Origin of the sequence: Neomesorhizobium albiziae (genome assembly GCF_900114255.1) — a bacterium.
GTDB classification, from domain to species: Bacteria; Pseudomonadota; Alphaproteobacteria; order Rhizobiales; family Rhizobiaceae; genus Neomesorhizobium; species Neomesorhizobium albiziae.
In genome coordinates this window covers 114,174-169,755 of sequence record NZ_FOSL01000011.1, presented here as the reverse complement: position 1 = coordinate 169,755, position 55,582 = coordinate 114,174, and the positions used below count along the sequence as shown (strand labels likewise).

General features: G+C 61.8%; 56 protein-coding genes and 1 pseudogene (2 of these 57 only partly in view). 38 read left to right on the top strand and 19 right to left on the bottom strand.

The annotated features are described in order from the left end of the window. The 9 genes from F3H98_RS18295 to F3H98_RS18255 all read left to right on the top strand — a co-directional run. Positions 1–131 carry the end of an RluA family pseudouridine synthase gene (locus tag F3H98_RS18295; protein ID WP_149761654.1) on the top strand. Its footprint begins 853 nt before the window's first position, so 131 of the gene's 984 nt are visible here — the last part of the coding sequence; the start codon falls outside the window, past its left edge; the stop codon is at positions 129–131. Between the two features lie 265 nt (positions 132–396). After that, positions 397–720, top strand: a complete 324-nt coding sequence (locus F3H98_RS18290) for an ArsR/SmtB family transcription factor (RefSeq protein ID WP_149761652.1) — start codon at positions 397–399, stop codon at positions 718–720. Further along, positions 717–1,127, top strand: coding sequence for an SRPBCC family protein (locus tag F3H98_RS18285; protein ID WP_149761650.1), 411 nt, complete (start codon positions 717–719; stop codon positions 1,125–1,127). The genes F3H98_RS18290 and F3H98_RS18285 overlap by 4 nt, the downstream gene beginning before the upstream one ends. Positions 1,128–1,326: 199 nt before the next feature. Beyond that, complete coding sequence (locus F3H98_RS18280) at positions 1,327–1,716, top strand: VOC family protein (protein WP_149761648.1); 390 nt, start codon at positions 1,327–1,329, stop codon at positions 1,714–1,716. 56 nt (positions 1,717–1,772) lie between these two features. Beyond that, positions 1,773–1,991 carry a hypothetical protein gene (locus F3H98_RS18275; RefSeq protein ID WP_188130456.1) on the top strand — a complete coding sequence of 73 codons (219 nt, stop codon included), beginning with the start codon at positions 1,773–1,775 and terminating at the stop codon, positions 1,989–1,991. Between the two features lie 11 nt (positions 1,992–2,002). After that, complete coding sequence (locus F3H98_RS18270) at positions 2,003–2,470, top strand: DUF1801 domain-containing protein (protein ID WP_244621775.1); 468 nt, start codon at positions 2,003–2,005, stop codon at positions 2,468–2,470. Between the two features lie 70 nt (positions 2,471–2,540). Beyond that, positions 2,541–2,969 carry a DUF1801 domain-containing protein gene (locus tag F3H98_RS18265; protein ID WP_149761642.1) on the top strand — a complete coding sequence of 143 codons (429 nt, stop codon included), beginning with the start codon at positions 2,541–2,543 and terminating at the stop codon, positions 2,967–2,969. 283 nt (positions 2,970–3,252) lie between these two features. Beyond that, positions 3,253–4,176 carry a DMT family transporter gene (locus tag F3H98_RS18260; protein ID WP_149761640.1) on the top strand — a complete coding sequence of 308 codons (924 nt, stop codon included), beginning with the start codon at positions 3,253–3,255 and terminating at the stop codon, positions 4,174–4,176. Positions 4,177–4,239: 63 nt separating this feature from the next. After that, complete coding sequence (locus F3H98_RS18255; protein ID WP_149761638.1) at positions 4,240–5,034, top strand: ATP12 family chaperone protein; 795 nt, start codon at positions 4,240–4,242, stop codon at positions 5,032–5,034. A gap of 243 nt (positions 5,035–5,277) precedes the next feature. Here the strand turns inward: F3H98_RS18255 and F3H98_RS18250 are convergent, their stop codons facing one another. Beyond that, entirely contained in the window at positions 5,278–5,475 is a 198-nt protein-coding gene (locus F3H98_RS18250) for a DUF2735 domain-containing protein (protein WP_149761636.1), read from the bottom strand. A 278-nt stretch (positions 5,476–5,753) separates the two neighbouring features. On the opposite strand from F3H98_RS18250, the gene F3H98_RS18245 reads away from it, so the two are divergent. After that, positions 5,754–6,794 carry a glutamine synthetase beta-grasp domain-containing protein gene (locus F3H98_RS18245; RefSeq protein ID WP_149761634.1) on the top strand — a complete coding sequence of 347 codons (1,041 nt, stop codon included), beginning with the start codon at positions 5,754–5,756 and terminating at the stop codon, positions 6,792–6,794. Between the two features lie 216 nt (positions 6,795–7,010). Then, the gene (locus F3H98_RS18240; RefSeq protein WP_149761632.1) at positions 7,011–7,862 is read left to right on the top strand and encodes an NmrA family NAD(P)-binding protein; all 852 of its coding nucleotides are present in this window, start codon (positions 7,011–7,013) and stop codon (positions 7,860–7,862) included. Positions 7,863–8,095: 233 nt separating this feature from the next. Here F3H98_RS18240 and F3H98_RS18235 read toward each other — a convergent pair whose 3' ends face one another. Together F3H98_RS18235 and F3H98_RS18230 are read right to left on the bottom strand one after the other, a co-directional pair. Beyond that, entirely contained in the window at positions 8,096–8,809 is a 714-nt protein-coding gene (locus F3H98_RS18235; RefSeq protein WP_149761630.1) for a DNA helicase, read from the bottom strand. A 220-nt stretch (positions 8,810–9,029) separates the two neighbouring features. Further along, positions 9,030–9,515, bottom strand: coding sequence for a hypothetical protein (locus F3H98_RS18230; RefSeq protein ID WP_149761628.1), 486 nt, complete (start codon positions 9,513–9,515; stop codon positions 9,030–9,032). A gap of 222 nt (positions 9,516–9,737) precedes the next feature. Here F3H98_RS18230 and F3H98_RS18225 point away from each other — a divergent pair, with 222 nt between their 5' ends. Next, positions 9,738–12,062 carry a heavy metal translocating P-type ATPase gene (locus F3H98_RS18225; RefSeq protein WP_149761626.1) on the top strand — a complete coding sequence of 775 codons (2,325 nt, stop codon included), beginning with the start codon at positions 9,738–9,740 and terminating at the stop codon, positions 12,060–12,062. A 235-nt stretch (positions 12,063–12,297) separates the two neighbouring features. After that, positions 12,298–12,474 carry a hypothetical protein gene (locus F3H98_RS31120; RefSeq protein ID WP_188130455.1) on the top strand — a complete coding sequence of 59 codons (177 nt, stop codon included), beginning with the start codon at positions 12,298–12,300 and terminating at the stop codon, positions 12,472–12,474. A 26-nt stretch (positions 12,475–12,500) separates the two neighbouring features. On the opposite strand, the gene F3H98_RS18220 is transcribed toward F3H98_RS31120, so the two are convergent. The 3 genes from F3H98_RS18220 to F3H98_RS18210 form a co-directional block, all read right to left on the bottom strand. Beyond that, positions 12,501–13,148, bottom strand: a complete 648-nt coding sequence (locus F3H98_RS18220) for a hypothetical protein (RefSeq protein WP_149761624.1) — start codon at positions 13,146–13,148, stop codon at positions 12,501–12,503. Positions 13,149–13,331: 183 nt separating this feature from the next. Continuing rightward, on the bottom strand, positions 13,332–14,741 hold the full coding sequence (gene glnA, locus F3H98_RS18215; RefSeq protein WP_149761622.1) for a type I glutamate--ammonia ligase: 1,410 nt from the start codon (positions 14,739–14,741) through the stop codon (positions 13,332–13,334). 53 nt (positions 14,742–14,794) lie between these two features. Then, a complete protein-coding gene (locus F3H98_RS18210) occupies positions 14,795–15,133 on the bottom strand; it encodes a P-II family nitrogen regulator (RefSeq protein ID WP_149761620.1) in 339 nt (112 codons plus the stop codon). Positions 15,134–15,565: 432 nt separating this feature from the next. Between F3H98_RS18210 and F3H98_RS18205 the strand changes: the two genes are divergently transcribed. Next, the gene (locus tag F3H98_RS18205) at positions 15,566–17,074 is read left to right on the top strand and encodes an NAD(P)H-hydrate dehydratase (protein WP_149761618.1); all 1,509 of its coding nucleotides are present in this window, start codon (positions 15,566–15,568) and stop codon (positions 17,072–17,074) included. A gap of 2 nt (positions 17,075–17,076) precedes the next feature. On the opposite strand, the pseudogene F3H98_RS18200 reads toward F3H98_RS18205, so the two are convergent. Then, positions 17,077–17,754, bottom strand: a pseudogene (locus F3H98_RS18200) (SOS response-associated peptidase); the annotation flags it as partial. 218 nt (positions 17,755–17,972) lie between these two features. On the opposite strand from F3H98_RS18200, the gene F3H98_RS18195 reads away from it, so the two are divergent. From F3H98_RS18195 to F3H98_RS18185, 3 genes are all read left to right on the top strand, one after another. After that, positions 17,973–18,497, top strand: coding sequence for a DUF1353 domain-containing protein (locus tag F3H98_RS18195; RefSeq protein ID WP_149761616.1), 525 nt, complete (start codon positions 17,973–17,975; stop codon positions 18,495–18,497). Between the two features lie 38 nt (positions 18,498–18,535). Beyond that, the gene (locus tag F3H98_RS18190; protein ID WP_149761614.1) at positions 18,536–20,689 is read left to right on the top strand and encodes a caspase family protein; all 2,154 of its coding nucleotides are present in this window, start codon (positions 18,536–18,538) and stop codon (positions 20,687–20,689) included. Between the two features lie 148 nt (positions 20,690–20,837). Continuing rightward, the gene (locus F3H98_RS18185) at positions 20,838–21,146 is read left to right on the top strand and encodes a helix-turn-helix domain-containing protein (protein ID WP_149761612.1); all 309 of its coding nucleotides are present in this window, start codon (positions 20,838–20,840) and stop codon (positions 21,144–21,146) included. A gap of 324 nt (positions 21,147–21,470) precedes the next feature. Here F3H98_RS18185 and F3H98_RS18180 read toward each other — a convergent pair whose 3' ends face one another. Beyond that, positions 21,471–22,271, bottom strand: a complete 801-nt coding sequence (locus F3H98_RS18180; protein ID WP_149761610.1) for a DUF72 domain-containing protein — start codon at positions 22,269–22,271, stop codon at positions 21,471–21,473. 284 nt (positions 22,272–22,555) lie between these two features. On the opposite strand from F3H98_RS18180, the gene F3H98_RS18175 reads away from it, so the two are divergent. Together F3H98_RS18175 and F3H98_RS18170 are read left to right on the top strand one after the other, a co-directional pair. Further along, on the top strand, positions 22,556–23,023 hold the full coding sequence (locus tag F3H98_RS18175; RefSeq protein ID WP_149761608.1) for a (2Fe-2S)-binding protein: 468 nt from the start codon (positions 22,556–22,558) through the stop codon (positions 23,021–23,023). Continuing rightward, entirely contained in the window at positions 23,020–25,266 is a 2,247-nt protein-coding gene (locus tag F3H98_RS18170; RefSeq protein WP_149761606.1) for a xanthine dehydrogenase family protein molybdopterin-binding subunit, read from the top strand. The genes F3H98_RS18175 and F3H98_RS18170 overlap by 4 nt, the downstream gene beginning before the upstream one ends. A 198-nt stretch (positions 25,267–25,464) precedes the next feature. On the opposite strand, the gene F3H98_RS18165 is transcribed toward F3H98_RS18170, so the two are convergent. Next, positions 25,465–26,451, bottom strand: a complete 987-nt coding sequence (locus tag F3H98_RS18165; RefSeq protein ID WP_149761604.1) for an AraC family transcriptional regulator — start codon at positions 26,449–26,451, stop codon at positions 25,465–25,467. A 172-nt stretch (positions 26,452–26,623) separates the two neighbouring features. Between F3H98_RS18165 and F3H98_RS18160 the strand changes: the two genes are divergently transcribed. The 5 genes from F3H98_RS18160 to F3H98_RS18135 all read left to right on the top strand — a co-directional run bounded on the left by F3H98_RS18160 (position 26,624) and on the right by F3H98_RS18135 (position 30,844). Further along, positions 26,624–27,076 (top strand): cupin domain-containing protein, encoded by a 453-nt coding sequence (locus tag F3H98_RS18160; protein WP_149761602.1) that lies wholly within the window; start codon positions 26,624–26,626, stop codon positions 27,074–27,076. 9 nt (positions 27,077–27,085) lie between these two features. Further along, positions 27,086–28,570 carry a flavin-containing monooxygenase gene (locus F3H98_RS18155; RefSeq protein ID WP_149761600.1) on the top strand — a complete coding sequence of 495 codons (1,485 nt, stop codon included), beginning with the start codon at positions 27,086–27,088 and terminating at the stop codon, positions 28,568–28,570. A gap of 208 nt (positions 28,571–28,778) precedes the next feature. Continuing rightward, positions 28,779–29,867: a hypothetical protein gene (locus F3H98_RS18150; protein WP_149761598.1), complete on the top strand. Its 1,089-nt coding sequence runs from the start codon at positions 28,779–28,781 to the stop codon at positions 29,865–29,867. A gap of 22 nt (positions 29,868–29,889) precedes the next feature. Next, a complete protein-coding gene (locus tag F3H98_RS31550) occupies positions 29,890–30,468 on the top strand; it encodes a type II toxin-antitoxin system Phd/YefM family antitoxin (RefSeq protein WP_210249690.1) in 579 nt (192 codons plus the stop codon). Further along, positions 30,452–30,844, top strand: coding sequence for a type II toxin-antitoxin system VapC family toxin (locus F3H98_RS18135; protein ID WP_149761597.1), 393 nt, complete (start codon positions 30,452–30,454; stop codon positions 30,842–30,844). The genes F3H98_RS31550 and F3H98_RS18135 overlap by 17 nt, the downstream gene beginning before the upstream one ends. Positions 30,845–30,955: 111 nt before the next feature. Here the strand turns inward: F3H98_RS18135 and F3H98_RS18130 are convergent, their stop codons facing one another. Then, positions 30,956–32,710: a retron Ec67 family RNA-directed DNA polymerase/endonuclease gene (locus F3H98_RS18130; RefSeq protein WP_149761595.1), complete on the bottom strand. Its 1,755-nt coding sequence runs from the start codon at positions 32,708–32,710 to the stop codon at positions 30,956–30,958. Positions 32,711–32,918: 208 nt separating this feature from the next. Beyond that, complete coding sequence (gene uvrA, locus F3H98_RS18125; protein ID WP_149761593.1) at positions 32,919–35,843, bottom strand: excinuclease ABC subunit UvrA; 2,925 nt, start codon at positions 35,841–35,843, stop codon at positions 32,919–32,921. A gap of 1,082 nt (positions 35,844–36,925) precedes the next feature. Between uvrA and ssb the strand changes: the two genes are divergently transcribed. Beyond that, positions 36,926–37,447 (top strand): single-stranded DNA-binding protein, encoded by a 522-nt coding sequence (gene ssb / locus F3H98_RS18120; protein WP_149761591.1) that lies wholly within the window; start codon positions 36,926–36,928, stop codon positions 37,445–37,447. Between the two features lie 171 nt (positions 37,448–37,618). Beyond that, positions 37,619–38,536, top strand: a complete 918-nt coding sequence (locus F3H98_RS18115; protein ID WP_244621773.1) for a 5'-methylthioadenosine/S-adenosylhomocysteine nucleosidase — start codon at positions 37,619–37,621, stop codon at positions 38,534–38,536. A 56-nt stretch (positions 38,537–38,592) separates the two neighbouring features. Here the strand turns inward: F3H98_RS18115 and F3H98_RS18110 are convergent, their stop codons facing one another. After that, a complete protein-coding gene (locus F3H98_RS18110) occupies positions 38,593–39,033 on the bottom strand; it encodes a hypothetical protein (RefSeq protein ID WP_149761589.1) in 441 nt (146 codons plus the stop codon). Between the two features lie 24 nt (positions 39,034–39,057). Further along, positions 39,058–39,687 (bottom strand): MarC family protein, encoded by a 630-nt coding sequence (locus tag F3H98_RS18105; protein ID WP_149761587.1) that lies wholly within the window; start codon positions 39,685–39,687, stop codon positions 39,058–39,060. A 356-nt stretch (positions 39,688–40,043) separates the two neighbouring features. Here F3H98_RS18105 and gyrA point away from each other — a divergent pair, with 356 nt between their 5' ends. Next, positions 40,044–42,824, top strand: coding sequence for a DNA gyrase subunit A (gene gyrA, locus F3H98_RS18100; protein ID WP_149761585.1), 2,781 nt, complete (start codon positions 40,044–40,046; stop codon positions 42,822–42,824). 125 nt (positions 42,825–42,949) lie between these two features. On the opposite strand, the gene F3H98_RS32310 is transcribed toward gyrA, so the two are convergent. Beyond that, the gene (locus F3H98_RS32310) at positions 42,950–43,084 is read right to left on the bottom strand and encodes a hypothetical protein (protein WP_280178006.1); all 135 of its coding nucleotides are present in this window, start codon (positions 43,082–43,084) and stop codon (positions 42,950–42,952) included. Positions 43,085–43,530: 446 nt separating this feature from the next. Between F3H98_RS32310 and coaD the strand changes: the two genes are divergently transcribed. From coaD to tgt, 7 genes are all read left to right on the top strand, one after another. Continuing rightward, positions 43,531–44,031 carry a pantetheine-phosphate adenylyltransferase gene (coaD, locus tag F3H98_RS18095; RefSeq protein WP_149761584.1) on the top strand — a complete coding sequence of 167 codons (501 nt, stop codon included), beginning with the start codon at positions 43,531–43,533 and terminating at the stop codon, positions 44,029–44,031. A gap of 24 nt (positions 44,032–44,055) precedes the next feature. Further along, entirely contained in the window at positions 44,056–44,640 is a 585-nt protein-coding gene (locus F3H98_RS18090; RefSeq protein ID WP_149761582.1) for a peptidylprolyl isomerase, read from the top strand. Between the two features lie 158 nt (positions 44,641–44,798). Continuing rightward, a complete protein-coding gene (locus F3H98_RS18085; protein ID WP_149761580.1) occupies positions 44,799–45,317 on the top strand; it encodes a peptidylprolyl isomerase in 519 nt (172 codons plus the stop codon). A gap of 14 nt (positions 45,318–45,331) precedes the next feature. Continuing rightward, positions 45,332–45,781 (top strand): DMT family transporter, encoded by a 450-nt coding sequence (locus tag F3H98_RS18080; RefSeq protein WP_149761578.1) that lies wholly within the window; start codon positions 45,332–45,334, stop codon positions 45,779–45,781. Next, on the top strand, positions 45,781–46,857 hold the full coding sequence (gene queA, locus F3H98_RS18075; RefSeq protein ID WP_149761576.1) for a tRNA preQ1(34) S-adenosylmethionine ribosyltransferase-isomerase QueA: 1,077 nt from the start codon (positions 45,781–45,783) through the stop codon (positions 46,855–46,857). Before F3H98_RS18080 ends, queA begins: the two co-directional genes overlap by 1 nt. A gap of 2 nt (positions 46,858–46,859) precedes the next feature. Beyond that, positions 46,860–47,129, top strand: a complete 270-nt coding sequence (locus F3H98_RS18070; protein WP_149761574.1) for a hypothetical protein — start codon at positions 46,860–46,862, stop codon at positions 47,127–47,129. After that, a complete protein-coding gene (tgt, locus tag F3H98_RS18065; RefSeq protein WP_149761690.1) occupies positions 47,122–48,252 on the top strand; it encodes a tRNA guanosine(34) transglycosylase Tgt in 1,131 nt (376 codons plus the stop codon). The genes F3H98_RS18070 and tgt overlap by 8 nt, the downstream gene beginning before the upstream one ends. On the opposite strand, the gene F3H98_RS18060 is transcribed toward tgt, so the two are convergent. Next, entirely contained in the window at positions 48,212–49,537 is a 1,326-nt protein-coding gene (locus tag F3H98_RS18060; protein WP_244621772.1) for an MFS transporter, read from the bottom strand. The two genes, tgt and F3H98_RS18060, sit on opposite strands and share 41 nt — an antisense overlap. Before the next feature lie 193 nt (positions 49,538–49,730). Between F3H98_RS18060 and F3H98_RS18055 the strand changes: the two genes are divergently transcribed. Then, the gene (locus tag F3H98_RS18055; RefSeq protein WP_149761570.1) at positions 49,731–50,441 is read left to right on the top strand and encodes a GntR family transcriptional regulator; all 711 of its coding nucleotides are present in this window, start codon (positions 49,731–49,733) and stop codon (positions 50,439–50,441) included. A gap of 95 nt (positions 50,442–50,536) precedes the next feature. On the opposite strand, the gene F3H98_RS18050 is transcribed toward F3H98_RS18055, so the two are convergent. The 4 genes from F3H98_RS18050 to F3H98_RS18035 form a co-directional block, all read right to left on the bottom strand. Next, entirely contained in the window at positions 50,537–51,154 is a 618-nt protein-coding gene (locus F3H98_RS18050; RefSeq protein ID WP_149761569.1) for a dihydrofolate reductase family protein, read from the bottom strand. Positions 51,155–51,165: 11 nt separating this feature from the next. Beyond that, positions 51,166–51,642, bottom strand: coding sequence for an SRPBCC family protein (locus tag F3H98_RS18045; RefSeq protein WP_149761567.1), 477 nt, complete (start codon positions 51,640–51,642; stop codon positions 51,166–51,168). Beyond that, positions 51,639–51,983 (bottom strand): ArsR/SmtB family transcription factor, encoded by a 345-nt coding sequence (locus F3H98_RS18040; RefSeq protein ID WP_149761565.1) that lies wholly within the window; start codon positions 51,981–51,983, stop codon positions 51,639–51,641. The genes F3H98_RS18045 and F3H98_RS18040 overlap by 4 nt, the downstream gene beginning before the upstream one ends. 90 nt (positions 51,984–52,073) lie before the next feature. Next, the gene (locus F3H98_RS18035; protein WP_149761563.1) at positions 52,074–52,487 is read right to left on the bottom strand and encodes a DUF4864 domain-containing protein; all 414 of its coding nucleotides are present in this window, start codon (positions 52,485–52,487) and stop codon (positions 52,074–52,076) included. Positions 52,488–52,806: 319 nt separating this feature from the next. Between F3H98_RS18035 and F3H98_RS18030 the strand changes: the two genes are divergently transcribed. The 3 genes from F3H98_RS18030 to F3H98_RS18020 all read left to right on the top strand — a co-directional run. Continuing rightward, positions 52,807–54,219: a circularly permuted type 2 ATP-grasp protein gene (locus F3H98_RS18030; RefSeq protein ID WP_188130454.1), complete on the top strand. Its 1,413-nt coding sequence runs from the start codon at positions 52,807–52,809 to the stop codon at positions 54,217–54,219. Positions 54,220–54,366: 147 nt separating this feature from the next. Continuing rightward, positions 54,367–55,308 carry an alpha-E domain-containing protein gene (locus F3H98_RS18025; RefSeq protein WP_149761561.1) on the top strand — a complete coding sequence of 314 codons (942 nt, stop codon included), beginning with the start codon at positions 54,367–54,369 and terminating at the stop codon, positions 55,306–55,308. A 12-nt stretch (positions 55,309–55,320) separates the two neighbouring features. Then, positions 55,321–55,582, top strand: the 5' end (the start) of a protein-coding gene (locus F3H98_RS18020; protein WP_149761559.1) for a transglutaminase family protein. Its footprint extends 533 nt past the window's final position; the window shows 262 of its 795 coding nt (coding positions 1–262); the start codon lies at positions 55,321–55,323; the stop codon falls past the right edge of the window.

Sequence of the window (55,582 nt, the reverse complement as noted above, 5' to 3'; positions counted from 1 at the left end):
TGCACGCCCGCCGCATCGTCGTCCCGCATCCCGACAAGGGCTTCATCGACGTTACCGCGCCGATGCCGCCGCATATGCGCCAGAGCTGGAACCTGCTCGGCTTCGAGGAACAAAGCGCCGACGAGGGGTAGGCGGGTGCGGCCAGCTTCCCTGCCTCGGCTCGGGATGTTTGTTGGCCGTTACCCCCACCCGCGCCTGCGGCGCGACCTCCCCACAAGGGGGAGGTGGGCGGAGGCGTCTGCGTCCCTTCGCCCCCCCCTCTGGCCTGCCGGCCATCTCCCTCTCAAAAGGGGGGAGATCAGCAGCTGCGGGCGACTGCGCTTTTCAATCATGCTTGACTGACGCATATCTCATTGGTTATACGTCAATCCATAGCCCATGGGTTATTGATTGCCGATGCCGAACGCTCACGACATGCTCTTCAGAACGCTCGCCGATCCGACCCGGCGGGCCATCTTCGAGCGGTTGTGCAGGGAAGGCGAGCAAACGGTGGGCGCGCTTACGGCGCGAGCCGGGATCTCGCAGCCGGCGGTCTCGAAGCATTTGGGCGTGCTGAAGCAGGCCGGGTTGGTGCGCGACCGCCACGCAGGCCGCCAGACGCACTATAGCGCCGAGATCGATGCGCTGGCGCCGCTGACCGACTGGACGAGAGAGATGAGCGGGTTTTGGGAAAGCCGGTTCGACGACCTCGAAGACCTGCTGAAAAGAATGGACCAATGAACGAAACGTCGACTGAAACCCGCTCCGTTATTGTCGAGCGGGAAATGCCCTATCCGCCGGAAAAGCTCTGGCGCGCGCTCACCCAATCACACCTGATCGAGGAGTGGCTGATGAAGAACGATTTCAGGCCGGATGTGGGTCACCGTTTCAATGTCGCTGCTGCCTGGGGCACCGTGGACTGCCAGGTCCAGACGGTCGAGCAGAACAGGACGCTGACTTACACCTGGGACACCAAGGACCTGAAGAGCGTCGTCACCTGGACGCTTACTCCAGCCGGCGCGGGGACCCGCCTGCGCATGGAGCAGTCGGGCTTCCGGCCAGACCAGACGCCCTACTACCGCGGCGCCACGGTCGGCTGGAAGCAGTTCATTGCGGCGCTGGAACAGGTGGTTGCGCGGATGGACTGAGAGACCGTTCGCTAACTCTACTGCGGCGGCCAACTGACGGCGTTTTCTGCGCTTCCGGTGCTCACGGACCTGAATGTCCGCTCCACTCCGGTTCTCGAAATCACCGCCATTTGACTTACCACAGCGAGTTATCAAACAGCCTCTGAAACCCGCCGGCACAAATTCAGGCCAAAGTCTTGAGAAAACGGAGCGAGTACCGATGAAGATCAAGTTGACCAGCGTCTATGTGGACGACCAGGACAAGGCCCTGCGCTTCTATACCGAGGTGCTGGGCCTGACTAAGAAGACGGATGTCAGCAATGGCGGGTTTCGTTGGCTGACCGTGGCGTCGGCGCAAGACCCGGATGGACCTGAGCTGCAGCTCGCTGTTAACGACAACCCGGCGGCCAAGGCCTACCAGCAAGCCATGTTTGCCCAGGGCCAACCCGCGCTCATGCTCCACACCGGCGACGTCAAGAGCGAGTACGAGCGCATGAAGACACTGGGCGCCGAGTTCGCCATGCCGCCAACCGACGTGACCGCAGCAACCATCGCCCAGGTGAACGACAGCTGCGGCAACCTCGTTCAAATCATCCAGCCGGCCTGGTAGCTGCCGGCGGCATGGCCGCCGGTGAGTGCTGCGCCCCGTTTCCAGAGGAGGTCCCATTGAACTGGAGCAAATGGATTCGACAGCCCCACCGCTGGCTGTCGATCGTCTTTACAGTGACCGTCGTCGCCAACTTCGCCGCCATGGCGCTAGGACAGCCGCCCGCCTGGCTCGTCTATTCGCCGCTGCTGCCGCTTTTCCTGCTTCTGTTCAGCGGTCTTTATATGTTCGCGCTGCCCTATGCCGCTAAATGGTGGGGGCAGCCCACCGGCGGATAGGAGTGAGCGCAGTGGCCGACAAGACATCCAGGACATCGGCGAAGACCGCAAAGAAGGCCACCGCCAAGAAGGCGGCCGGGGAGCCGGTGCTCCTTTCGGGCGGCAACCCGCAGATCGCCAAGGGCTATGGCGATGCCCCAGTGCAGGCCTACATCGCCGCGATGCCGGGCTGGAAAAGCGACGTCGGACGCCGCCTTGACGCCATCATCGAGCGCTCCGTTCCGGGCGTGCTGAAAGCGGTGAAATGGAACTCGCCCATGTACGGCGTGGAGGAGGGGACCTACTTCCTCGGCATCCATGTCTTCGCGAAATACGTCAAGGTGGCGTTCTTCCGCGGCGCTGAGCTGGAGCCCCTGCCGCCGAGGACGTCCAAGCATAAGGATGTGCGCTACCTCGACATCCATGAAGGCCAGCTCGACGAAGCCCAGTTCGCCGACTGGGTCAAGCAGGCCAGCAAGTTGCCCGGCGAAAAGATGTGACGGCCCGTCTGCATACTCTACCGCGGCCGCCAGCGAAATTTTCAAATGGGCTCTGAGCGAGGAAATCGACATGAAAAAAGCGACGTCCAGCGTGGATGACGAAACGGCAGGAGCCTCCCAGAAGATCGATGCGAGGATCAGGGAGCTGGGGGACTGGCGGGGAGCGACGCTTGCGCGGGTCCGCAGCCTTATCAAGCAGGCCGATCCGGAAGCGGTCGAGACCTGGAAGTGGAGGGGGGTGCCGGTGTGGGAACACGCCGGCATCATCTGCACCGGCGAGACCTACAAGGCTGCCGTGAAGCTGACTTTTGCCAGGGGTGCGGCGCTCGAGGACCCTTCGGGTCTTTTCAATTCCAGCCTCGAAGGCAACACCCGCCGCGCCATCGATATCCACGAGGGTGACGAAATCGACGAAGCGGCATTGAAGGCGCTCATCCGCGCCGCCGTGGCGCTGAACCTGTCGGCGCGGGCAGCGCCCAAGAGGGCAAGGAGCCTCTGAGGGGGGCTCTCATCCGAGAGCAGGGTAATTGCATGTGCAACTTTCTGCCTTGGATACGCACGACCTCGTCCTGCACCGCTGCGACCTTGTTAAATTTCACGGCATGGATTCCCGACACTCTCCGCTCGTTCCTCGCTCACGAGGTCGGGAATAACGAGCTTTCCCTGCCGCAAGCCGCCTCGTAGGTTGAACCCACAGCAATCCATTGCTGGATCATGTGGTCACTGCGCGGCTGGTGTAGTGAAATCGGCCCGGTTGCATGCCGGAACGAAAGGGAAAACGAATGAGCGCGGCCACCCAATCATTTGACCGCCGTGATGCGGTCGACGCGGCAGCCGTCGCCTTCATGATCCTGCTCACCTTTTCGTGGGGGCTGAACGGCGTGGCGGCCAAACTCGCCAATGCCGGCTACAACCCGATCTTCCTCAGCGTGGCGCGCTCGGCGATTGCCTGCGTTCTGGTCTTTGCATGGTGCCGGTATCGCGGCATCGCGCTGTTCCAGAAGGACGGAACGCTGTGGGGCGGCATCGCGGCGGGGTTACTGTTCGGCTCCGAATTCACGCTCATCTTCGTCGGCCTCGAATACACGACGGTGGCGCGCAGCTCGCTGCTGGTCAACACCATGCCGTTCTGGATCCTCGTCGGCGCGCATTTCATGCTTGGCGAACGCATGTCGGTGCAGAAATTCCTCGGTCTGCTTCTGGCCTTCGGCGGCGTCGTGCTCATCTTCTCCGACAAGCTCAGCATTCCCGGCCCTGAAGCGCTCACCGGCGACCTGCTCAGCCTCGGCGCCGGCCTTCTCTGGGCGCTGACCACGCTGGTCATCAAGGGCACGAAACTGTCGACCGCCGCTCCCGAAAAGGTGCTGCTCTACCAGCTCGTCGTTTCGGCTGTCATGGCCATCCCGCTGGTGCCGCTCGCCGGCCCCGCTATCCGCGACGTCACGCCGCTCGCCACCTCGGCGCTGCTGTTTCAGGCTGTTTATGTCGTCGCTTTCACCTATATCCTGTGGTTCTGGCTGGTGCGGCGATATCCGGCGGCGGGACTTTCGAGTTTTGCCTTCCTATCGCCCGCATTCAGCGTGATATGCGGCTGGCTGCTGCTCGGCGAGCCCCTGACGTGGAAGATTTTCGCAGCGCTCGGGCTGATCGCGGCAGGGCTGATCATCGTCAACCGGCCGGCGCGCAAGCAGGCGCCGGCGGTCTGATTCCGACATTCGCAGCCTGCTGATACAGGCCACTCAGGCGATGTTGGAATCAAAGGAGCAACAATGCGCGATATTCTGAGCGACCTCGAAGCGGGCAAGCAGCTTTCCGATCCCGATCCGGTGCGCCGCGCCCAGATCCAGATGAAGACGCCGCTGCCGAAGCGCTTCTACAAAGAAGCAAGCGTCGCCGCGACGCAGGAAGGTTTCGCCGTCCATCTCGACGGCAAGCCGGTGCGCACGCCGGCCAAGACGCTGCTGGCGCTGCCGACGGAACAGGCAGCGCTGCTGGTCGCCGCCGAGTTCGAAGCCCAGGGCGAAAACATCGATCCGGTATCAATGCCGGTGACGCGCCTGGTGAATACGGCCATCGACGGCGTGGCGCTCGACCCACAAGCCGTGCTGGAAGACATATTGCGCTTTTCCTCATCCGACCTGCTCTGCTACCGCGCCGACAGCCCGGAAAAGCTGGTGGCGCGGCAGGCCGAAGCCTGGGACCCGGTGATCGACTGGGCCCGCGCGTCGCTCGGCGCCCGCTTCGTGCTGGCCGAAGGGGTCATGCATGTCGAGCAGCCGCGCGAGGCGATCGGCGCCATCGGCATCCACCTGAAAATGCGTGACGAGCCGCTGAGGCTGGCGGCCCTGCACCTGATGACGTCGCTCACCGGCTCCGCACTGCTGGCGCTCGCCGTCGATGCCGGCGAACTCGATGTCGAGACCGCGTGGAAGGCCGCACATGTCGACGAGGACTGGAACATCGAACATTGGGGCGAGGATTCCGAAGCCGTGCATCGCCGCCGCATGCGCAAGGCCGACATGCTGGCTGCGGTCAATTTGCTCGAGGCGCTGAAGCCGGCTTGAGATTCACGTGAGGCCGGCCTGCCAATGGCGGCTTCTCCGCTTCCGGTGCTCACGAACTTTAATGTCCGCTCCGCTCCGGTTCTCGAAATCCGCCACTTTCGGCGCGGCCTGACCTGAATCTCAACGCCGCCTAGGGCGCTGGAATCTTTCGGATTCGCAGCGCAGCTACATAAAAAACATTTAAAAACAGGAAGATGCGGCCCGCTGCGAATGCAAGTGGAGTGGCGCGGACTGCGGCGCGCCTCAGTTCTTGCGGTCGCGCGCGGCTTCGTCGATGGCGGCCTGATGGTACCAGCTGTCGCTGCTGACGATCGTCTGTGCCCGCAATGCTGCGACCTCTGCCGCGAATTTGGCCTGTCTGCTCAAATTTGTGGCAGCGGCGCGCTTTGCCGTCGGGAACGTCAGGATTTGGGCCGACTGGCGATGCGAGGTCGTTTCCATCGTCCGGTTTCCTTCAAATCGAAGCGTGTTCGATTCATGTATTGCCAGAGATAGTTTATGCCAGCGATTTGGGCAACATGATTATTTCTGCATCACATTCTGCCTGTTTGTTGTGCAGATTTCCGATCTGAACGATTGGACTGCAGTTTTGGCGGAAAACCACGACCCGGCGGGGCGGAGTGGCACGCTCATTGCATCTATGTTTCGCGGCAGATCGGCCGCTCGTGGTCGAACGCATCTGGAACCCTTTGCGTTCCGCACATGGATGAGAGGTTAGAATGACGAAATACAAACTCGAGTATATCTGGCTGGACGGATACACTCCGGTTCCCAACCTTCGCGGCAAGACGCAGGTCAAGGAGTTCGCCGAATTCCCGACCCTGGAGCAGCTGCCATTGTGGGGTTTTGACGGCTCCTCGACCATGCAGGCCGAAGGCCGCTCGTCCGATTGCGTGCTGAAGCCGGTCGCGGTCTATCCCGATCCGGCGCGCACCAACGGCGTGCTGGTGATGTGCGAAGTGATGATGCCGGATGGCGTCACGCCGCATGCTTCGAACAGCCGCGCCACCATCCTCGACGACGAGGACGCCTGGTTCGGCTTCGAGCAGGAGTATTTCTTCTATAAGGACGGACGGCCGCTGGGCTTCCCGGAGCACGGCTTCCCGGCGCCGCAGGGCCCGTACTACACCGGCGTCGGCTACGCGGCGGTGGGCGACATCGCGCGCAAAATCGTCGAGGAGCATCTCGATCTCTGCCTGGCGGCCGGCATCAACCACGAGGGCATCAACGCCGAAGTGGCCAAGGGCCAGTGGGAGTTCCAGATTTTCGGCAAGGGCTCGAAAAAGGCCGCCGACCAGATCTGGATGGCCCGCTACCTCTTGCAGCGCCTGACCGAGAAATACGGCATCGACATCGAATACCACTGCAAGCCGCTCGGCGACACCGACTGGAACGGCTCGGGCATGCACTGCAATTTTTCCACCGCCTACATGCGCGAGGTGGGTGGAAAAGAATATTTCGAGGCGCTGATGGCCGCCTTCGAGAAGAACCTGCTCGATCACATCGCCGTCTACGGCCCCGACAACGACAAGCGCCTGACCGGCAAGCACGAGACCGCGCCGTGGAACAAGTTCAGCTACGGTGTCGCCGACCGTGGCGCCTCGATCCGCGTGCCGCACTCGTTCATCAAGAACGACTACAAGGGCTATCTCGAGGATCGCCGCCCCAACAGCCAGGGCGACCCCTACCAGATCGCCAGCCAGGTTCTGAAGACGATCGCGGAAGTGCCGCTGGCGGGCGAGAAAAAGGCGGCGGCCTGATTTCTGCCGGCCGGCTGACAAACCGGCTGGCTTGACCTTGGGTGCCGGCGGTGCGCGATGCGCCGCCGGCGTCGCTTTTTTTGTGCCGGCCAATCCGGCTTGCGGTGCGACCGCAACCGCTTCCGATTGTCAGGAGCTTGCACCTGCGAGCCTGGACAGCCGAACGCAAACCGCTTTCAGCCGTTGTTCCTTCTCTCGAAACGTGGAGAAGGCCCGATGCATATTGTTCTTGGTGGAACTGGCCATGTCGGCTCGGCCGTGGCGCGGTCGCTGCTGGCGCAAGGCGAGCCCGTAACCGTCGTGACACGCAAGGCCGCCTTGGCCGAAGCTTTGCGCAAGCTGGGCGCCGGGGTGGCGGAAGCCGATGTCCACGACGTGGATTGCCTTCGCGCGGTTCTGCGCGGCGGCCGAAAACTGTTCCTGCTCAATCCGCCCGCCGATGTTTCCACCGACACCGACGCGGCGGAGAAGAAGTCGATCGCGGCAATTGTTTCGGCGCTCGAAGGCTCCGGGCTGGAGCAGGTCGTCGCGGAGTCCACCTACGGCGCGCAGCCCGGTTACAGGCTGGGCGACCTGAACACGCTGTTCGAGTTGGAAGAGGCGTTGAAGCGACAGCCGATCTCGGCTCACATCATCCGCGCTGCCTACTACATGAGCAACTGGGAGATGTCGGTCGAAACGGCCCGCGCGCAAGGTGTCCTGCAGACGATGCTTCCAACTGATCTGGTGCTTCCGATGGTGGCGCCCGAGGACATAGGCGGGGTCGCCGCCGAACTGCTGACTCGTCCGGCCGGCCATACCGGCACGACCTATGTCGAAGGTCCGCGGCGTTACTCGCCGCGCGACGTGGCCGACGCCTTCGCTGCTGCGCTCGGCAAGCCGGTGACGCTCGATGTGACACCGCGCACAGAGTGGGAGAAAACATTCCGCGCGATGGGCTTCTCGGCGGCCGCCGCCGAATCCTACGCTCGCATGACCGCCATCACCGTCGGCTCTGCCTTCATGCCGGCCGATCCCAGGCGCGGCCCGACCACGCTGGAAAACTACGTCGCAGAGCTGGTGGGTTGAAGGAAACCAGCGCCGCCAAGGGCTGGCGCCACTGAACGATTATGCGGCTTTTGCTCCACTTTTGCCGCGCGCTTCGAGAACCACGCCAGAACGAGAGTTGTAGCTTGCCGGACGTGATTAAGCCGTGCCGAGCCCCGATCCGGAATCTGGTTGTGACGAACTGACTTGTCGATTTTCCAACGGATCTCGTGCTCCACGCGACGCGAAAAGTAGCTGCCATCCGGGCGGAGCGATCAGCTTGCCGCCTGGAAACGAACCTCGCCGTTGTTCAGAAAACAGGTCTTGTCAAAAAGCGTGAGGTCGAGCGGGTTCGGCAAGCGGATGTCCTGAATGTCCGGACACGGCTTGGTCGCCGGGTCGTAGGATCGATCGATCTGCGAGATGAACACCAGGATCAGCCCTTTGTCGCGTGCGAACGCCTTGAGCGCGCGGACCTGAACCATCAGTTCCGGGTTTTCCCGCCTCTGGTCGAGCAGCTGCAGATAGTCGATGACGGCCACCGTTCCGCGCGGCGCCGACGCCAAGGCATTGACGATGTGGTCTGCGCTTATGGCGTCCGAACAGTCGAACGTGAACCGATCCCTGAAATCCAGCCAATCGACGCCGATGGCGCGGAAGCGATCCAGCATGTCCTGCCTGGTGTATTCCAGCGTGAAGAATATGGCATGGCTGCCCGACCGCATGGCCTCGACGGCCAGTTCGAGGCTCATCAGGGTCTTGCCCTGGCCGGGGCGAGCGCCAACCAGCACGAGGTCGCCGGGGGTCAACCGGGCAAACAGTTTTCCGGCGGGCGCCGTCGTCGACAATTTGGCCGCAAGCAGGCTCCAGCGGTTGAACCCCTCTCGAGCGGCGATCCGGTCAAGCGCCTCGTGCAGGGGGATTTTCTCCTCGCGCGACAAGCGTTTGGCCTGGCGTTTCAGGTGGTAGATGGGCGCGGACAGTTTCATTCGGGAACCTCCTATTTGCCGAGCAATTCCCGCAACCCCTCCGTATGCATTCTGCTCGAACAGTCGGTTCGATGATCAATCCGCCCTGTATGAAGGATACTTTCCCGAGTGGAGGGGGGGAGGCATGGGCTACGCCAGAATCAGATCATATCCCAACCCCGGGCGTCCGAGAATGTCCTGCCCGGCATCGGGACACGGGATTTTCTCGCCCCTGCGATGCTCAGAAGCGGAACGACCAGAACAGGCAGGCAAGCGCCGCGGCGCCGAAGGCGATGAAGAAAAGGGTGCGCATGAGCACGTCGCGGCGGAACTGGTCCAATGCTGCGTGGCATCCGACCACCACAGCCACGAACAGAAACCGCCAGTCGAGCAAGGCCCACGGCGCGCTTGCCTGGCCGAAAGCCCATCGCGCCGCCAGGCATCCCACGATGGTCGCAAACAGGGCGATCACCGCCCAGTGGAGCGTGTCGGCCGCGTTGGTAGGGACCAGACTTGCCGCCCTGAGCGGCAGGACCATCATTAGCATAGCAGCGATGAAGTAGACGGCGGCGAGCGGCATGAAGGTGTCGGCACTCGCGATGGCGTCGAGCCGCCTGACGCCGGTGACACCCATGGGATAACCGTGGCGTGCAACGGCAAGGCTGAGCGCCATGGCGAAACCGGTCAGCACGGCCACCAGGGCAAATGACGTGATTGCCTTGTTCATGGGCTGGGATTCCGGGTTTCGATTCGATGCAGCTCATGCGTAGCGCACCCAAACCGGCATTCCAATGCCGGGGAAATGTGCTGCTATAGGCCTTGCATGTCGCGTTCCCCGAAGCCGGGAAGCGGGCAGTTTCGTCTATTGATGGGCCACTTTGCATTTTTCCTTGCACCTCTAGTCACTAGAGCATTTAGAAACTTGCTAGTGGATGCAAAGGACAGGCCTATGAACGCTCACCTCAAGAAGAGCCGCTTCCGCGTTGAGGGCATGGATTGCGCCTCCTGCGCGGCAAAGATCGACACCGCAGCGCGCCGCGTGGCCGGTGTCGAGAACGTGTCCGTGTCGGTTACGGCAGGAACGATGACCGTGGAGCACACGGACTCCAGCGACCTCGCCTTGCTGGAAAAGAAGGTGAACAGCCTTGGCTACAAGGTGGCGCGGGTTGCCGCTACCGCCAAAGCCGTGCCTGCCACGGCCGAAGCCGCCCATGTGCATGATCATGACCATGCCGACCATGATCACAGCGACCATGATCACGCCGGTCACGATCACAGCGATCACGATCATGATCATGCCGACCATGGCCACGGTCATGATCATGCCCATAGCGATGGGCATGGAACCGGCAAGCACGGCAAGAAGGACGAAAAGCTCGCCGGTTTGCACGGTCACGATCACGGCCCGACAACGGGTGCGTGGTGGCAATCGGCAAAGGGCAGGCTGACGCTTGCTTGTGGCGGCGCGTTGGTGGTGGCCTATGGAATTGGCCAGATAGTGCCGTCCATTCAGCAATGGGTCTTTGTCGTTGCCATGCTGGTCGGTCTGGTTCCGATCGCGCGGCGCGCCGTGATGGCGGCGCTCCATGGAATGCCGTTCACCATCGAGATGCTGATGACGGTGGCCGCCGCTGGGGCGGTGGTGATCGGGGCCGGCGAAGAAGCGGCAGCGGTGGTGTTTCTGTTTCTGGTTGGCGAGCTGCTTGAAGGCGTCGCCGCCGGCAAGGCGCGTTCCAGCATTCAGGCCCTGACGGCTCTGGTGCCCAAGACGGCCTTCCTCTACGAGGGCGGCACGACCCGCGAAGTGCAGGCTGAAAGCCTGGCGGTCGGCGTTGTCATCATGGTGCGGCCGGGCGACCGGATCGCTGCAGACGGTCGGATCACGGAAGGCGAAAGCGCGATCGACGAATCGCCTGTTACCGGCGAGAGCGTGCCAGTTCGCAAGAGTTTGGGCGATCCGGTATTTGCCGGCACCATCAACGGCGAGGGCGTGCTTCGCATCGAAGTGACGGCCGCCGCCGCCGACAACACGATCGCGCGCGTTATCAAGCTTGTCGAAGAAGCGCAGGAAAGCAAGGCGCCGACCGAACGCCTGATCGACCGGTTCTCGCGCTGGTACACGCCGGCTGTTGCGGTCGTGGCTGCCCTGGTGGCGGTTGTCCCACCGCTCGCGTTTGGCGGCGACTGGAGCGAATGGATCTACAAGGGGCTGGCGCTGCTGCTCATCGGCTGCCCCTGTGCGCTGGTCATCTCCGTTCCCGCCGCGATCGCCGCCTCGCTTTCGGCGGGAGCCAAACGCGGCCTGCTGATGAAGGGCGGCGCGGTGCTGGAGGGGCTGGGCGCGATTACCGCGGTTGCGCTCGACAAGACCGGCACGTTGACGGCCGGAAAGCCGCAGGTCACCGACATCGTGTCGTTCGGCAAGCAGCCGGCCGAAGTGCTGCGGCTGGCTGCTGCTCTCGAAACCGGCTCAAGCCATCCGCTTGCCGTGGCCATTCTGGCCAAGGCTGCCGCCGATCAGGTGGCGATACCGGTTGCGACCGCAGCACAAGCCCTGGGCGGCAAGGGCGTCACGGCAACTGTCGAGGGTGTGGAAATCTTCCTGGGCTCCGAGCAGGCGGCCGATGCGCGCGCAAGCCTGTCGGCCGAGCAGAAATCGGAAATCGCGGCGCTGAACGATGAGGGCAAGACCGTGTCCGTGCTTCTGGTCGACGGCGCGATTGCCGGCGCCATCGCGATGCGCGACGAACCGCGTCCGGATGCGCTGGCCGGCCTCAAGGCGCTGAGGGACGACGGCATCAAGACCGTGATGCTGACGGGCGACAACAAGCGCACAGCCGCCGCGATCGGAAAGCAACTCGGCATCGAGGTGCGCGCCGAACTGCTGCCGGAGGACAAGCAGCGCATCGTCGGCGAACTCAAGTCGCAGGGCTTCACAGTTGCCAAGGTTGGCGATGGCATAAACGATGCGCCAGCGCTTGCGGCAGCCGATATTGGCATCGCGATGGGCGGCGGCACAGATGTTGCGTTGGAAACCGCAGACGCTGCGGTGCTGCATGGTCGGGTGGGTGACATTGCAGCAATGATGCGCCTGTCGACGAAGACCTTGACTAACATCAAGCAGAACATCTCGATCGCCATCGGCCTGAAGGCGGTGTTCCTGGTCACCACCATATTAGGCATCACCGGTTTGTGGCCGGCTATCCTGGCTGACACGGGCGCGACCGTCATTGTGACGGCCAATGCGATGACGCTGCTGCGCTGGCGTGGATGATAGGCCGGCGACAGCTTGCCTGCCGGGCTTCCGAAGCTCAAAAATAGAAAGGGCGCTGCGACTGTTGTCGCATTGCCCTCAAAGCGTTCCGGCGCCCACTGCGGAAGCGTCATCCCGAAGACCGGACCGGCCGACACGATCGACCACGCTCAACCGGCCGTCGGCAATTGTTGTGCCGATAAGCAGACCGCCCAGAGCCGCGGGGAACAAACCGTTGCCTCGCGAGTTACGAAGGATGGCCCACACGAACACAGCAACGCGCGTGATCGAGCCGTATGAGCGCGGTTTCATCGCAGCACGTATGGGGATGAGCGAAGACTGCAATCCCTATCGCCCCGGCAGCGACGAGCATGACGACTGGCTGGCCGGCTTCGCGGATTTCATCCACGACGAGGATATGGACGACGACTGACGGTCGAGCGGTAGCAGCCGTAAGCGTCACGGAGCGGCCGGGCACATTCCCAGCTGTTGGCATACCCATTCGCCAACATGATCCTGGAGATCGAATATCCAGTCGAAAGCTTCGAGCCCCTCCATGATCAAGTCCAACGCATTTTGAGGCAGCAGTTCCACAAGACTTTGCACGGCTCCCCCCAAGCCGCCATCCATAATGTCCGCGCCGGCGTCCTGGACAGCATCGATGACAGCGGTCAGATCGAAATCGCCGCCGGGAAGCGGCGGAATTCCAAGGTGAACGAGGATGGCCGAGATGATCGTCTTCACGGCCAGTGTGCAAAACGTGCACGGAAGGCCGTCAATGACGGCGGCCGTTCCCGGTCGAATCTGTGCGAAGATGACGCGCGCTTTGGTAAATCCGGCCGACGCAAGCCCGACGACAGCTCTGGCGCCCTGCATGATCCCTGAGAAGAAGCGCCCCGTGGGTTGTGGCTCGCCAATTTCATCGAGCGGAATATCCGCCTGAGTTTCAGGCTCGCCTGAGAGGTATTGGATAAGGATCATTGAAGCCGCGTCGGGAAACCGCGATTCAAAGCGGATATTCACCTCGCCGTTCTGGATTTCCACGATGCGTTCGTCGATAATTATTCCTGTTCCCAGAAATGTTCGCGATATTACCGACGTAGCCATCCGCCAAGCTCCCGGGCCGTGGACCTGTAGACCCGAGCATATTTGATTCTTGGCTAATTTAGAGAATGGACATGTCTGTTCGAGACGTAGGTAATTAGGATTATATCGGCACCCCAGGCGCAATCGGCAAACAAAAAGCCCCGGCGTTTTCCGCCGGGGCTTTTGTCGTTCTGGTTCAGGTGCTTACACCGAATAGTACATGTCGTATTCGACCGGGTGCGGGGTCATTTCGAAGCGCATCACCTCCGCCATCTTCAGCTCGATGTAGCTGTCGATCTGGTCGTCGTCGAAGACGCCGCCGGCTTTGAGGAAGCCGCGATCCTTGTCGAGGCTCTGCAGGGCTTCGCGCAGCGAACCGCAGACGGTCGGGATCTTCTTCAGTTCCTTCGGCGGCAGGTCATAGAGATCCTTGTCCATCGGCTGGCCGGGATGGATCTTGTTCTTGATGCCGTCGAGACCGGCCATCAGGAGCGCGGCGAAGCCGAGATAGGGGTTCGCGCCCGGATCGGGGAAGCGGACCTCGACGCGCTTCGACTTCGGCGACGAGCCGAACGGAATGCGGCACGATGCCGAGCGGTTGCGCGCCGAATAGGCGAGCAGAACCGGCGCTTCATAGCCCGGCACCAGGCGCTTGTAGGAGTTGGTCAGCGGGTTGGTGAAGGCGTTGACCGCCTTGGCGTGCTTGATGACGCCGCCGATGAAATAAAGGCAGGTTTCCGACAGGCCGGCATATTCGTTGCCGGCAAACGTCGGCTTGCCGCCCTTCCAGATCGACATGTGAACGTGCATGCCCGAACCGTTGTCGCCGAAAACCGGCTTCGGCATGAAGGTCGCCGTCTTGCCATAGGCGTTGGCGACCTGATGCACGACGTATTTGTAGATCAGCATCTTGTCGGCGTTGCGCACCAGAGCGTCGAACTTGATGCCGAGTTCGTGCTGGGCGGCGGCCACTTCATGGTGATGCTTCTCGACGCGCACGCCCATTTCGGTGAGCACGGTGAGCATCTCGGAGCGCATGTCCTGCGCGGAATCGACCGGCGGCACCGGGAAATAGCCGCCCTTGATGCGCGGACGGTGACCCATGTTGCCGGTCTCGTAGTCGGTGTCGTCGTTGGACGGCAGTTCGGTCGAGTCCAGCCTGAAACCGGTGTTGTAGGGATCGGCCTTGTACTTGACGTCGTCGAACACGAAGAACTCGGCTTCCGGGCCGACATAGATGGTGTCGCCGATGCCTTCAGCCTTCATGTAGGCCTCGGCCTTCTTGGCGGTGCCACGCGGGTCGCGGTTGTAGGCTTCGCCGGAGACCGGATCGAGGATGTCGCACAGGATGACCATGGTCGACTGCGCGAAGAACGGGTCCATGTGCACGGTGTCGGCGTCGGGCATCAGGACCATGTCGCTTTCGTTGATCGCCTTCCAGCCGGCGATCGAGGAGCCGTCGAACATGACGCCGTCGGCGAACATGTCTTCTTCCACCTCGGAGACGTCCATCGTCACGTGTTGCAGCTTGCCCTTCGGATCGGTGAAGCGAAGGTCGACGAATTTCACGTCGTTGTCCTTGATCTGCTTCATGATGTCTTTGGCTGTCGTCATGTCCTGTTTCCCTGTGTAATGACCTGTTTGAAAAATCGGTTCGGTGGGGTGGGTCAGATGGCGTCGATGCCGGTTTCGCCGGTGCGGATACGCACGACTTCCTCGATGTTGGAGACAAAAATCTTGCCGTCGCCGATGCGGCCCGTCTGGGCCGCCTTGCGGATGGCTTCGATGGCGCTTTCGACGGATTCGTCGCCCAGCACCACCTCGATCTTCACCTTGGGCAGGAAGTCGACCACATATTCGGCGCCGCGGTAGAGTTCGGTGTGACCCTTCTGGCGGCCGAATCCCTTTGCTTCGGTGACGGTGATGCCTTGCAGCCCCGCTTCCTGGAGTGCTTCCTTCACCTCATCAAGCTTGAACGGTTTGATGATCGCTTCGATCTTTTTCATCCAAAAATGGCCTCCGCTGGATAAAAAACGAGGTGCCGCGACCCCGTTTCGCCCCTCATCTAGCACGAAGTGTGCCAATCGCACGCATTGGAAGCAATTTTGCACCGAATTGGGAAGAGCAGCGGAAGTTTGTTTTTCAGCAGCGATTTTATATCGATGCCGGGCCTTTCTTGCGTGGGGCCGGCAGCGCCGCCAAGAGTGCTTCCGATTAAAATTTGTGCAGATTGCCCATAAGATAGGCAGGGTTCGTGCCTAGCAAATTTGCGGCCGGTGAAGAGAGGAAATGCCGGCCGCAACGCCTCCGCTGCCCCTCATCCCCTGCCGGACCTTCTCGCCGTAACAACGGGGAGAAGGAGGCTGGATCGGCCTCTTCCGTCGCACGCTTTTTGCGGATGTGCTACCGCAACGATGCAACCAGCCGCGCGTGAGACCATGCATCAGCTCCTGACCTCCACGGAAATGGCCAAGGCCGACCGGCTGGCGATCGCTTCCGGCCCCTTCGACGGCATCGCGCTGATGCGCAACGCGGGTGCTGCCGTCGCGGCGATCGTGCTGGAAAGATATCCGCACGCTGCCGTCGTGCATATTCTCTGCGGTCCCGGCAACAATGGCGGCGACGGTTATGTCGTGGCGAAACTGCTGGCCGCGGCGGGCGTTGCGGTTTCGCTGTGGTCCAGCGGCGCGCCGCGCAACGGCAGCGACGCTGCGCTCGCCGCCGCCGAATGCCCGCTTCGGCCGAAACCACTCGGCGGATTCGAGCCCGCGCCGGGCTCGGTCGCGATCGACGCGCTTTTCGGGGCAGGGCTCTCGAAAGCGGTGGAGGGGGATGCTGCTACCGCAATCGCGCGTTGCGCGGAGGCGAAAACACCGGTGATCGCCATCGACCTGCCTTCCGGTATTTCGGGGGAAAGCGGCAAGGCGCTGGGGCCGGCGGTGAGAGCCGACATCACCGTCACGTTCTTCCGCAAGAAGCCCGGCCACCTGCTTTATCCCGGCCGTTCGCATTGCGGCGAAACGATCGTTGCCGACATCGGCATCCCCGAAGACGTGCTCGCGGCGATCCGGCCTGCCTGCTTCGAAAACGGGCCGGCGCTGTGGCTGGAAAACTTTCCGCAGCCGGAGGTGGATTCGCACAAATATGCGCGCGGCCATGTCGGCGTTTTTTCTGGCGGGCAGGCATCCACGGGCGCTGCGCGACTTTCAGCGCTTGCGGCGGCACGGGCAGGGGCGGGTGCGGTGACCCTGCTTTCGCCGGGCAATGCCTTGCAGGTGAACGCCGCGCACCTGACGTCGATCATCCTGCGCAAGGCCGACGGTTTCGAGGAAGCGGCCGAGTTCCTGGCCGAGCGCAAGCCGCGCGCGCTGGTGCTGGGGCCGGGTCTCGGCACCGGGCCGCAAATCGGCGATTTCATCCTCCAGGTGATCGGGGCAGCCGGCGGCGGCGTGGCCGGCATCGTGCTGGATGCCGACGCAATCAGCGTTATGGCGCGCCGGACCGAGGAATTCTTCGCGGCGACGCGGGCAAAAGACGCGCCGGCGGTCCTGCTGACCCCGCATGAAGGCGAGTTCGGCCGGCTGTTCCCCGAAATCGCGGCCGACCCCGATCTTTCCAAGCTTGCCCGGGCGCGCGCCGCAGCCCGGCTTGCCAACGCTGTCCTCATCTACAAGGGGCCGGATACCGTCATCGCATCGCCCGATGGCCGCGCGGCCATCAACAGCAACGGCACCCCGCTTCTGGCGACGGCAGGCTCTGGCGACGTGCTGGGCGGCATCGCCGCCGCGCTGATCGCGCAGGCCATGCCGGTGTTCGAGGCTGCCTCAGCCGCCGTATGGCTGCATGCCGAAGCAGCGCGCCGCTTCGGGCCCGGCCTTATCGCCGAAGACCTGCCGCTGGCCTTGCGGCCGGTGCTCGCCGAGCTGGCGCAGGTGAAGGGCCGCTGAAGATCGAATATGGATGTCTGCCTCAGCTTCGGGCTGCCCACCTTGCGGCCGATCGGCCACATCTTCATCAATTCCGAGGGGAACGTCTTCATGATGTCGCGAGGGTCGGGTTCGTCGATATCCAGCCAGGGCGTGTAGTCCTCGCGGGCCACAATGACCGGCATGCGGTCGTGGATCTTCGCCATCATTATATTCGGCTCGCAGGTGACCACGGCGAAGCTGGCGATGTCGATGCCGTCAGGCGTGCGCCAGCTCTCCCAGATCGCGGCAAGCATGAAGGGCTAGTCGTCGGCCATGGCGATCGCACAGGGCTGCTTGTTCTTGCCGGTTCCGAAAATATCGTTCCATTCGAAGTAACCGTCGATCGGCATCAGCGCACGGCGCGACTGGTAGGCGAACTTGAACAGGCCGTTGGTGGCGATCGTCTCCGAGCGCGCATTGATCGGCGGCCTCTGGCCGGTCGTGCTCGGGCCGCGCCGGCCGATGAAACCCCAATTGGCGCGTATGAAGACCGGCCCCTTCAGGTCGCGGTCAAGTATGGCAAGGGGATAGTCGAGGCTGGGCGCGCCGTTCCAGCGCGGGAATCCATTGGCCATCGCCGCAGCTTCGCCGGGCGCCGCGAAAGCGAAGTGGCGCAGCATCGCGTCGATGGATGTTCTGACAAAAACCCGTCCGCACATGGCGACAACGATATGAAATGCTGCGGTCACCGTCTAGGCGATCGCCAGACGCTGCACTCTCTTCGGTCAACATTCCTGCCATCTAGCCGACACGGGCAACAAACATGCCGGACATTCCAGTCGTATGAAACGTTGTTTTGTAGTATTGTTAGTTCCTAATCTAATGGATACTCGATCGCAATTGGGGCCGGTCTTTTGTATTCATTGTAGGCAGGCAGATGTCCAAGCAAGCGTTCATGCGTGAAGCGCTCAAGCCCAACGGCAGAAAGGATTTTGTCGGTGTGCCGCAAATCTCGCCGTTTGCGGATTGGGACTACTACTACATGCGTGCACCCTTCAGCTGGTACGACGGCTCGGAAACACGCACCTTGGGAGTCGTGGAAATTACCACCGGATTCGTCTGCGATCTCGCGAGCATTCCCCGATTGTTCTGGACGCTATTGCCGAAAACTGCGCCCTACACGACGCCAGCTATCGTTCACGATTACCTCTATTGGTTCCAGCCGCCCAGTCATGACAGGCAACGTGCCGACATGGTCCTCAACCTTGGCATGCGCGAACTCAAAGTCCCAGGCTGGAAGCGGTGGGTAATTTACCGGTCGGTGCGGCTCGCCGGCGGATGGTCATGGAACAAAAACAAACAGGCCCGTGAGGCCGGCGAACGACGCATCCTGAAGAAGCTTCCAACAGACATTAAGACGACCTGGACCGAATGGAAGCGTGATCCATCGGTCTTCATGTAGCTTTGCCTGCAACTGACACAATCTCGTGGAATGGATTGATGTCCGAGAAATACGCCTTTCTCTTCGGCAATAGCACATACCAGGACGCGCGGCTCAATGGGCTCAACGCGCCGATCAAGGATGTGCAAGCGCTTTCCAAGGCCTTGAGCGATCCAGAAGTGGCGGGGTTTAACGACGTCGAATGGGCGATAAACGGCTCGGCTGGCATAGTCCAGGTCAATCTGGCGAAGTTCCTTAAACAGCGAAGCCGCGACGACGTCGTTTTGGTCTACTTCACTGGGCACGGATTGCTCGATGCTGAAAACCAACTCTACTTGGCGCTCTCCGAAACCAATCCCGAATATCCGGACGTCAGTTCAATCTCCGCCGAGTGGCTGCGCGGAAAGCTCAATTTTTGCGCGTCGGAACGCCAGATCCTCATCCTCGATTGCTGCCACAGCGGAGCCTACATCGACGGTGCAAAAGGCGCTGACGAGAAAGTGGCGATCAGCACGGACACCTTCGATCGACAGGGATATGGCCGCTACGTGCTGGCTGCCTCGTCAAAGACCCAATCGGCGTTCGAGACGGCCGGTTCCTCCACTTACACCGAAGCTCTAATCAAAGGGCTACGCGACGGAGCGGCGGCACCTGGAAAGCCGGAGATCACTGTTGCCGATCTTCAGGATTATCTTGTGAGGAAATTGGCCACTGCGGTTGCGCCCATGCGACCCGAAGGTTCAGCAATCAAGAAAATCGGGGACCTAGTAATTGCGAAGAATCGCAAATTTACTCCTCCCATAGATCAACAGCTGAAGGACAAACTGTTCGACAGCGATGAAGACCGGCGGATCAGCGCGGTTGATCAATTGGAGGACCAGGCGGGGTCGGAACCGCACAGGCAGCAAATTCTCGAACTACTGCGAACTCGGATCTCCGAGCAAAACCCCCAGCGGGAAAATTCGGTCAGAGTTGACAAGGCGATTCGAAAGACCATCCAACGCATCGAGCAAGCACAAACGGCGCTGGACTATGTGCCGCGCGCCAAGCAAGGCGCCGATGTTGATCCTAAACAAATAGGGAAAAGCTGGTTCGCTTCATTCCCTCTATATGGGAAATATGCAGCAGGCATAGCGGGCGCTCTCGCTGCGATCGCCGGCACTCTCGTGGTTACGATGCGTCTGATGGACACCAATTTCACCGGCACGCCGACGCGCGCTCCCGTCGCTGGTGCGACGACGGAATTTGAGCGGTCGCTCACGTCGGAGCAGGTAAAAGCAATCCAGCAGTTTCTATGTGTGGCCTCCGACGACGGCATTTTCTCTGCTGAAACCCGCGCAAATCTTCGCGAATTCGCTGCCTTGAACAGAGACCAACCGGTTAGCAGTGATCTTTCTGCCGAACGCGGATATAGATTGCTTGACCGCGCAATTACCGCGGGGCCTTGTAACCGGAGCCTTCATCAAAATATCTACGAGAGACTTACAATTTCGGGGCCGGAAGAACTCGAATATGTTCAAAGACTCCTCGGCAGGATCGTCCCCCCTCCCGACGACATCCAAGCGGCAGCGCGAGACGGCAGTTGGAGACGGCAGGTCCGCGAAGCATACTTCTCCCTCAAAATAGACCCGGTCCTTCCAGCTGATCAGTTAACCTATGAGCTAATGGAAGCTGTTAGGGCGTCCCCGCCCGCTTTTAGCTCGGATCAGACCCCGGACGATCTATCGACGAGCAACCCCCTCGAGGGGCTTTCTTCTTCGCTGGCCCTGCAGTCGGTGCGACCAGGCGATCCGCCGTGGCTGAAGAAGGCTCTTGAGGAACTGCACAACAGTACCTCTGCAAATGCCGCTGAAATCCAGAAGTACGTCTACACGGTAAAATTGTCGATTGGCAGCGAAGATGACTGGGCCGTCGCTTTCGTTGCGTGGTGTCTCGAAAACAGCGGTGATTCCCGAGCAAGTGAATTTGTATGGCGCACGGCCCCGGATATGAAGCCTGAGTCCTTTTCCATGCTTGGCAGGGGTTATAGCAAGAGTGAACCTTGGCCACGCGGGGCGGTTGTGGTTTTCCAATCGTCCCTGAAAACCATCAGTGTCGGCTTTTACCTGGGAACCGAAAACGACCTTGTTTATGTTCTCAGCGGCGACCTCCAAAATAGGGTTGGAATTGGCAGCTACCCACCAGTGAGAATTCTCGCCGTTCGCTCACTGTAGATTGGTCGCTGGTCACCGCGTGTCATCGAAGCAATCGTCCCAGAGGGGTGACTTTCACTCCGAGTGGCCTTCACCGCGCCCCACACGCCCTTGGCATGTCGGCCGAGACGGCCGAGCAGATCAAGGCGCAGGTGCTTGGGGTGCGAGCATGACCGGTTCGCCACGATGCCCATGCTGCGGTGGGGCGATGCCCGAAGGGCCGGTCCCGCGCGAAGAGCTCGCTGGCCTTGCCGCTGAAGGCAAGGTCGAGTTCTCCGTGCTGCGCCGTCTGGCGCGCCGGCCGGGCCATTGGGTGAGCATTCGGGAACTGATCGACGCCGTGTATGGGGATCGCGCGGACGGCGGACCGGAGAGCGCGGAGCAGATCATCCGCAACCGGATCTCCATGCTCATGCCGCGTCTGTTGCGGCATGGCTGGGCGATCGAGGGTGGCCGCGGGCTTGGCGGCGAGGCTTGAACTTCCGGTTGTCGGATTGGACCAACCCTGTTGTCCGCCCGGTCACAGCATGGATTCCCGACACTCTCCGCTCGTTCCTCGCTCACGAGGTCGGGAATGACGGGTTGCATTTATGCTTTTTCACCAGCCCCCAACGTCGGCGATTTGCAGAGACGGTAAAGCTTCGTCATTCCCGACCTCGTGAGCGAGGAACGAGCGGAGAGTGTCGGGAATCCATGCCGGAACGTCAACGAAGCCAGAAGCGGACCAGGATGAAGGTTGAGCGTCTCCAAGGCCGAGGACATTGGCACATGCGAGGGGAGGGAGAAGCGCTTCGCGTGTCGCCTACACCCGTTCCATGAACGCCATGGCGCCGTGCGGCGCGTGCACCTTTCCTGACGTGATGAAATAGACGAACACGTCGCGCGGTTTCACCGGCGCGTCGCTGGTGGGATCGGCGCGTGGCAGGTCGTCGGGCGCCTTGCCTTCAGCCCAGATCTTTGCGCGCGCCGCCCATTCGTCGAGCGCTTTGGGCGGGTAGCAGGTCGGAATCTCGTCCGCGCCGGTCTGCAGCCGTGCATAGACAAAGTCGCCGGTCACATCGGCGATGGCCGGATACTTTTCGTGGTCGGCATAAACAATCGCCACATCGTGCTTGCGCGCAAGGGCAACGAACTCCGGCACCACGAAACTATAGTTGCGCACCTCGACCGCGTGCCTGAGCTTCACGCCGTCCTGCTTTTCCGGCAGCAGCTTCAGGAAGGCGCCGAAATCGTCGGGATCGAATTTCTTCGTCGGCGCAAACTGCCAGAGGATCGGCCCGAGCTTTTCGCCCAATGCCGCCACGCCCGATTCCAGAAAGCGCATCATCGATTCGCCGGCTTCGCCCAGTACCCGCCGGTTGGTGACGAAGCGGTTGCCCTTCAGCGCATAGACAAAGCCGTCGGGCGCCTCGCTTGCCCATTTGACGAAGGTCGGCTCCTTGAAGCTCGAGTAATAGGTGCCGTTGACCTCGATGGTCGGCACAGCCCGAGAGGCGTAATTAAGCTGCTTCGTCTTGGCGAGTTTTGCCGGGTAGAAGGACGTATCCCACGGCTCGAATGTCCAGCCGCCCATGCCGGCGCGGATTGTTCCGGATGTGGTCATGGGGCTCTCCTCGGTGGCCAACAGTGCTGTCGTCCTACACATCGCGCATCGCGACCCAGCATGTCCAGAACGCATTGCTGGGCCACGCGACCCTCCTGACAAAAGCAAGACGTCTCGGGCAGCGGCGACACCGATGTCGGCGGGCCCACAAGCCAATGTGTTGTTCTTCTACGGAACAAAATCGCTTCCGTCCTGGCAAAGCGCAGCGGCCTGGAACTTCTCATAATGGGTTGGGGTGTTGCCCCCCCCAGCGCACCAGAATTTTATTGAAAGACGACGTTCCAATGGCGCTCTTTACATTAACGGTGAACGGGCGGCAGGCGCAGGTGGAGTGCGAAGGCGATACGCCGCTGCTCTATGTGCTTCGCAACGACCTTGCGCTGAACGGGCCCAAATATGGCTGCGGCCTGGGGCAATGCGGCGCCTGCACGGTTCTCATGGAAGGGCAGCCGATCCGATCCTGCATCACGCCGGTCGCGGATGTCGGCGAGACGCCCGTGACGACGCTCGAAGGCATTGCCGACGGCGACAAGCTCCATCCCCTTCAGACGGCGTTTATCGAGGAGCAGGCCCTTCAATGCGGTTACTGCACGAACGGGATGATCATGACCGCGAAGGCGTTGCTGGATACGGAAGCCTATCCTGACGAGGCGAGTATCAAGCAGGCATTGTCGACCAATCTGTGCCGGTGCGGGGTCCACAACCGCATCGTCAAGGCTGTTCGTGGCGCGGCACAGAAGATGGGCCAATGAGCGGAGCGATGCGCAAGACGGGAATATCGCGGCGCGAATTCGGGATAGGCTTCGGCACATTGGTGGCTGCTTTCTCGCTGGAGCCGGTCGCGTCCCTGGCACAGGTGGTCGAAGGAGCCGCGCCGGTCAGCTTTGCCAAAAACGGCCGCCTCGATGCGTGGATACGCGTCGGCGCCGACGGCGCCGTAACCATTTTCACGGGCAAAGCTGAACTGGGGCAGGGAATCCTGACTGCGCTCTCGCAGATCGCCGCCGAGGAGCTGGATCTGGCTATCGAGCAAATCAACATCATATCGGCCGATACCACACGCGGTCCCGATGAAGGTTATACCTACGGCAGCCAGTCGATCGAGCAGAGTGGTATGGCCCTGCGTGTCGCCGGCGCGCAGGCGCGTGCGGTTCTCATGGCTGCGGCGGCTACTCGCCTCAACGTGGCCGTGGAGACTCTTTCGGTGGAACGCGGCAGCGTTCGCTCGCAGGACGGCAGGCAGGTCAGCTATGCGGAAATCGCAACGGGCGATCCCGAGCTGCTTCGGCGCGATGTCAGCAGCGCCGTTCGGGTGAAAAAGGCGGCCGATTACAAGATTGTCGGAAAGTCTGTCCCCCGTATCGACTTTCCGCAAAAGGTCACGGGAGAGGCGGCATTCCTCCAGGATATGCGTCTGCCCGGCATGCTTTTCGGGCGTGTCGTGCGCCCGCCGCGCGCCGGTGCGCAGCTGCTGTCGTTCGAAGAAGCCGCCGTGCGGGCGCTTCCTGGCGTCAGCACTGTCGTGAGAAAGGGCAGCTTTCTTGGCGTTGTGGCGGCGCGCGAGGAGCAGGCGATAGCGGCCATGCAACTGCTCAGGGAAATCTCCCGCTGGACAGAAGACGGTCCGCGTCTGCCGCGATCGTCGAACTTACCGGACGAACTGAGGAAATTTGCCAAGGAGGACGTCGTCGTTTCGGATACGGGGCAGGGCGATGCCGCCGGTATCGTTCACCAATGGGTCGAGGCAAGTTACAGCCGTCCCTATCTGAGCCAGGCGGCGATCGGTCCATCCTGCGCGGTGGCGCATTTCGCAGACGGACGGATGACCGTCTGGTCGCACACGCAGGGCGCGTTTCCATTGCGTGGCGACCTGGCCAAGGCGCTGCAATTGCCTGCGGAGAGAGTGGACGTCATTCACATGCAGGGTTCGGGTTGCTACGGCCACAACGGCGCCGACGATGTGGCGCTCGATGCAGCGTTGCTTGCGATCGCGGTCGAAGGACAGCCGGTCAAACTGCAGTGGATGCGCGACGACGAATTCATCTGGTCGCCAAGTTCACCGGCGATGGCGATGAAGGCCAGGGCGGGACTGTCTGCCGATGGCAAAATCGTCGACTGGCAGTATGAGCTGTGGAGCAACACGCATGCGACCCGGCCAGGGCAGCCCGGAGGGCTCAATCTTCTGGCGTCGTGGTATTTCGACGAACCGTTCCATGTGAGCCCGCCGCTGAAGATCCCGCAGCCTTACGGCAACGGGGATCGCAATGCCGTGCCGCTCTATGACCTTCCCCGCCAACGCATCGTCAACCACCTGCTGACGGATATGCCCATCCGGACTGGTTCCCTGCGAACTCTCGGCGGTCACGGCAACATCTACGCGATCGAGTGCTTCATGGACGAACTGGCCATGGCGGCGGGCAGGGACCCGGTCGAATTCAGGCTCGCGCATCTCAGTGATCCGCGTGGCCGCGCGGTCATCGAGGCCGCCGCAACCAAGGCGGGGTGGGCGCCCAACAGCCGAAGCGACGGCCGGCATGGACGCGGGTTTGCCTATGCGCGCTACAAGAACATATCGACTTTTGCCGCGGTGGTTGTCGATGTCGATGTCGATCCTTCCAGCGGCGCGGTGCGCGTGCTGAAGGCGGTAGCGGCGATCGATGTGGGGCAAATCATCAATCCCGACGGGGTCATCAGCCAGACGGAGGGCGGGCTTATCCAGGGGATCAGCTGGGCGCTGAAGGAACAGATCATGTTCGATGAGCGCGCCGTGACATCGCGCGACTGGGCCGACTATCCCATCCTGACATTCGACGAGGCGCCCGAGATAGAGGTCGTCCTCATCGACAGGCCGAACGAGCCAAGCATTGGTGCCGGCGAGGGCTCGGTCGGACCCGCGTCGGCCGCGCTCGCCAACGCCCTTGCCCATGCGACCGGCCGCCGGGTTCGCGACCTGCCGCTGACATCGAACCGGATCTACAAGGGGCGCATCGGCTAGAGCGGTTCCGGTTCTTTCAGAACCGGCAACTCGCTCTAACTATTTGTTTTGCCGCATTTGTGCTGACGCCAAATGATTCCATTTGGCTGCAAAATGCTCCAGACAATTTCCGACCTGCGCGACAAATGCCCCGCTTCCCGTGAAGGACGGGGAGGTGGGTGACTGAGACGTTGTGGCCGGCCTCTTTCCTGGACGCGCTTACCGTTCCCGCTTTCGCAGCGTGTCGCGTGGAAACTCGCCGAACAATTCGTGGTAGGCGGCCGAGAAGCGCCCCAGATGGGCAAAGCCCCATTTGACAGCCGTCCCGGCGACTGTCGTCGCTTGCAGTGAGTAGCGCAGGTCGTGGCGCGCCCGGCGCAAGCGCTCCTGCGCGAGGGCATGCATGGGCGACGCGCCATATGCGGCCTTCCAGGCAAGCTGCAACGCCCTCGGGCTGACGTTCGCGACGTCGGCCAGATCGGCGATGCTCAGCGGTTCGGCGGCGTTGGCGCGCATGAAATCCACTGCACGGCGAAGGTAGCGCGGCGGTACCGACGCCGGCTTCTCCTCAAGGAACTCGGACATGTCGTGGGGTTGCAGCCGCAGAAGGTCCTCGACGAGCTGCTGTTCGCATAGAGCCGTGGTCAGTCCCGCCGGGTGGCTGCCGGCCTCGGCCCGGCGGACGAGCGCCATGACATGGCTTCGCCAGCACTGCATCTCGGGCCGCGACAGGTCTATCCTGGGGTCGAACGAAATGGGAGCGGCAAGCGACCGGCCGAGCAGACGCTGCGCATAATCCAGGAACGGCTCCTTGCGGATCTGTACCAGCACCTGCGCACAACCCGGCCACCACCGCATGCGGGTTGCCCAATGCGGATTGAGCACCGAGGCGCTGCCGCCATCGCTGACAAACTGGCGGCGGCCATTGTGAATGGCCGCGCCGCCGCGGACAGGGATCTGCACGAGATAGAAATCGCCGAGTTCGCCCGGATCGATCAGCACATCGGCGCCGTAGCTGATGTAGTTCAGCGAGATCATCGAGCCGGCGACATGATGGTGCGACGCGTTGAAAAGGTGTCGTTCGCCAACGATGTCCAACCGATGCCGGCAAAACTTCTGCGCCACGCTTTCTCGCGCGAAATCCAGATCGCGCGTGCGAAACAGCACGTGATTGGCAAGCGGCGGCTGGAGCATCGGCCCGTCCATGGTTGCTCCAGCCGAGCTTATCATCAACCTGCACGCGGCCAAGGGGGCGACCGCGCCGCCGAGCCGGGGAACTGATTTTTTTCGTTTTCTGGATAGCCGGCTACGGCAGCCGTGGATTTCCGGCGGCCTTCCGATCATGATCAGAGAGGCATGAAATCACGGGAGGATGATCATGACTGGCGCATTGGAGAAGGGCATCACAGCGAACGGAACGGGTCTTGGCGGCACACAATGGAACATCCTGGGGCAGGTGTATTTCCCGAAGGCATCCTGCGAATCCACATTCGCCTTCGAGACGAACAGCGCGCCGGGCCAGTTTGTGCCTGTCCATATCCATCCGACACAGGACGAGTTCATCCTGGTCCAGGAAGGCGAACTCGACCTGAAGCTCGACGGCAAATGGTCGAAAGCCAGGGCTGGAGATCTGGTTTGCATGCCGCGCGGCGTCCCGCACGGCTATTTCAACAAGTCGGACAAGCCGACGCGCGCGTTGTTCTGGGTCTCGCCGTCACGCAAGCTCGAGGATCTCTTCCGCGCCCTGCATAATCTGGAGGACGTTCAGGAGGTGGTGCGGCTGTCGTCGCTGCATGAGGTCGATTTCCTGCCGCCCGAAGCGAACGATTGAGGCAGCAGCATGGAGGCGAAGCGCAAGAAGGTCTGCGTCATCGGCGCGGGCGTGAGCGGGCTTGCCGCGGCAAAATGCTTCAAGCGGCAGGGACACGACGTGGCGGTCCTGGATCGTGGACCAGACCTCGGCGGGGTCTGGGACCCGTCGCGGTCGTATCCGGACGTGCAAACGCAAAGTCCGAAGGAACTCTACCGCTTTACCGACCAGCCGATGCCGGAAAGCTATCCGGAGTGGCCGAAGGGCGCACAGGTGCATGCCTACCTCTTACGCTACGCCGATGACCATGGACTGCGCGACCTGATACGCACCGGCCCGACGGTGAGCGCGCTTGAACGCGATGCCGGCGGCGGCTGGCACGTGACCCAGCAGCGCAACGACAAGGAAACGCGTGAACACTACGACTTCGTCGCTGTTTGCACCGGCCAGTTCAGTGAAATCCACCGGCCGGACTTTCCCGGCGGCAAAACCTTCGAGGCCGGCGGCGGCACCATTCTCCACTCATCCGAATACACCGATCCGGCTGTTGCGAAGGGCAGGAGCGTCGTCGTGCTCGGCTTTTCCAAGTCGGCCACCGACATCGCAGTCAGCGCCGTCAAGGCCGGTGCGGCCGATGTGGCCATCGTCTATCGCGAGCCGATGTGGCGGATACCCTATTTCATCGGCGGCCTCATCAACTTCAAGCGCATCCTCTACGTTCGCGCGCAGGAGAACATGTTTCCGGCCTGGGCGCAGACACCCATGCAGCGCGTCAACCACGCGCTCGCAAAACCATTCGTCTGGGCGAACTGGCGTGCGCTGGAAAGCCTGCTCGACCTGCAACTGGGGCTCGGCAAGCTCGGGATGAAGCCGAAGACCCGGATCGAGGACGGCATCAACTGCTCGGTGCCGATCGTCACGCCGGGCTTCTTCGAGATGGTTCGCGACGGCCGGATCAAAGCCTATCAGGGCACGTTTGCCGGCTATGAAAACGGATCGGTCCGGTTGACCGGCGGGCAACAGCTGGCCAGCGATGTCGCGATCCTCGCCACGGGATGGAAGCAGGGCGTGCCGTTCCTGTCGCCAGCCGACCGGCAAAAACTGATCGAGCCGGACGGCCAGTACCGGCTTTACCGCAACATCGCCAACCCCGATCTTCCCGATCTCGGCTTCGTGGGCTTCAACTCGTCCTTCGCGACCGTGCTGTGCGCCGACCTCGCCGCGCATTGGCTGGTGCGCTACGCCGACGGGCAACTGGCGAAGCAGCCGACGGCGGCCGAGATGCGCGACAACATCGCCGTGATGCTAGACTGGCGGCGCAACGAAAGGCCGGCCGCCGGCGGCTATGGCGGACTGTGCATCGCGCCTTACCACTTCAAGCACTTCGACGAGCTGCTCGACGACATCGGGGCGAGCGAGCGCCGCCGCAATCCGCTCGCCGAGCGCCTGACCCCGCCCAATGCCGACGCCTACGCGCGCTACCTCCGATCGGCGCCGCGCTACGAGATCGCGTAGCAGGCGGGTTTTGTCTGCGGATCGCCTTCGATGCCCGCCGGCGCCGAGCGCAGCCCGGCGCTTCAGCCGTCGGAGCGGGCGCGGTGTGGTCCTGCGCGACGCCGGCACGCAATCCGAAAAAGTACGGTTGGTATGCAACCCCCGGTTTTACGATTTGTTGGGTCCTTTTTGGTTAGATCCCCCAACAAACGCATACAAGGGGGTGCCAATGGTCTTGTCGATCGCGGCGCGGGATCGCTTCGCGCCTGCGTCTCTAGGAGCGCGTCTCGGCTTCATCGCCGCCGCCGGAGCCGTCGTGCTTGTCCTGGTCTTCTGCGACTTCGTGGTGAATAACCGCAGTCTGCTGGCTAAGGACCGGGTGGACTGGACAACATTCGGTCTGATCCGGCCGCTCACGGCATTCCTCGCGGCCTGCCTGCTGGTGATGGGCCTGCAGCCGTCAAGCTCCGCCGCCCGCCCACCTTACGGCAAGCAGGCGCCGCTGCTCATCGGTGTCGCCTGGATATCGGCCGCCATCCTTTCGATGACGGCTGCAATCGTCATCATCCGGCCCGAACTGCTCAATGAAACAGTGCGGGAAGGGCAATTCCTTTCTATCTTGACGGAGGTGGGATTTGTCGTCGGGCTTGCCGGGTTCGGCCTCGCAATCTGGCGGAGCCGGCATGACCGGGGCAGGGTGTTGGGCATTCCCGTGCCGGCGGTCTTCGCGGCGATGTTCCTTGCCTGCCTGCTGGTGCTGATGGAGGAAATGTCATGGGGCCAGCACTGGATCGGCTGGACGGCAGGACCGATGTTTGAAGGTAACGCCCAGAACGAGACGAACCTGCACAACTTCGCGACCTACAGGTTCGAGGCTGTCTACTATTCGGCGGCTTTTCTGCTTTTTGTCCTGCTGCCGATGTTCTGGCCCAGCGACATTCCCGTCCTCAAGTCGCTCGAACGTTTCGTTCCGCCGAGGCTTTTTGCACTCGCCGGCCTGCCGCTGGCTGGCTTCCTCTACGAGGAATGGAACATCGTTATCTATCAGGTCTGGTTCTTCATGGTCCTGCTGATCTCGATGAAGCTGGCCGCCGACCTGTGGCGCGGCCCCTTCCGCGCGGCCGGACTGGCGGTGGCCGTCCTTCTTCCGGTTTCGCAACTCGTCTTCGTCTTCGGCGGGCACCGAATGGTCGACGGCTACGAACTGTCGGAGATACGCGAATTCCTGATCGCGGTTCTCATCGCGGCCTATGCGTGGTGGCTGGTCCGCAACGAGGCAGCCGGTGGGCGGAAGAGCCGCCCTGTTGTAGTTAGCTAGATAGTTAGCTATATTGCCCGACATGGCTGTGATCAACATGCATCAGGCAAAAACCGAACTTTCCGACCTCGTCGCTCGTGCGGAGGCCGGCGAGGAGATTGTGATTGCCCGCCGCAACAAGCCGGCGGTGAAACTGGTGCCGGTGGAAGATGCCGTCGGGGATCTTAAGGGCAAGCGGCGACCCGGCGTTTTGGCCGAGTTGCTTGAGCCGGAAGCTCTGGCGCTGCTGCGCGAAGCGACCAAAGATATCGACTGGTTCGAGCATGCCCCGGACGAATACATCAGCAAGACGGACATCGCCGCTTACTATCGGAAGTATCCACATGAATGGGACGAGATGCGTTCGATGGTCGGATTTGCCGAAGACAAGCAAGCCGAGTACGACGCGGCCGCGCTGCGCCAGGCAGTCGAAGCGGGCCGGGAGTTCACGATCATGAGGGACGGGAAGCCGGTGGCGAAGGTGGTGCCGGTCGGGCCGGAGCCGAAGTCGCGCGGCTGGGGAGCGTGGGAAGGGCGTTATCAACTGCCGGACTCCTACTTCGATCCGCTTCCGGAAGAAGAATTGCGGGCGTGGGACGGTTCGGATGAACCTCCTGCTTGATACGCATGCGCTGCTCTGGCTGTTGCTGAAGGACAAGCGCCTGCCGCGCGAAACGGCGCTGGCGATCGTCGATCGCGCCAACACGATCTTTGTCAGTTCGATCAGCGGGTTCGAGATCGCGACCAAGGTCAGCCTCGGCAAGCTGCCGGGCGCCGAATGGATTTCCCGCGCCTTCGTCACCCTCTGCGTCGACTTCGACTTCATCGAATTGCCGGTCAACAACGCGCATGCGGTGATGGCTGGCGAGTTCAGGCTGGTTCACAAGGACCCGTTCGACCGCGTGCTGGCGGCGCAGGCGATTATAGAGGGGTTTGCACTCGTCACGGATGACAGGGAGATGGAGGGGCTGGGGGCGAAGAGGGTGTGGCGGGGGTAGGCCGCGATACGTGCTAGAAGAAGATCGGGTTGTGTAGAAAGATTGGGCAGGTTCGACTCGCCCAACCCGAATCGAATGCGAAAGACTTCCTCTGTTTCCACATTGTTCCCATTAGGGAGCTGCCTCGGCAACCACAACTGGTGCGGGCAGGACGATGGACTTGGCAGCGAGGGTCGCCGCGAAATGGTCCATGACGTCGCAAATTGCTTGCAAAAGTGGTTCGAATTTCGTGAAATCAATCGTGGCGCGTTCAGGGGCTACTATTTTAGTTGCGAACTCATTCTTTCCATAAAATTTCGTCTGATCGAAACTTTTGTTACTTGAATTGAAGGTCCTGCCGCTGATTGGCTTCTTCACCACAGGGTCGAACAGATCCTCGATAACCGCTTTCACACCGGCGGTTGTAGGAACCGGCACGATATAGAGGTTCTCGAACACATGGTAGAAGGGGTCAAGCCCGCTGACTGGTCCAGTTCCGTGTACCGTGCCGACGTAGGTGAAGATGCCGGTTGACGCTGCATCGTTGTCGATGATCATAATGACGGGCTGTGTGGGAACATGCTTGAAGAATTTCATGCGCTCCCTGAAATCCTTTATCAGCTTGTACATTTCATCACCGCCGCCAGAAAGGCCTTGGAACAAGGCACTCCGATGGGAATAGTTGAAGAATTGGACCTTCAGCGGTAACTTCTGGGCGGGGTCGATGAGCTTTGGGAATTTCGGCGCCAGCTTTCTAATGGCAGCCAGCAAATAGATGTTGTCTGTCTTCCCCTCGCAGATAATTGTCGGCTTTATCATTCCATAGAAAGACCTGTAATTCAGGAATCGGCGATATAGCTCGGTGAAACCAGCTTGGTCGGTTTGGAAAAAACTATTCCGCTCAGGTTCTTTCTCTACAACGAGATTTTGGCTTCTAATCCGTCGTATCTGGTAAATAAAACTAAGCATCCCTTCAACGGTATGATTACTGACAGGAACCTTACCTGGGTCTGAAAAGGCGAAGCCGTGGTTGAACAGATGGTGGCACATGGCGCGCACTTGCTTGTAATATTCATGCCGTACGTTTAGCTTTTGGTTGACGATTAGACCTGTGGTGTCTTGCCGGGAATCACGGCGCTGCATCCGTGTCTTTTCGTGATTCAGCTGGAAGCCCGCACGATAGACCAAGTATAAAAGACCGTCGCCTGCTACCCACTTGTCGTCGTTTCCTCTGACCAGCCGCGCAATCTGTTCCGGGAACTCCTTTTCGTTCGTGGAAAAAGTAAGATCGTCGGCGTAGCGCGTGTATGTACAATGCAGGTCGTTCGCAAGCTTGTTGAGCTTGATGTCGAGAATGTGCGTTATGAGGTTCGAGACTACGGGAGAACACGGGCTGCCTTGCGGGAGCCTATTCTGGTAGCAAGCAATTTGGGCGATGATGGTCGCGATCTTTGGGTCCAGTTGGAAGTTGCGATCTTTGACAAAAAAGCCGTACACCCGTCCAAAGTTTATGGACGGAAAGAAGTCTCGGATGTCGACATTGAACACCCATCGCTTGTTGCGATGTTGGTTGGCGTTCGTGATGATGGAAAATCCTTTCTTGAAACCGTGAGAAAGAACGCGGACTTTTGTAGTCCGTTTCATCTCCATTTCGGTCTCAATACGCCCCAGCAGCTCTGCAAGTCTACTTTGAACAAGCTTTAATCGCGAATTGGGCGCTGCGATATGCCGACGGCCACCGTTCTTCTTCGAAATAGTGAAGTGGCTGTATGGACTGCGACGTCTGTACCAATATAGGGCATATGATACAGTTTCACTTTTAAGCTTTAGCAGATGGGCAAATTGAGGAAGGGTCTTTGCCGCTTTGAGATTATTCAGTTCTGACATGAATGGGCTTGCGGATACTCGTTCGCCAAGGCGTCGGACCACATAGGACAGTCCGTAAGGAATGGTCGGGCAGTAAGCCGTGCATTGATATCAACTATCGCCGAAACAACAACAGCAGAATCTATCCGCAAGCCCAAGCGCAATTAGCACGAACGCGGGCTGAACACCAAGGCTACTCGCTCACGTTTATGCCCGCCTAGCCACCGCTCTACTCCGCAGCCTCGCGCTTCCTTCCGCCCGGCCTGCGCTCCAGCAACTCCTTGAGGAACTGCCCGGTGTAGCTGCGTTTTTCCCTGACGATGTCTTCCGGCGTGCCGGAAGCCACCAGTTCGCCGCCGCCGTCGCCGCCTTCCGGCCCGAGGTCGAGCACCCAGTCGGCGGTCTTGATGACTTCGAGGTTGTGCTCGATGACCACCACCGTGTTGCCCTGGTCGACCAGTTCGTGCAGCACTTCCAGAAGCTTCGCCACGTCGTGGAAATGCAGGCCGGTGGTCGGCTCGTCGAGGATGTACAGCGTCTTGCCCGTCGCCTTGCGCGACAGTTCCTTGGCAAGCTTGATGCGCTGGGCTTCGCCGCCGGACAGGGTCGTCGCCTGCTGGCCGATGTGGATGTAGCCGAGGCCGACCTGCTTCAGCGTTTCCAGCTTGTCGCGCACGCCGGGCACCGCGGCGAAGAAGTCGACGCCTTCCTCCACGGTCATGTCCAGCACGTCGGCGATCGACTTGCCTTTGAAGGTGACGTCCAGCGTTTCGCGGTTGTAGCGCTTGCCGTGGCAGACATCGCAGGTGACGTAGACGTCGGGCAGGAAGTGCATCTCGATCTTGATGACGCCGTCGCCCTGGCAGGCTTCGCAGCGGCCGCCCTTGACGTTGAACGAGAAGCGCCCCGGCTGATAGCCGCGCGCCTTGGCTTCCGGCAGCCCGGCAAACCAGTCGCGGATCGGCGTGAAGGCGCCGGTGTAGGTAGCCGGGTTGGAACGCGGCGTGCGGCCGATCGGGCTCTGGTCGATATCGATGACCTTGTCGAGGAACTCCAGCCCCTCGATGCGGTCGTGGTCGGCGGGGTGCTCGCGCGAGCCCATGATGCGCCGCGAGGCCGCCTTGAACAGCGTCTCGATCAGGAAGGTCGACTTGCCGCCGCCCGAAACGCCGGTGACCGCGGTGAAGGTGCCGAGCGGGATCTCGGCGGTCACGTTCTTCAGATTGTTGCCGCGCGCGCCGGCCACCTTGATGCGCCGGCCTTTCTTGCCCGGGCGGCGGGCCGCCGGCGTAGCGATTTCCAGTTCGCCCGACAGATATTTGCCGGTGATCGAAGCGGGGTTGGCCATGATGTCGCGCGGCGTTCCCTCGGCAATCACCTGGCCGCCATGGATGCCGGCGGCGGGGCCGATGTCGACGACATAGTCGGCATGCAGGATGGCGTCCTCGTCGTGCTCGACGACGATCACCGTGTTGCCGATGTCGCGCAGGTGCTTCAGCGTGTCGAGCAGCCGGGCATTGTCGCGCTGGTGCAGGCCGATGGAGGGTTCGTCCAGCACGTAAAGCACGCCGGTCAGCCCCGAGCCGATCTGCGAAGCCAGCCGGATGCGCTGGCTTTCGCCGCCCGAAAGCGAACCGGAATTGCGCGACAGCGTGAGATAATCGAGGCCGACGTCGTTGAGGAAGCGCAGCCGCTCGCGGATTTCCTTCAGCACCCGGACCGCGATCTCGTTCTGCTTGCTGTTGAGTGCGGCAGGCAGCTCCTCGGCCCATTGGTTTGCCTTGCGGATCGACAGTTCGGTGACTTCGCCGATATGCTTTCCGGCGATCTTCACCGCCAGCGCTTCCGGCTTCAGCCTGTAGCCGGCGCAGGCCGGGCAGGGGGTTGCCGACATGAAGCGCTCGATCTCCTCGCGCATCCAGGCGGATTCGGTCTCCTTCCAGCGCCGCTCGAGGTTCGGAATGACGCCCTCGAAGGTCTTGGTCGTCTTGTAGGAGCGCAGGCCGTCGTCATACTGGAAGGTGATCTCGCGCTCGCCGGTGCCGCGCAGCACCGCCTGCCTGGCTTCCTCGGTGAGGTCGCTGAATCGGTCGCCGAGCTTGAAGCCATAAACTTTGCCGAGGGCTTCCAGCGTCTGCGAATAATAGGGCGAGGTGGATTTCGCCCACGGGCTGACGGCGCCGTCGCGCAGCGACAGGTTCTCGTCCGGGACGATCAGGTTCGGGTCGATGGCGCGCTGGCTGCCCAGCCCATCGCAGGCGGGGCAGGCGCCGAACGGGTTGTTGAACGAGAACAGGCGCGGCTCGATCTCGGAAATGGTGAAGCCCGAAACCGGACAGGCGAATTTCTCTGAAAAAAGAATGCGTTCGTGGGTTTCGTTCTTGGACTTGTTGACCGATTCCTCGCCCGTCTGGCTGGCGTCGAGCGGCCTGTCGGCGAACTCCGCGACGGCCAGCCCCTCGGCAAGCTTCAGCGCCGTCTCGATGGAGTCGGCCAGCCGCGTCGCCAGGTCGGCGCGCACCACGATGCGGTCCACCACCACGTCGATGTCGTGCTTGTATTTCTTGTCCAGCGCCGGCACATCGGCGATCTCATAGAAGACCCCGTCGACCTTGACGCGCTGAAAACCTTTCTTCTGCAGCTCGGCGAGTTCCTTCTTGTACTCGCCCTTGCGGCCGCGCACGATCGGCGCCAGCAGGAAGAGCCTGGTGCCTTCCTCCACGGCCAGCACCCGGTCGACCATCTGGCTGACCGTCTGGCTCTCGATCGGCAGGCCGGTGGCCGGCGAATAGGGAACGCCGACGCGCGCAAACAGAAGCCGCATGTAGTCGTAGATTTCGGTGACGGTGCCGACCGTCGAGCGCGGGTTCTTCGAGGTGGTCTTCTGCTCGATCGAAATCGCGGGCGAAAGGCCGTCGATCTGGTCGACGTCCGGCTTCTGCATCATTTCAAGGAACTGCCGGGCATACGCCGAAAGACTTTCGACATAGCGCCGCTGGCCTTCGGCGTAGATGGTGTCGAAGGCGAGCGAGGATTTTCCCGACCCCGACAGGCCGGTCATCACGACCAGGCTGTCGCGCGGCAGGTCGAGATCGACGTTTTTCAGATTGTGTTCGCGCGCGCCGCGAATGGAAATGTACTTATGGTCGGCCATGCCGCTCCGCCGCCTCAACTTTAAAAATCTTTCGGATTGGCGGGTCAGCCCGGCCATCACTTATGTAGGTAATTTTGCTGCGCCGTCGAGAGACGCCGCAATTCTTGCCGCATGAGCTTTTAACCGCCTTTGGCGGGAGGGGGCAAGCAAAAAGAACAAAGACCGAACACGCTCCTGACAAACCGGTGTGGAAAACCAGCCATCACGTTTTCTGTTACATGGATCACTTTTTGCCGTCTGAGCCGGCAAAATGGTTGACGCAGCGGTATGGGGGATGCAGAGTTTGGCTGTCTTCGGACCCGAAATCGCGAAACGTTGATGTGGTTTGCGAGACGCCGCGAACGCGCGGTTTTGGAGATTTCGAGAGGCAATCGGAGCAACAGATCAGGAGCGAGGCATGACCCCACCGGACTGTTCAGAAAGGCTCCGCACGGAAGCGGAGCCGCAGCAGGCGTAGTGCTTGCCGAGGCAGCAAACCGAACCTGCTGATTCACCCACAATCAGAGACCACTTGTCGGGTCATGCGGCTGCGCGCCGATGAGCACCCGAAGAACAAAGCCGGTAAAACCCTCCCGGCATCAAGGGCATTGCCCGAAACAGGCCCCGACCGCTTGAAAGCATAGCGGCGGGGCCATTTGTTTGGGGCCGGGCCAATGATCGATCGTTTCACGCCTGCGGTTGGTTCGCATATTGACGGTTGACCTCACTCCGGGTTCGCTTTGCGGACCATCTCTACTTGCATAATTCCTTAGATCAGAATCGATTTAAGGACAAAATTATGCAGAAAATCAAAGTGCTACAGCGACCTTTGCGCGTCTGAAACGACGCGCGGCGCTGTAGACCGATCGATGGGGGAAAGGAATGGCGACCGCAACGCCGCCCCCTTTTCCACAAGGGGCGGCGAACGGCTGGCCGCTACGTCTTGCGTTCCTCGATGGTTTGCTCTAGAACAAAAAGCGAACAAATATTACTGTGGACAGTGCGCCGTTTTACGCCGGCGGCGGCGCATGCCGAAGGCTGATCGGATAGGATGCGCCGGCTGAATTTATCGGTCTGTTTCGGACGAGCGTGGAGAAAATGTCATGGCGGGTAGCGTCAACAAGGTCATTCTGGTGGGCAATCTGGGCGCGGACCCGGAAATCCGTCGGCTGAATTCCGGGGAACCGGTGGTCAATCTGCGCATCGCGACCTCGGAGACCTGGCGCGACAAGAATTCCGGCGACCGCAAGGAAAAGACCGAGTGGCACCAGGTGGTCATCTTCAACGACAACCTCGCCAAGGTTGCCGAGCAGTACCTGAAGAAGGGCATGAAGGTTTACATCGAAGGCCAGCTGCAGACCCGCAAATGGGAAAAGGACGGCGTCGAGCGCTATTCGACCGAAATCGTGCTGCAAAAGTTCCGCGGCGAATTGCAGATGCTGGATTCGCGCGGCCAGGGCGACGGCGGCGGACAGGTAAGCTACGGCGGTGGCGGCGGGCGCAGTTCCGATTTCGGCCAGTCCGGTCCGAATGACGGCTATGGCGGCGGCAATCGAGGCGGCGGCGGCGGAAACCGCGGCGGCGGGGGCGGCTCGCGCGAACTCGACGACGAGATCCCGTTCTGATTTCCAGAGCATCGGACCGAAAAGTGCGCAGCGGTTTTCGGAAAAATCCGATGCGCCAACAAACAAAGAGCGGCGTAACGGTTCCACCTGAGTGTACGCTCTAGGGAACTGCATGTTCGTTGCCCGGCCTGCTTTCACGAATAGCAGGTTTCAGCGGAAGGATCGTTCGGCATGGGTTTGATGACGCGCCTTGCAGCGCTCTGCGTGTTCCTTGTGGCGATGGCGGCTGCCGCCGTCGCAGCAGAGCGCCTCGACGAAAAGCCACGGATTGCCGTCGTTTCGGCGTTTCCACCCGAATGGGTCGCCTTGCAGGCGGATCTTTCGGAAAGGGCCGAACACACGATCAACGGCCGCAAGTTCATCACCGGCAGGCTTGGCGGCAAGGATGTCGTGCTGTTTCTCAGCGGCGTCAGCATGGTCAACGCCGCGATGACCATGCAATCGGCGCTTGACCAGTTCGTCATCAAATCGGTGATCTTTTCGGGCATCGCCGGCGGCGTCGATCCCGCACTCAACATCGGCGACGTGGTCGTCGCCGACCAGTGGGGCCAATATCTGGAAGCGGTGTTCGCCCGCAAGACCGGCGAGGGGTACGAGCTCCCGCCTTTCCTGCCCAAGGACCAGTTCGAGGGATACGGCATGATCGTGCCGCGCTCTGTCGGCGTCGCCAGAAAGGGCAGCGAGGCGGAGGTCACGAAGTTCTGGTTCGAGAGCGACCCGGCCATGCTCGAGGCGGCACGCAAGGTCGCCGCAAAGCTCGACCTCGAGGATTGCGCCCCGCAGAACAAGTGCCTGTCGCAACCGCCGAAAATCATCGTTGGCGGCAATGGCGTTTCCGGCCAGGCTTTCGTCGACAACGCCGAGTTCCGCGAATATGTGCTGAAGACCTTTGGCGCCAAGGTGCTCGACATGGAGAGCGCCGCCGTCGCCCACGTCACCTTCGCCAACGATGTGCCATTCCTGGCGGTGCGCAGCCTTTCCGATCTTGCCGGTGGCGGTGAGGGCGCCAACGAGATGGCGACATTCATGGCGCTGGCGTCGTTGAACTCGGCCAATGTCGTCAAGGCGCTGCTGGCCGAACTTCCCTGATTGGCTTCACCGCGGCAGCCGGGCCGTGTTTGCGCGCTGCTGGTGGCGGCGCATGGCTATAGCGCGTCGCGACTTTTTAGGTTCGCTTGCCGCGCTTCAAGCTGCAATTGCGCCATCGCCCGCTCGTAGATGGAAGATTGTTCGGCAAGCCATGCGGTTGCGCGCGGCCAGTTGGAGCGCTCCGCCATATCGGCGCGCAGGGAAAATCCGAGCAGGAAGTTTTCCGCCAGCCGCAGATTTTCACGGCCAAGCGAGGCCACCAGAAATTCACGGTGCGGGAACAGAAACTGCCTGATCAGGCCACTTCTGGTTCCGCGGGCGCCGCGCACGAAAATGCCGACGCCGCCGGTGGCGACGTAGTGCACGACGACTATTGCATCGACAGCCAGCCAGCGCGAGGATTCGTTGCCGCGCACGGTGCGGGCGTTGAGCGCCGGCTGATCTTCGGCGAAGAACTCCCAGAATGCTCGGCGATGCCGGGTGATATCGGAGACCATTTTCGCAGAGTGCCTGCCGGATCTTTACGCCGCCATCAGCGCCTTGATGCCGTCGGCCACGAACTGAACGGCCAGCGCGGCGAGGATGACGCCAAGCAGTCGCGTCAGGATTGAGCGCCCGGTCTGTCCGAGAATGCGGTCGACGCGTTCGGCGAGCAGGAACACCAAATAGGTAAGGGCGAGGCAGACGAAGATGATGGCGACGAGCGCTGCCTGACCGGCAATGCCCGGGAGCCCGCCCGACAGGAGCACGGTCGCGGAAATGGCGCCCGGCCCGGCGATCAGCGGAATGGCGAGCGGAAACGCGGCGACGTTGTGGATGTGGTCGCGGGTGATGGCGACGTCCGAGATCTTTTCCTTGCGGTCCTGGCGCTTCTCGAAAACCATCTCGAAGGCGATGAAGAACAGCAGGAAGCCGCCGGCGACCCGGAATGCCGGCAGCGTGATGCCGAAGACCGAGAGGATTGCCGCGCCTGCCACCGCAAACAGCGCCAGCACCGCGAAGCCGATGATCGAAGCGCGGATCGAGACCTGCCGCCGCTCGTCGCGGTTCATGCCGCGCGTCACCGCCAGGAAAAGCGGCGCCAGCCCCGGCGGGTCGATCGTCACCAGAATGGTGACGAAGGCATTGAAAAGGCTGTCATAGCTCGGCATGAAGCGGGTCCCCTCACACTCACGCTAACCCGTTCACGGCGATGATGCCAGACCGGGATGGCGCCGCCGGGTTCGGCAATCGCCGTCAGCCCTGCAGCGCGTCGCGTCGAATGGGATTCGGCGGCCACCCTGTGGCTTCTTGTTTGTGCATGTCGTTTCTCCCGAAACCGAGGACACTTTCGGGCGACATGCATTGGTTTCGCCTTGCTGACATGCTGTCGCAGGCAGTTACAAACGGTGATATCCATTTGAAATATCGTCTCAATTCAGAGCGGGAAAAAACCCGGCCGCATTGGAGAATTCCGGGGCTTTCCTATATATAGCATGTGTGATTCCCATTGTGATTGTGATCCAATTTGACTGACCAGAAGACACCGCGCGGCGGCGACGGCGGCCCCAACGGCATCGAGCCGATTTCCATCATCGAGGAGATGCAGCGCTCCTATCTCGATTACGCCATGAGCGTGATCGTCAGCCGGGCGCTGCCGGACGTGCGCGACGGGCTGAAGCCGGTGCACCGGCGCATTATCTATGCGGCCCATGAGAGCGGCTACCACTGGAACCGCAAATACGTGAAGTCGGCACGACCGGTCGCCGATGTGATGGGTAAATACCATCCGCACGGCGACGCCTCCATCTACGACGCCCTGGTGCGCATGGCGCAGGACTGGTCGATGCGGGTGCCGCTGATCGACGGGCAGGGCAATTTCGGCTCCATCGACGGCGATCCGCCGGCGGCGATGCGCTACACCGAGTCGCGCCTGACCAAGGTGGCGCACGAGCTGATCGAGGACATCGACAAGGAAACCGTCGATTTCCAGGACAACTACGATGCGTCGGCCGAAGAGCCGCGCGTCCTGCCGGCACGGTTTCCGAACTTGCTGGTCAATGGTTCGGGCGGCATCGCCGTCGGCATGGCCACCAACATCCCGCCGCACAATCTCGCCGAAGTGGTCAACGGCACCATCGCGCTAATCGACAACCCGGCGATGGAACTTCCGGAGCTGATGGAGATCATCCCCGGCCCGGATTTCCCGACCGGCGGGATCATCCTTGGCCGCTCCGGCATCTACAATGCCTATTCGACCGGCCGCGGCTCCATCCTGATGCGCGGCCGCGTCAACATCGAGCAGCGGTCGGGCGACCGCGAGTCGATCGTCATCACCGAGGTTCCCTTCCAGGTGAACAAGGCGTCGATGATCGAGAAAATGGCCGACCTGGTGCGCGAGAAGCGCATCGAGGGCATTTCCGATATCCGCGACGAAAGCGACCGCCAGGGCTACCGCGTGGTCATCGAGCTGAAGCGCGATGCGGTCGCCGATGTCGTCCTGAACCAGCTCTACCGCTACACGCCGCTGCAGACCTCGTTCGGCGCCAACGTGGTGGCGCTGAACGGCGGCAAGCCGGAAATCCTGACGCTGATCGACATGCTGAAGGCGTTCATCGCCTTCCGCGAGGACGTCATCAGCCGCCGCACCAAATATCTCCTGAAAAAGGCGCGCGAGCGCGCCCACGTGCTTGTCGGCCTGGCGATCGCGGTCGCCAACATCGACGAGGTGATCAAGCTGATCCGCCAGGCGCCCGATCCGCAGACGGCGCGCGAGCAGCTGATGACGCGCCGCTGGCCGGCGGCGGATGTGGAAGCTCTGATCCTGCTGATCGACGATCCGCGCCACCGCATCAACGAGGACGGCACCTACAACCTCTCCGAGGAGCAGGCGCGCGCCATCCTCGAACTGAGGCTGCAGCGGCTGACGGCGCTCGGTCGTGACGAGATCTCGGACGAACTGAACTCCATCGGCGCCGAAATCACCGATTTCCTCGACATATTGTCGTCGCGCGCCCGCATCCAGCAGATCGTCAAGGACGAGCTTGCGGCGGTTCGTGACGAGTTCGGCACGCCCCGGCGTACCGAGATCGCCGAAGGCGGCGCCGACATGGACGACGAGGACCTGATCCAGCGCGAGGACATGGTCGTCACCGTCAGCCACTCCGGCTACATCAAGCGGGTGCCGCTGTCGCAGTACCGGGCCCAGCGGCGCGGTGGCAAGGGCCGCTCGGGCATGTCGACCAAGGACGAGGATTTCGTCACCCGGCTGTTCGTGGCGAACACCCATACGCCTGTGCTGTTCTTCTCCTCGCGCGGCATCGTCTACAAGGAAAAGGTCTGGCGGCTGCCGATCGGCAATCCGCAGTCGCGCGGCAAGGCGCTGATCAACCTGCTGCAGCTGCAGCAGGGCGAGCGCATCACCACGATCATGCCGCTGCCCGAGGATGAGGCGAGCTGGGGCGAGCTCGACGTGATGTTCGCCACGACGCGCGGTACCGTTCGCCGCAACAAGCTCAGCGATTTCGTGCAGGTCAACCGCAACGGCAAAATCGCCATGAAGCTGGAGGAAGAAGGTGACGAGATTCTCGGCGTCGAGACCTGCACCGACAATGACGACGTGCTTCTGACCGCCAATTCCGGCCAGTGCATCCGCTTCCGTGTCAGCGACGTCCGCGTCTTCCAGAGCCGCAACTCGGTCGGCGTGCGCGGCATTTCGATGGGCGAGAGCGACCGCGTCATTTCGATGGCGATCGTGGAGCATGTCGAGGCACCGCCCGCCGAACGCGCCGCCTATCTCAAGCGTTCGGTGGCCGAACGCCGCCTGACGACGGGTGAGGACGAGGAAATCGCGCTTACCAACGAAGAGGTCGGCGAAGAGGCGGACCTTTCCGACGAGCGTTACGAGTTCCTCAAGCAGCACGAGCAGTTCGTGCTGACGGTCACCGAATACGGCTACGGCAAGCGCTCTTCGTCATACGACTTCCGCCTGACCGGGCGCGGCGGCAAGGGCATCCGGGCGACCGATGTTTCCAAGACCGCCGAGATCGGCCAACTGGTGGCTGCCTTCCCGATCGGCAATGACGACCAGATCATGATGGTGTCGGATGGAGGCACCGTGATCCGCGTGCCGGTCAATGGCATCCGCATTGCCAGCCGCGCCACCAAGGGCGTCACCATCTTCAACACGTCCGGCGAAGAAAAGGTGGTTTCCGTCGAGCGCATCTCCGAGCCGCAAGGCGAGGAGGAGGCGAACGGCGAAGATGAAGGCGGCGGGGAAATCCCGGCTGAACCGGGCGGCGACAACTAGCACGCCGAAGCAATGCACAAGAAAAAGCCGGGTCAATCCCGGCTTTTTTGTTAAAGCGCGTTACGATCTTTCAAAATCGCTTCCCGCATACGACAAAACCGCTGCAGCGTTTTCGCGCGACAGTTTTAGCTGCGACCAAACGGCGTGAAGCGGTCGTCGCGATCTTCCATGCGCACGCGTTGCGCTTCGTGGTGGATGCCGAATGCAGTGGCGATCAGCATGGCAATCGTCATGGCGGCGGCAAGCATGAAAATCATCATTGTTTTAATCTCCTGCGCCTAACAACGTTTACATGGGGCTTTGGTTTCATCTTCTGAAGAGCCACCTTCGGTTACAGCCGTTGAACCTTTCGTGATCATGCTGTTCATCTGGCGTTCATTTCGTGAAAACCGCATTCAACTTGCTTCAGCCAAACCGCTCGATAGCGGTAGCCGTGCAGCGATGCCTGCTTCGAAGGAATGAGCGTCCGAATCTTTTTGGTCAGGGCGCCTGGGATGGTTGATATTCAGGTGATGCCGGCCTGCAAATGACGGCTTTCTCCGCTTGCCGCGGCTCACGTACCCGAATGTAGGCTGCGCTGAGGTTCTCGAAACCCATCGTTCTCGGCTCGACCCTAAAGTGCCGGGATCCTTCAGATTCGCTTCCCGCGCTTTATGTCCCTGAAAGTCGTTCCGATTTCCGGACCGATGCTGTAGAACCGCCAACCATGACAGAGCGCATCGCCCTTTATGCAGGGTCCTTCGACCCGTTGACCAACGGCCATCTCGACGTCTTGAAGGCGTCGCTGGCGGTCGCCGACCTGGTTTACGCGGCCATCGGCATCCAGGCGTCGAAGACGCCGCTGTTCACGTTCGAGGAGCGCGCCGCGCTCGTAGAGGTTGCCGCCGCCGAGCAGTTTGGCAAGGAGGGCAAGCGCATCAAGGTGGTTTCGTTCCAGGGCCTGGTCATCGATGCGGCGCGCAAGCACGGCGCTTCGATCATGATCCGCGGCCTGCGCGACGGCACCGATCTCGACTACGAGATGCAGATGGCCGGCATGAACGAGACCATGGCGCCGGAATTGCAGACGGTTTTCCTGCCGGCGAGCCCCTCGGTCCGCACCATTACCGCCACACTTGTCCGCCAGATAGCCTCGATGGGCGGCGACATCCGCCCCTTCGTGCCCGAAGCTGTGGCCAAAGCCCTGAAGAAAAAATTCGCCAAATAAACTGGTTCGAGGAGACAAACCCCCATGCAGCTGAAAAAGCTCGCCTCAACATTCATTGTCCTTGCCGGCCTGGTCGCCGGGGGCAATGCGGCGTTCGCGGCCGACCCCGAGAACACCATGATCATCACGCTGAAGGATGGCGACGTGACGATTGCCCTGCGGCCCGACCTGGCGCCCAAGCATGTCGCGCAGATCAAGGCGCTGGTGCGCGAAGGCGCCTACGACAATGTGGCCTTCCACCGGGTCATCGACGGCTTCATGGCGCAGACCGGCGACGTGCAGTTCGGCGACATGAACGAAGGCTACGACGCCGACCGCGCCGGCACCGGCGGTTCCGACAAGCCGGACCTGCCGGCCGAGTTCACGCCTGAGCATTATGTGCGGGGCACCGTCGGCATGGCGCGCGCCCAGAGCCCCGACTCGGCGAATTCGCAGTTCTTCATCATGTTCGCGCCGGCGCCGCCGCTGGAAAACCAGTACACGGTCGTCGGCAATGTCGAGAGTGGCATGGAACTCGTCGACAAGATCAAAAAGGGCGATCCGGCGCAGAATGGGGTTGTCAGCGACCCCGACCGCATGATCAAGGTCCGCATCGCCGCGGACAAGTAACAGGTCCCGCATCGCTGCGGGCAACTGGTAGTTCTGCATCCCCGCCGACGGTAACAGACCGAGCATCGCTTACGGCGGTCAAACTGGCGCGAACATCGCCAACAACAAAACGCGCCGCATAGCCGCGGACGCATCTGTAGACAGAAAGGAACTGGCTCATGGCCGAAATCAAGGATCCGGAAAACACGCTCCTCATGGAAACCACCAAAGGGAAAGTCGTTATCCAACTGCTTCCGGACCTGGCTCCAGGCCATGTCGGCCGGATCAAGGAACTGACCCGCGAGGGCGCCTATGACGGCGTCGTCTTCCACCGCGTCATCGACGGCTTCATGGCCCAGACCGGCGACGTCAAGTTCGGCAAGTCCGACGGTCCTTCGTTCAACCCGTCGCGCGCGGGCATGGGCGGCTCCGACAAGCCGGACCTCAAGGCCGAGTTCTCCAACATGAACCACGCCCGCGGCACGTGCTCGATGGCGCGCGCGCAGAACCCGAATTCGGCGAATTCGCAGTTCTTCATCTGCTTCGAGGACGCCGGCTTCCTCAACCGCCAGTACACGGTATGGGGCCAGGTCATCGAAGGCATGGACAATGTCGACAAGATCAAGCGCGGCGAGCCGGTGCAGGATCCCGACAAGATCGTCTCGATGAAGGTCGCAGCCGACGTCAAGGCTGCCTGAACGGGGCAACGCAGATGATGGGCGTTCTCTGGTCGCTGCTCGGCGTTCTGGCGGGCGCCTTCATTGCCGTGCAGGCGCCCATCAACGCGCAACTGGCGCGTGGGCTCGGCCTGCCGGTGGCTGCGGCGGCATTTTCGTTTCTCTCCGGCGCCGTCGTGCTCGGCATCGTCTCACTGGTGATGACGCGGGCGCAGGAGGTGTCGATCGACTGGCGGGCGCCGGCGCTGTGGCTGTTCGCCGCCGGCGGCTTCCTGGGTGCGGGCTACGTCACCAGCGCGGTCATCCTGACGCCGCGCCTGGGTGCTGCGTCGCTGATGGCCTTCCTGGTCACCGGCCAACTCATCGCCGGCATGCTGATCGACCGCGTCGGCTTTCTGGGCGTGGCCGTTCGTGAAATCTCCATGGGCAGGATCGTCGGCGCTCTTCTGCTGCTCGCCGGGGCGCTGATGATCCGTATCTACTGATGCGCGTCGACCTTTTCGATTTCGAACTTCCCGAAGATCGCATCGCGCTCCGCCCGGCCGAGCCGCGCGACGCCGCAAGGCTGCTTGTCGTAAAGCCCCGCCAACCACTCGCCGACCGTACCGTCGGCGACCTGCCGGGCCTGTTGGAGCCCGGCGACGTGCTGGTCTTCAACGACACAAGGGTCATTCCGGCGCAACTGACCGGCATCAGGCAGCGCGGCGAGGCGATGGCCAATGTCGACGCCACCTTGCACATGCGGGTCGCGCCCGACCGCTGGCTTGCTTTCATGCGGCCGGCCAAGCGCCTGGCCGAAGGCGACCGCATCCGTTTCGGCCATGACGGCAATGCCTGCTTCCTCGGCAATCTCGACGCAACCGTGCTGGAAAAACGTGACGCCGGCGAGGTGCTGCTCGGCTTCGACCTGTCCGGCGCCTTCCTCGACGAGGCGCTGCACGCGGTCGGCCATATCCCGCTGCCGCCCTACATCGCCTCGAAGCGCCCCGACGATGCGCGCGACCTCACCGACTACCAGACCGTCTATGCAAAGGACGAGGGCGCGGTCGCAGCACCCACTGCCGGCCTGCATTTCACGGAAGACCTGTTTTCGGCGCTCGACGCCCGGGGCATCGAGCGCCGCTTCGTGACGCTGCATGTCGGCGCCGGAACTTTTTTGCCGGTCAAGGCCGATGACACGGCCGACCACAAGATGCATGCCGAGATCGGCCATATTTCGCGGGAAACCGCCGATGCGCTGAATGCCGCGCGAGCACAGGGCCGCCGCATCGTCGCGGTCGGCACCACATCGCTCAGGCTGATCGAAAGCGCGGCGCAGGGCGACGGCGCGATCGAGCCGTGGTCGGGCCCCACTTCGATCTTCATCACGCCCGGCTACCGCTTCAAGGCGGTCGACGTGCTGATGACCAATTTCCACCTGCCGCGTTCGACGCTGTTCATGCTGGTCTCGGCCTTCGCCGGGCTGGAGACCATGCGCGACGCCTATCGTCACGCCATCGAAAACCGCTACAGATTCTACTCCTATGGAGATGCGAGCCTGCTGTTTCGAGCGGAGGAATGACGATGGACGACGACCTGCTGACGATGGACCGCGCGGCGCTGATCGCGGAGGCGCAGCGACTGAGGGCCGGCATCCGCAAGCACCGCGATTCCACCGGGCACGACCTGTGCTGGCATCACCCCGACCTGTGGGCGTTGCTGCCGGAGCGGACGGAGCCCGCCGTTGCGGTGCCGCCGTGGCCGAAATTCATGCGCGGCTGCATCCACTACCGGCAGTCGCTCGAACGCCAAGCGGCCGGCGCGCCGATCCACGACAAGGAATATGATGGCTGACACCTTCACCTTCAAACTGCTTGCCACCGACGGCAAGGCGCGGCGCGGCGAGATTTCCATGCCGCGCGGCACCGTGCGCACCCCGGCCTTCATGCCGGTCGGCACCGGCGGCACCGTCAAGGCCATGTATATGGACCAGGTGCGCGATGTCGGCGCCGACATCATCCTGGGCAACACCTATCACCTGATGCTGCGCCCGGGCGCTGAGCGTGTCGCACGCCTTGGCGGCCTGCACGATTTCGCCCGCTGGCCGCATCCGATTCTCACCGACAGCGGCGGTTTCCAGGTCATGTCGCTGGCGCAGCTTCGCAAACTCAACGAAAACGGTGTCACCTTCCGTTCGCATATCGACGGCGCACCTTACGAAATGTCGCCGGAACGCTCGATCGAAATCCAGGGCCTGCTCGATTCCGATATCCAGATGCAGCTCGACGAGTGCGTTGCCCTGCCGGCCAAGGAAAAAGACATCGAGCGCGCCATGGAGATGTCGCTTCGCTGGGCCGAGCGCTGCAAGACGGCTTTCGGCGAGCAGCCGGGCAAGGCGATGTTCGGCATCGTGCAGGGCGGCGACAATGCAAAACTCAGGGTGCGCTCGGCCACGGCACTTTCGGCGATGGGCCTCAAGGGCTACGCCGTCGGCGGTCTGGCCGTCGGCGAGCCGCAGCCGGTGATGCTCGACATGCTCGACATCACCTGTCCGGAACTGCCAGCGGAAAAGCCGCGCTACCTGATGGGTGTCGGCACGCCGGACGACATCCTGAAATCGGTGGCGCGCGGCATCGACATGTTCGACTGCGTGATGCCGACTCGGGCAGGGCGCCACGGCCTCGCCTACACCCGACGCGGCAAAGTCAACCTGCGCAACGCCCGCCATACCGATGATCCGCGTCCGCTCGACGAGGAAAGCGATTGCCCGGCGGCGCGAGACTATTCCCGCGCCTACCTGCATCACCTGGTGAAATCGCAGGAAGCATTGGGGGCCATGCTGCTGACGTGGAACAACCTTTCCTACTACCAGCGGCTCATGCAGGATATCCGCGACGCCATCGAGGCGGGGCAGTTCACCGAGCGCGCCGCGGCAATTACCGAAGGCTGGGCGAGGGGCGATCTGGCGCCGGTTTGACGGTGATGGACGTCGCTTCATCATCCAGCTTCGCCGAAGGCAGCGCGAGGACGATCAACGCAGGGACGACCATCAACGCGGCATAGATGGCGACCGAGACCGGCGTGCCCGTGCGTTCCACAAGCAGCGCACCGACGAGCGGTGCAATCGAGCCGCCAAGCACGGAAGCAAGCTGGTAGGAGGCCGACAGCGCCGTGTAGCGAACACGGGTTGGGAACATCTCGGTGACGTAAGAGGCAAGACCGCCGAGCAGAATTCCGTGAGCGCACAACGCGAAGATGGCGCGCCACCGGATCGCGTTCGGGGCGGCACCTTCAGGCAGTGTGAAGAGTACAAAGGCTGCGATCGTCGCCACCACGAAACCCGTGATCATGACCGGTTGCCGGCCGATGCGATCGCTCAGCCACCCGGAACCAAGAATGACGGGAAGCGATATCAGCGAGGCAAGCCACACAACGTCGATTGCCTGTGCTTGTGTCAATCCGAGCTTTGTAGTCGCCAGCAGCAAGACAAAGGTCGAGAACAGGTAGAGCAGCGTGTTCTCCGCAGCCTTGACGAAGAACACCTTGGTCATGGATGCCTTCTGGGTTTCCAGCGCTTCCTTCAGGGGCGCATGCGGAGCGGAATTTTCGGCCTTGGCCGCCAGAAAGGCCGGCGATTCATCGACCTGACGGCGCGCCCAGAAACCGAGCATGATCAGGACAACGGAGAGCAGGAAGGGAATGCGCCAGCCCCAGGCCAGAAATGCCTCTTCGCCAAGCTGCCATTGCACCAGCGCGAGCACTCCGAGCGCCAGAACGTTTGCCGCTGGTCCGCTGGCCATCGGGAAACTTGTCCAAAAGCCGCGATTCGCCGCAGGCATCGATTCTGCCACGATGGTCAACGCACCGGTCGCCTCGCCGCCGACGGCAATGCCCTGGATCACGCGGATGACCAAAAGAATGAGAGGCGCGGCAATGCCGATCGTCTCGTAGCTCGGCAGAAGCCCGATCATCACGGTCGCGGCGCCCATCATCAGAAGGCTGACGATCAACGTATTCTTGCGGCCGATGCGGTCGCCGATGATGCCGAAAACGATACCGCCGAACGGGCGCGCCAAAAAGCCGACAGCAAAGGTCCCAAGGCCCAGCAGTGTCGCGGCGAAGGGGTCGCTTGCAGGAAAGAAGACCTTGTTGAAAACAAGGACCGTGCTCGCCGCGAAGATGAAAAAGTCATACCACTCCAGCGTCGAGCCAAGCGTGGCGGCGAGCATCACCTTGATGCGCGATGCGACTGCAGAATTCACATTATCCTCCCTCATTGAATCGGCTTCAGGCGTCGAACAGCCAAATGTTTGGCAATCTGGGTGCTGCCTTGCACCCAACTGATGCGGCCCTCTCTTTGGCTGCATTGTTGGTGTACGAGTTTGCATGCAAACTCGTACACGGTCAAGTGTGCCGGGGCTTCTAATCACCGGTGACTTGGGGTAGGAATGACCAATGGATCAAGTCATGAAGAACACCGGTGTTTTGCCCGACGTCGATTTGCGTTTGTCGGCACTCCAGAAGAACGAGCGTCGCAATCAAGGCGCGGCCCTGGAGGTTTATGAGCGCCTGCGGCGCGCGATTGTCGAAGGCGAGCTACGCCCCAATGAACCGCTTATCGAGGCCGACCTCGCGAAGATGCTGAACGTGTCCCGCACGCCTATTCGCGAGAGCCTTCAGCGACTGGCTGCCGATCAACTCGTAACGCCGCGCAAACGAGGGTGGGCGGTTCGCGAATATTCTGTGGAGGAGATACGCGAGCGTTCGGAGGTCCGCGCTGCCCTTGAGGGCTATGCCGCGCGGCTGGCTGCAACCCGTGCTACCGACGACGAGATCGCGGCGATTGCCTCGATCCAGGACGAACGCGATGGCATGACCGAGCTGACGCCTGCCTATCGCGTTGAATCAAACCGGCGTTTTCATGACGCGATCATTGCGGCGGCACGCAATACACGCTTGGCGGATGACATTTTTCGCGTGGGGCAGTTCTATTTCAATAGGCACATTGCTGGTTTAACCACCGCGGAGGAGCAGAAACTGAACCAGCATGATCATCGGGAGATCATTGCCGCGCTGGTAGCGCGCGATGCACGCGGCGCCGAGGATGCCATGCGTACCCATATCCTTAATGCCTTTACCGTGTTCCAGCGTATCGTCGGCTTCTAGGGTCAGCCGCGGGGGGCTGCTCGATTATCTGGTCGAGGCGTCTGCATGACGAGCGTAGCAGTCCGCGTATTCGACGCGAACTGCGGTAGTCGGCTTCAGGTAAGAAGATCGGTAAAGCTGCTGGGCTGGGCCCTTTCCGCGAGTCCTGCAGGCGCGTAATGCAGGCCCACAACGCCGTTCTCGTAAGAACTGGACCCGAGAAGTCGCATGTCCCGCTTGTCGGGCAGGTCCGCGAACCAGGATATCCCTGGCGACACCGTGGGGTAGACGAAGAAATGGAACGCGTCGACCACGCCGAGGCCGATGACGGATCGCGCGAAACTCGCGCCGCCGGACAGGTGGATGTCCGCGCCCGGTTCGGCCTTCAGTTGCGTGAGATATTCCGTCAGCTCGTCGTCGCTCGTGACGGTCACCCGCTCGGTGTTGCTCCACGCGGTCAGTTCGTGGTGCCCGGATCTGGAGAAAACCAGCTTTTTGAGGTCGCGCATCCGCCGCGCCATCTTTCGGTTGGTTTCGGTGCCTTCCGACAGTGCGCCCGGCCAGTATGCCGCCATTTCTTCATAAGTCGTGCGGCCGACCAGTACGGTGTCGTATCTCGCGTAGAGGCGGTCGATTGCCTGATACTGGTCGTCGCTGACGCTGGAGAGCCAGGCCATCGGATCGTCGAGACGGCCGTTCAGCGTCGTCATCATCTGGAAAACGATCTTGCGCACTGCGTCGCTCCTTACGCCTGATTTTCCACCAGTTCTGCGAGCTGTCCGGCGACCGTGCCCCAGCCGTCGTAAAAGCCCATCTTTTCATGCATGTCGCGGTCGGCGCTGCTCCGGTGCATGGCGCGGGCGACGTAGTCGGTGCCGTCGGGATGGTCCTTCATCGTGATTATCGCCGTCATGAACGGCTGCTCGGCTGGCCGCCATCCGCCCAGCAAGGCGTCGGTGAACACGACCCTCTGGCCTTCGTCGACGGCCAGGAAACAGGCGGCGACATGTGGAACGAAATCGCCGCCATCTTCGCTGATATGGGTCACGAACGCGCCGCCGGGCTTGAGGTCCATGCTTACGACCTTGCATCTGGCGGGCTTGGGAACCCACCATTGTTCGAAGCTCGCCGGGTTGGTCCAGGCGTTCCAGACGGCCGAGCGCGGCGCCCTGATCACCCGCGATATGGTCAGGTCGAGTTCGGGGTTTGTCGATTGGGTCATTTGATGTCTTCCTGTTCCTGAATGGCGGTGACGAATTTTTCGAGCCGGTCGGTGCGGCCTTCCCAGATGGCGCGCTGCGCATCGAGCCATGTTTCGACGGCGGCAAACTGCTTCTTCTCGATGACGCAGGTGCGCACGCGCCCCTGCTTGGCGGTGCGGATCAGCCCGCTGTCTTCCAGCAAATGGATGTGTTTCATGAACGACGGCAAAGCCATGTCGAATGGCTTCGCCAGGTCGCTGATCGATGCCGGGCCTTTTCCCAGCCGACCGATGACCGCGCGGCGCGTCGGGTCGGCAAGCGCGTGGAAGATGCCGTTCAGCTGCTCTTGATACTGTTCCATAAGGCTAAGTATCAGGGGGTGACACTTAGCGCAATAGCTAAGTGTTGAGCGTGCCAAGCCGCGAATGCATCCGTCTAGCAGAGGCAAAAATCAGGTGCTGAGCGAATTGGAGGCGCGCAGGCTGACGCTGGTGATGCGGAACTTGCCGTCGGGCTGCAGTTCCAGCGTGTAGACGGCTTCATAATCCTTGCCGTCCGGGCCGACGATCATCACCTGCTGGATGATCGAGGTCGTGCTGAGTTCCCGAACTTTCCCGAACGCATAGTTGCGCGGCCTGTAGACCGGCTGGTAGGCGGAGGTGACCATGCTCATGAAGGTGTCGAGCGTCGGAAAAATCCGCTTCACATTGGGCGCGGCGTAGCTGTAGGCGCCTTCATTGTCGCCGGCGAGAAACGCCTTGAGCTGGCCTTCGATCGCGCCCTGCGCGGACTTCACCTCGGCGTCGCCGGCAAGGGCGGGGCAGGCCATCATGAAAAAAGCGAGGGCAAAAAGGGCTCGGCACATCGCTGTCTCCCGTCCTCCTTGATTTTTGCAATTCCCAAGCGAAAACCGGTATCCACTTTTCCTGGAATTGCCGTGCGGGCACGCCCGCGTGCCCATCATAACATACGGCGAAGCAATGGACCGGGTTTCATCCCGGGTGGATTTCTCCCATCCCCGTCGAAGGGGCTCCGCCGTTGTCCAGGACCGCCGCAGGCCACGGGCAAAATACCATCGAACCGGTCTTGCGCGCTCCGGTCGCTCCTCTTGCGTCGCAAGCGCAAAGATTGTGCTTGCTTTTCCGCTGCGACGCCGCTGAAATAACTTCAGAGGGGAGAACTGCGTGACGGCATTCGATGAAATGCACCCCCAAGATACGGGGTTGCGCAAACCATATTCGGCTTACGATCGCTGGTTCCAGGCCCAGGACCCCACAAGGCTTACCGAAAAAATGCGCGACGCCGAGCGCGTCTTCCGCAAGACGGGCATTACCTTCGCCGTCTATGGCGAGGAAGAGGCGGCCGAGCGGCTGATCCCCTTCGACATCGTCCCGCGCATCATTTCCGGATCGGAATGGCGGCGGCTCACGCAAGGCATCGAGCAGCGGGTGCAGGCGCTCAACGCCTTCCTCGACGACATCTACCACCGCCAGGAAATCCTGCGCGCCGGCCGCGTGCCGAAGGAACTGATCGCCTCAAACGAGGCCTTCCTGCCGGAAATGATCGGCGTGAGGCCGCCGAAAGGCGTCTACACCCACATCATCGGCGTCGACATCGTGCGCACTGGCGAGGACGAATTCTACGTGCTCGAGGACAATGCGCGCACGCCCTCTGGGGTCTCCTACATGCTGGAGAACCGCGAGACGATGATGCAACTCTTCCCCGAACTGTTCCAGCGGGTGAAGGTGCGGCCGGTCGAGAACTATCCGCAGCTCTTGCGCCAGTCGCTGTCGGCGGTGAAACCCGACAACGCGCACGACGCGCCGCGTGTCGCGGTGCTGACGCCGGGCAGCTACAACTCCGCCTATTTCGAACACGCCTTCCTTGCCGACCAGATGGGCGTCGAACTGGTCGAAGGCCAGGATCTCAGGGTGATCGACGGCCACGTGGCCATGCGCACCACCGAAGGCTACAAGCAGATCGACGTGCTCTACCGCCGCGTCGACGACGCCTATCTCGACCCGCTGACCTTCAAGCCGGACTCCACGCTGGGCGTGCCAGGCATCATGGACGTCTACCGGGCCGGCAACATCACCATCGCCAACGCGCCGGGGACCGGGATTGCCGACGACAAGGCGATCTACTCCTACATGCCCGAGATCGTCGAGTTCTACACCGGCCGCAAGGCGATACTCGGCAACATCCCAACCTGGCGCTGCTCCGAACCCGACAGCCTGAAATATGTGATGGAGCACCTGGCCGAGCTTGTGGTGAAGGAGGTGCACGGCTCCGGCGGCTACGGCATGCTGGTAGGCCCGACTGCCTCGAAGAAGGAGCGCGAGGATTTCGCCAAGAAGCTGATGGCGCGGCCTTCCAACTACATCGCCCAGCCGACACTTTCGCTGTCGACCTGCCCGATCCTCACCGAAAAGGGGCTGGCGCCACGTCATGTCGATCTGAGGCCGTTCGTCCTGGTCTCGGACCGCATCCAGATCGTGCCCGGCGGCCTGACCCGCGTCGCGCTGAAAGAGGGATCGCTGGTGGTCAACTCCTCGCAGGGCGGCGGCACGAAGGATACGTGGGTGCTGGATGATTAGGTGGTGAATGGTGAATGGTAAAATGGTGAATGGTCAATCAGCTGGAATTAGGCGCTGCAGCGAGATGAACCTGCCGTCGGTTCATTTGTTTGGCTTTCCATTCACCATTTACCATTCACCATTCACCGTTTATGGAGCCGCACGCTAATGCTCCTCGGCCGCACTGCCAATGGCCTCTACTGGATGAGCCGCTATATCGAGCGCACGGAGAACATGGCGCGGCTGCTCGACGCCGGCCTTCGCATGGCGCTGACGCGCACCGCCAGTTCCTCGGACGAGTGGAATTCGGTGCTGCTCAGCGCCGGCGCCGAGCATGCTTTCAACCAGAAACATCAAGAGGTTACGGCTGAAACCGTATCCGATTTCCTGCTCCGCGACCCGGCCAATTCGTCGAGCGTCATGGTGGCGATCGAGACAGCGCGCAACAATGCCCGCATGGTGCGAACGGCGCTGACGCGCGAAACCTGGGAATCGATCAACGAGGCCTGGATGGCGCTGAAGCGCATGCTGGCAAGCCCGGTCGACCAGCGCGAACTGCCGAGCGTGCTCGACGCCATCAAGCGCGAGACGGCGCTGATCCGCGGTTCGCTGCACGGCACCGCGCTGCGCAACGAGAATTTCGACTTCGCCCAGCTCGGCACCTTCATCGAACGTGCCGACAACACCGCGCGCATTCTCGACGTTAAGTACTATGTGCTGTTGCCATCGATCGCGTGGGTCGGCTCGACGCTCGACAACTACCAGTGGGAATCGATCCTGCGCTCGGTCGCCGCGCACCGCTCCTACCGCTGGGTCTATGAAGCCGACTACCGGCCGACCAACATAGCCGACTACCTCATTCTCAACGGGCGCATGCCGCGCTCGCTCGCCTTCTGCTACCTGAACATCTCGGAAAGCCTGTCCTACCTGGAAAAGGACTACGGCACGCGCCACTGCTGCCACGACACGCTCGACCAGACGCTCTCCAAGCTCAGGGTGAACTCGATCAAGGACATTTTCGATGCCGGCCTGCACGAGTTCCTGATCGATTTCATCCGCGACAACAACCGGCTGGGCGATGAGGTCGCACAGAACTTCCGCTTCTACTGACGGCGAGACCGCATGCTTCTGAAAATCTCCCACCGCACCGAATACCGGTACGATGCCCCGCTCCTTTACGCGCTGCAGCGGCTGCGGCTGGTGCCCTATGGCGGCCCGGCGCAGACCATCAAAACATGGTCGCTCACCATCGACGGGGCGCGCGAGGAGGTGCGCTTTACCGATCACTTCGGCAATGACACCCGGCTGCTGAGCGTCGAGGGCGATCCGCATGTCATCAGCGTCGAAGCGTCGGGCGAGGTCGAGACCCACGACACGGCGGGCG

What these genes read in the sequence shown, in the direction of transcription:
- F3H98_RS18235 (WP_149761630.1), bottom strand. Translation starts at nt 8,809, where the DNA reads ATGAAACTGTCCGCGCCCATCTACCACCTGAAACGCCAGGCCAAACGC.
- F3H98_RS18115 (WP_244621773.1), top strand. Translation starts at nt 37,619, where the DNA reads ATGGGTTTGATGACGCGCCTTGCAGCGCTCTGCGTGTTCCTTGTGGCG.
- F3H98_RS32310 (WP_280178006.1), bottom strand. Translation starts at nt 43,084, where the DNA reads ATGATGATTTTCATGCTTGCCGCCGCCATGACGATTGCCATGCTGATC.
- F3H98_RS18285 (WP_149761650.1), top strand. Translation starts at nt 717, where the DNA reads ATGAACGAAACGTCGACTGAAACCCGCTCCGTTATTGTCGAGCGGGAA.
- F3H98_RS18170 (WP_149761606.1), top strand. Translation starts at nt 23,020, where the DNA reads ATGAGCGGAGCGATGCGCAAGACGGGAATATCGCGGCGCGAATTCGGG.
- F3H98_RS18105 (WP_149761587.1), bottom strand. Translation starts at nt 39,687, where the DNA reads ATGCCGAGCTATGACAGCCTTTTCAATGCCTTCGTCACCATTCTGGTG.
- ssb (WP_149761591.1), top strand. Translation starts at nt 36,926, where the DNA reads ATGGCGGGTAGCGTCAACAAGGTCATTCTGGTGGGCAATCTGGGCGCG.
- F3H98_RS18070 (WP_149761574.1), top strand. Translation starts at nt 46,860, where the DNA reads ATGGACGACGACCTGCTGACGATGGACCGCGCGGCGCTGATCGCGGAG.
- F3H98_RS18240 (WP_149761632.1), top strand. Translation starts at nt 7,011, where the DNA reads ATGCATATTGTTCTTGGTGGAACTGGCCATGTCGGCTCGGCCGTGGCG.
- F3H98_RS18160 (WP_149761602.1), top strand. Translation starts at nt 26,624, where the DNA reads ATGACTGGCGCATTGGAGAAGGGCATCACAGCGAACGGAACGGGTCTT.
- F3H98_RS18225 (WP_149761626.1), top strand. Translation starts at nt 9,738, where the DNA reads ATGAACGCTCACCTCAAGAAGAGCCGCTTCCGCGTTGAGGGCATGGAT.
- F3H98_RS18220 (WP_149761624.1), bottom strand. Translation starts at nt 13,148, where the DNA reads ATGGCTACGTCGGTAATATCGCGAACATTTCTGGGAACAGGAATAATT.
- F3H98_RS18185 (WP_149761612.1), top strand. Translation starts at nt 20,838, where the DNA reads ATGACCGGTTCGCCACGATGCCCATGCTGCGGTGGGGCGATGCCCGAA.
- F3H98_RS18195 (WP_149761616.1), top strand. Translation starts at nt 17,973, where the DNA reads ATGTCCAAGCAAGCGTTCATGCGTGAAGCGCTCAAGCCCAACGGCAGA.
- F3H98_RS31550 (WP_210249690.1), top strand. Translation starts at nt 29,890, where the DNA reads ATGGCTGTGATCAACATGCATCAGGCAAAAACCGAACTTTCCGACCTC.
- F3H98_RS18175 (WP_149761608.1), top strand. Translation starts at nt 22,556, where the DNA reads ATGGCGCTCTTTACATTAACGGTGAACGGGCGGCAGGCGCAGGTGGAG.
- F3H98_RS18190 (WP_149761614.1), top strand. Translation starts at nt 18,536, where the DNA reads ATGTCCGAGAAATACGCCTTTCTCTTCGGCAATAGCACATACCAGGAC.
- tgt (WP_149761690.1), top strand. Translation starts at nt 47,122, where the DNA reads ATGGCTGACACCTTCACCTTCAAACTGCTTGCCACCGACGGCAAGGCG.
- F3H98_RS18205 (WP_149761618.1), top strand. Translation starts at nt 15,566, where the DNA reads ATGCATCAGCTCCTGACCTCCACGGAAATGGCCAAGGCCGACCGGCTG.
- F3H98_RS18040 (WP_149761565.1), bottom strand. Translation starts at nt 51,983, where the DNA reads ATGGAACAGTATCAAGAGCAGCTGAACGGCATCTTCCACGCGCTTGCC.
- F3H98_RS18230 (WP_149761628.1), bottom strand. Translation starts at nt 9,515, where the DNA reads ATGAACAAGGCAATCACGTCATTTGCCCTGGTGGCCGTGCTGACCGGT.
- F3H98_RS18180 (WP_149761610.1), bottom strand. Translation starts at nt 22,271, where the DNA reads ATGACCACATCCGGAACAATCCGCGCCGGCATGGGCGGCTGGACATTC.
- coaD (WP_149761584.1), top strand. Translation starts at nt 43,531, where the DNA reads ATGACAGAGCGCATCGCCCTTTATGCAGGGTCCTTCGACCCGTTGACC.
- F3H98_RS18025 (WP_149761561.1), top strand. Translation starts at nt 54,367, where the DNA reads ATGCTCCTCGGCCGCACTGCCAATGGCCTCTACTGGATGAGCCGCTAT.
- F3H98_RS18280 (WP_149761648.1), top strand. Translation starts at nt 1,327, where the DNA reads ATGAAGATCAAGTTGACCAGCGTCTATGTGGACGACCAGGACAAGGCC.
- F3H98_RS18245 (WP_149761634.1), top strand. Translation starts at nt 5,754, where the DNA reads ATGACGAAATACAAACTCGAGTATATCTGGCTGGACGGATACACTCCG.
- F3H98_RS18035 (WP_149761563.1), bottom strand. Translation starts at nt 52,487, where the DNA reads ATGTGCCGAGCCCTTTTTGCCCTCGCTTTTTTCATGATGGCCTGCCCC.
- F3H98_RS18150 (WP_149761598.1), top strand. Translation starts at nt 28,779, where the DNA reads ATGGTCTTGTCGATCGCGGCGCGGGATCGCTTCGCGCCTGCGTCTCTA.
- F3H98_RS18085 (WP_149761580.1), top strand. Translation starts at nt 44,799, where the DNA reads ATGGCCGAAATCAAGGATCCGGAAAACACGCTCCTCATGGAAACCACC.
- uvrA (WP_149761593.1), bottom strand. Translation starts at nt 35,843, where the DNA reads ATGGCCGACCATAAGTACATTTCCATTCGCGGCGCGCGCGAACACAAT.
- F3H98_RS18210 (WP_149761620.1), bottom strand. Translation starts at nt 15,133, where the DNA reads ATGAAAAAGATCGAAGCGATCATCAAACCGTTCAAGCTTGATGAGGTG.
- F3H98_RS18080 (WP_149761578.1), top strand. Translation starts at nt 45,332, where the DNA reads ATGATGGGCGTTCTCTGGTCGCTGCTCGGCGTTCTGGCGGGCGCCTTC.
- F3H98_RS18165 (WP_149761604.1), bottom strand. Translation starts at nt 26,451, where the DNA reads ATGGACGGGCCGATGCTCCAGCCGCCGCTTGCCAATCACGTGCTGTTT.
- F3H98_RS18135 (WP_149761597.1), top strand. Translation starts at nt 30,452, where the DNA reads ATGAACCTCCTGCTTGATACGCATGCGCTGCTCTGGCTGTTGCTGAAG.
- F3H98_RS18290 (WP_149761652.1), top strand. Translation starts at nt 397, where the DNA reads ATGCCGAACGCTCACGACATGCTCTTCAGAACGCTCGCCGATCCGACC.
- F3H98_RS18110 (WP_149761589.1), bottom strand. Translation starts at nt 39,033, where the DNA reads ATGGTCTCCGATATCACCCGGCATCGCCGAGCATTCTGGGAGTTCTTC.
- F3H98_RS18090 (WP_149761582.1), top strand. Translation starts at nt 44,056, where the DNA reads ATGCAGCTGAAAAAGCTCGCCTCAACATTCATTGTCCTTGCCGGCCTG.
- F3H98_RS18250 (WP_149761636.1), bottom strand. Translation starts at nt 5,475, where the DNA reads ATGGAAACGACCTCGCATCGCCAGTCGGCCCAAATCCTGACGTTCCCG.
- F3H98_RS18055 (WP_149761570.1), top strand. Translation starts at nt 49,731, where the DNA reads ATGGATCAAGTCATGAAGAACACCGGTGTTTTGCCCGACGTCGATTTG.
- F3H98_RS18255 (WP_149761638.1), top strand. Translation starts at nt 4,240, where the DNA reads ATGCGCGATATTCTGAGCGACCTCGAAGCGGGCAAGCAGCTTTCCGAT.
- F3H98_RS18155 (WP_149761600.1), top strand. Translation starts at nt 27,086, where the DNA reads ATGGAGGCGAAGCGCAAGAAGGTCTGCGTCATCGGCGCGGGCGTGAGC.
- F3H98_RS18130 (WP_149761595.1), bottom strand. Translation starts at nt 32,710, where the DNA reads ATGTCAGAACTGAATAATCTCAAAGCGGCAAAGACCCTTCCTCAATTT.
- F3H98_RS18265 (WP_149761642.1), top strand. Translation starts at nt 2,541, where the DNA reads ATGAAAAAAGCGACGTCCAGCGTGGATGACGAAACGGCAGGAGCCTCC.
- glnA (WP_149761622.1), bottom strand. Translation starts at nt 14,741, where the DNA reads ATGACGACAGCCAAAGACATCATGAAGCAGATCAAGGACAACGACGTG.
- F3H98_RS31120 (WP_188130455.1), top strand. Translation starts at nt 12,298, where the DNA reads ATGGCCCACACGAACACAGCAACGCGCGTGATCGAGCCGTATGAGCGC.
- F3H98_RS18045 (WP_149761567.1), bottom strand. Translation starts at nt 51,642, where the DNA reads ATGACCCAATCGACAAACCCCGAACTCGACCTGACCATATCGCGGGTG.
- F3H98_RS18260 (WP_149761640.1), top strand. Translation starts at nt 3,253, where the DNA reads ATGAGCGCGGCCACCCAATCATTTGACCGCCGTGATGCGGTCGACGCG.
- queA (WP_149761576.1), top strand. Translation starts at nt 45,781, where the DNA reads ATGCGCGTCGACCTTTTCGATTTCGAACTTCCCGAAGATCGCATCGCG.